Consider the following 57,671-nt stretch of genomic DNA (forward strand, 5'->3'; position numbering starts at 1 on the left):
AGATAGCTTATCCCAGACGGGATCTGTTAACCTAGTTCGTAGCATGATGATGAGGCTTAATGAGTTTTTGGCGAAATTGATTATACCAAATCATCATGCTGTTCAGATTACCTTCACAAAACGTCAACACGCCCTAGTCAAAGAGACATGAATTAATAAAAACACAAAATAAAAATTAAGGTTAATTTAATGAATAATTCCAATGCCCTACCTCATTCACAACAATTCCTTTTTAATCCTAATGAAAATTGGCTTGATTGGCGCTGGCAGCAAAAAAACGCCTTACGTGATGAGGCCGCTTTACGTTCCGCCTGTGGTGGATGGAGTGAAGAAATAGCCTTACGTATCCAACAAAATTTACAGGGACAAAAAATGCAGATCCCCCCCTACTACCTCCGTCAAATTTTAGCCACCAACCAATCTGACGACATCACGGCAAACCCACTCTGGCGACAAGTAGTTCCATTCTGGAGTGAAGAGGAACTGAACGGCTACGATGGAGAAACAGAAAACTGGGAACTCAATGATGAGATGAAAACTCCCATCTGCCAGCATAAATATGATAATCGGGTCATATTGCGCATGGTCAATGCCTGTAACTCCTACTGCCAATTCTGCTTTGAAGCTCTGCGAACCTTGAAAGTGGATTCCGGCAAATCCAATGCAGGCCGAAGCTCTTTCCAACAATCCCTTGAATACATCAAAAATACGCCTTCAGTAGAAGAAGTGATCCTGAGCGGCGGCGATCCCTTAATGCTGACAGATAACAAGCTGGATGAATCATTGGCCGCCATCCGGGAAATCCGCGATGACCTGTTAATCCGCATTCATTCCCGCGCCTTGACCTTCAACCCTTACCGCATTACAGATGCTCTGATAGAAACATTGAAAAAATACCGCATCAATGCCTTCGGTGTTCATGTCTGTCATCCATTTGAACTCAGCGAAGAATTTCAAACTGCCGTTCGTCGCATCCAAAGTGCCGTACCGATTGTTTTTTCCAACATGCCTTTCCTGCGTGGCATCAATGACAACGAAGAAACACTCCACAAGCTATTTATCGATCTGTATCGCATGGGCGTAAAACCCTACTACCTCTACCACTTTATGCCTTTCTCACCAGGTTCTTCTGAATATAAAGCCTCGATCAACGATGCCATCGCTATCATGAGTAAACTCAAACGTCGCATTTCAAATATCGCCTTACCGGAATACGTTCTGCCGCATATGAAAGGCAAATTTACTGTTCCTCTGTTTACTCATCCGCAAGAGATGCCCTATTTTGAAACCCTCAATGGCAAACGTTATTACCGCTTTATCAACTGGCAAAACGAACAATGTGAATGGCTGGATAACTAGGCTTTAGCCACTTTTCTCACTGTTCTATAAAAAACGAATAAAGCTTATTTATTTTAAGGATGCCAAATGAAACCAAACGCCATTTTATTTGTTGATATCGATGATGCCGAAATCACCCGATATACCTATCGGGAGCCACACTTTGCCGCAGCAAAAGAAATGGGGCTGCTTTGCCTGACCGCAGCACTGCAAGGACGCCAGCATACAGAGCGACTTTTCGCTGATAGTGACGAAGTTTTTTATGTAGAATCAATGACATTGGATGCCTTACGGGATCTCGTTAGCACCTTACTGGATACCTACAACCTGCGTGCTATTTTATGCCATGCAGGCCATGCATCTGCCAGTGGGCAAGTCGGCTGTATTGTTGCCGAAATATGTCAGGAAATAGAGTTACCGCACGCTTCTTCCCGTGCCATTGCCACCTGTAACAACAAATTCCTGATGCGTCAGACATTACAGCAGCATGGTGTTCGATCAATACGTCATGCACTGTGTAATAACGAAGAAGAACTGTGTTCACAAGCCAATTTGATTGGCTATCCGTTAATCGCCAAACCACCGTTCGGGGCGTGTTCAGTCTTTATCAAAAGATGCAACAACTGGGCTGAATTACTGGCTCATTACCAAGCATTTACAGCCCATTACGCGCACTCTAACTACACCGATTTTATGGGCAACCAACAAGAATGTGTGACGCCTAAAGGTGAAAAATACGTTAGCATTCCAGGAAAAAGCCTACTGTTGGAAGAATATATTGATGGCATAGAAGGTACGATTGAGTGCGCCATTAACCAGCACACTATATATCCAGTCTTGATCAATGAAAAATTGATTCTGACAGAGAAAAGCAACACCGTGCTGGAAAACCTACTCATTACTCCACCTGTGTCATTTTCACCATCAGAACAGGAACAAATCAAAAACTACGCTATAGCTTGCCTGAATGCCGTTGGTTTAAACAATGCAATTGCTCACCTTGAATTTCGTATGACTTCCGAAGGCCCTGTCATTATTGAAATAAACCCACGGCTCGGAGGGCTGTTTGTCAACTCGGCTTTCCGTGATCTTGCAGGCCTGAACCCTTATCAGCTTTATCTTTCCATCCTCATACAAGATCAAGAAGTTGATTTCCAACTTACCCAAGCTTGCAAACAAGCAGAACAAGTCACACAACATTACTCAATGGTTGTTATGTATCCAGATACAAACGGTCATTTTAAAGGCATCGAAAACCTTCACTATCTCAAAAATCAACCATGCATACTCGAATGTGTGTCTTACACCAATGACTGCTATATCAACGCGGAAATTGAAGAGCATTATCTGATTAAGTGCTGGGCAAAAGTCGAAGGAGCATCCCATGCCCATACGTTGCACAGCAATATGCTAGAAAACGTCAAACCCATCATTATTCCAGAATCTGATCTGATTTCATGAGGCTGCTACACGATGAACATTACGAATATCTCAGCAAATTTAATAAACGAACATTATTGCCATATTCCACATTTCAGTGAATTGATTTCCTGTGATTCAGAAGCAACTAAAACGTTTAAAGGCCATTGGGATAATCTGGTTCTAGATCAGAATTTCAAAGACTATACCCACAGGGAGAGGCGTATTCTGCGTTACCACTATCGCCCCGGCACAGAAATCTCCTTCCAGCTCAATCAAGATACTGAATATCGATCATCAGTAACCTATGACATTGAATACAAAAAAGGTGCCAATCAACTCAGTTATGCTGAAGATACATTTATTAACGATCCGATCATGCAGCATATTCTTTCAATGGATATTGCTATTTTAGGAGATCGATTAATAAAAGGTTGCCACTATTCGATTGATATTCATCAATTTCGTGTTAAAGCGTTTGCGGGGAAAGAAAGCCCAACGACTTCAGGTATTCATCAGGACGGGCAGGATTGGATCTTTATGCACTTTATCCAAGGCCATAATATCGCACCTGTAATTTCCGAAGTTCACGCAACCGCAGATGAAGCACCTCCTTTGCTACATACCGCGATGGAACAGTTTCTAGAAACACTCGCAATAAATGACAAACAACTTTATCATCGAGCGAGCAATGTTGGACAAATATCTCCTACAATCACGGCATTTCGGGATCTGTTGCTGGTGACTTTCCGGCAACGCCCTGAACAACAAGAGAGCTAATAATGTCAAGCCAGGAAATTAGTTTGAATTTGCGTTGGTCTGGTCTAAATGCCTTGCTGATCGTCAGTGCACGATTCGTATCTGATTTTGGCACATTCCTGAATATGGTTGCGCTATCCACCTATGTTTACCTGCTTAGTGATAGCGTCATGCACGTCAGTATTTTTCTGGCCTGCCGTGTTGCAGGCGGGATCATCGCTAGCCTGATAGGTACTCCATTCTTCAGGCGATTTGCCGGACGCTGGCCACTGGTCTGTTTCGATTTATTGCGGGTCATTCTGCTATCCCTGTTATTGGTGATACCAGCTTCACAGCAGTTACTGATCTTACCGATGATCGCTTTTGGCATTGGCTTAGGCAACTCGATGTTTGCCATCGGGCTGAACAGCCAACTCCCATACTGGGTACACGCTTCCCAACGCATATCAACCAACTCCTGGCTAACATCCGTCGCCGCTACAGGCGCAGTACTTGGCAGTTTGGTATCCGGTTTGTTGGTCGCCAGCAGTGGTTATGAAATAGTCTTTATCGTCAATATCATTACCTACCTGCTGGCCGCATTCTTGATTATTCCTTTGCGTTTCCTCACCCATCCTGAACAGAAAACATCACGGGAACGGGGTAACGAATGGCGTGAGTTAATCCGCGGCTTACGTGGTACTCCGATGCTGGCAGGAATGCTGTTCCTCAGTTTGGCCGACACCCTCGGCAGCGCCGCTCATAACGTGGGATTTCCTGTCATTTCTAAGTTACTTACGCCAGATAACGCCAGTACCACAATGGGCTTACTGCTGGCGACATGGGCGGTGGGAAAATTCAGTGGAGCGCGTCTGACCAGCTACCTGCTACGCAACCGCAATTTATTGAAGATGGAGAAACTCTTTTTTCTGGGCGTTGCGTTGATGTCGACCGGGTTTATCCTTACTTTCCAACAAACCAGCCAGCTTTGGCTACTCGTATTTGCAGTCTGGGCAGGTATCGGAGACGGAATAGCAGAAGTCAGCCTGATTTCACGGGCGCAAAGTGAACCGGAAAGTTTACGCTTGCCGATTTTCAGTTTGCTGACACTGATGCAAATGACGGGATTCGGTATAGGCATGTTGCTGGTCGCACCTTTTTACGTCTGGCTACCACCTTCTGTCGTGATCCTGATATTCCACGGTTTGCCGCTTACTGTGCTAGTTATCATCCTAATATGGATGCGACGTTTTACTACAAGTAAAGCGTAAGCCTCATTGCAGTTATCAATTTTAAAATCAGCACCGAAGTATTCTATATTGCTTTTCGGTGCTGATTTTCCAGAGAGCTTATCAATGACGATAGACAAACCCGCCGGCTTGCTATTTTTCGCCTACTGATTTAGGGAGGAAAGTATATCTGGCGGCGTCAGCCTAATATATAGGTTATTAAATCCGTGTAAAATCCCCAATTCCGTATAACAATGTTGCACTTATTATGTAAATCCATCTAAATTTATAATAAAACAAAATACCTTTATAAGATGAAGATAAGTACATCCACCAAAACATAATTCTGACATAAATAGATATTGTTAAAAATTATATCCCAATAATGCTAAAAGCAAAATTCACGATACCACATAAGCATTTATCAAAAATATAACCCACACATCATTAATATGAATTTTTCATTTTTAAGCATCTATACCCTATAAATTTCAAGTTGCAATTAACAAAATATTCTTGGGAAATAAACTGTTTTTCATTCAAGAAGTGATCTGCATTCCATTTTTATAATCCAATTCGAATTTGATTTGCTTAATCCTTAATCACAATCTATTTATTGTTTAACAATACAAAAACAATGCATTAACAATAACCGCAAATTAATCCAACAATATAACAACTCAATTTCGTTTATTTAATGGGGGAACAAAGTATGCAGCAAGCCATCAATTTCTGGCCACTGATCGGGATTGCCGTCATTATGATCGGGTTTATCCTTCGTTTTAATCCTGTTTTGGTCGCAACGGTTGCAGGGCTAGTCACAGGGTTGGCCGCCCATATGACAGTCACCGAAATTCTGGAAAAACTCGGCTCCGGATTTCTTAATACCTTGAATCTGTTACTGACAATTCTGTTTCCTTTGGTCATTGTTGGCCTTCTGGAAAGACATGGGTTAAAAGAACGAGCCCAGCGCTCAATTGCCCATATCAAAACTGCCACAACCGGGCGTTTACTAATTGTCTATCTGTTCATACGAGAAACGTCTGCCGCGCTAGGGCTGACCAGTTTAGGCGGCCATCCGCAAATGGTACGTCCATTACTGGCACCAATGGCTGAAGGGGCGGCAGAGAACCAATATGGTCATTTGCCCGATCATGTTCGCCACCGTATTCGCGCCATGTCCGCCGCAACTGATAATACTGGGCTGTTCTTCGGGGAAGATATTTTTGTCGCCTTCGGTGCCATTATTTTCATGCACAATTTCATGCTGGAATCTGGTGGTATCCAGACTGAACCTCTGCATATTGCCTTGTGGGGCATTCCTACCGCCATCTGTGCTTTCCTGATCCACTCGGTTCGGTTATATCGCCTTGATTACCATCTTGCCCGCGAAATTACTTCCCTGAATCACATGAAATTGACTAGCAAGGAAGCAAAATAATGTTTCAGTTACAGTATCTCTACTATCTGGCGGGATTCATTCTGCTCATTGTCGCCGTGATGTCGTGGCGCGATCGAGCCAATCCTCGCCGCTTGACCACAGGCCTGTTCTGGGGGCTGTATGGCCTCATCTTCCTGATAGGAAACTGGAGCTACCAATTGATGGCTATCTGGATAAGCGACGAAGCTCAAGCCCAGAAAATCGTCCATATCAGTGTTGGTGTACTGGTGATCATCATAGCGTTATTGGCGGGATTTGGTGGAGTACGTGTGGGAAACTACCATCAGCCTACAACGGAACAAAAACAGAAAAGTGCAGAGCGCCTCGGCAATCGGTTATTTTTGCCTGCCCTGCTCATTCCCGTTGTCACGATGGTGGGTGTCCTGCTGTTTAACCATATTCCGGGACTACAGCAAACCGTTTTCGGTGCAGGCAATCATTCAACGTTGGTGACGTTATTTTCCATTACCTTCGGTTGTCTGGCTGGGTTAATCATCGCATTGCACATGACCAGAGAAAACATCATGCAACCGATACAGGAAACACGCCGTCTATTGGATTCTATCGGCTCCGTGTTCATTCTACCGCAAATTCTGGCAACCCTCGGATTACTGTTTACGGCAGCAGGCGTAGGCACCGTCATTTCTCATTTAACTGAAAATTATCTGGCTGTCGATAATCGATTTATAGCGGTGATAGCCTATGTGCTCGGCATGGCTCTACTGACTATGATCATGGGAAATGCTTTCGCTGCCTTTCCTATTGTGACAGCCGGAATTGGTATTCCTATTTTGATCTTGCAACATGGCGGTAATCCAGCCGTAATGGCCGCCATCGGTATGTTCTCCGGCTATTGCGGTACGCTGATGACACCCATGGCGGCAAATTTCAATCTCGTTCCTGCCGCTCTGCTGGAATTACCTGATCGTAATGCCGTAATCAAGGCTCAGATCCCCACCGGATGCACCTTACTGATTACTAATGTGTTTTTACTCTATTTTTTGATGTTCTTATAAAACAACAATACGGAACGATTATGAAAACTATTTTAGTCACTACTTTTGATCCTTTCGGTGGTGAAGCTATCAATCCATCGTGGGAAGCCATCAAACCATTACAAGGTAGCCAAGTTTCTGGTGCAAATATTGAAATTTGCCAGCTTCCCTGCATTTTTGATACTTCTTTAGAACACCTTTATGCAGCCATTGATAAGTACCAGCCTGAACTGGTGATTTCTGTCGGGCAGGCTGGCGGTAGGACGAATATCACCGTAGAGCGTGTCGCCATTAATATCAACGATGCCAGAATTCCTGATAATGCCGGCAATCAGCCGATTGATACCCCCGTTATTGTTGATGGCCCTGCCGCCTATTTTTCTCGCCTGCCTATTAAGACAATGGTGAATGCATTAAATACAGCAGGTATTCCGGCGTCAGTTTCCCAAACTGCCGGAACCTTTGTGTGTAATCATGTTATGTATGGCTTATTACATTATCTGGCTCAGAATACCCCCTCTGTGCGCGGGGGGTTTATTCACGTTCCTTATTTGCCAGAACAGGCGGCAAAATATGCCAATCAGCCAAGTATGACGCTGGAATTGATGACGTTGGCGTTGAAAACAGCCATTGAAACAGCCTGGAAAAATACATCAGATATTGCTGTTACAGGTGGGGCTACGCACTAAAAAAAGATAGGTAGACGCGAGGCGATAAAAATAAATTAGCCACTGAGTACAGTGGCTAATCGGTCATTTATCTCAACGATAAAAGCGAGAATTTAGAAAGGCAATAATGGGCAGAAATTCAGCAACCAAATAACAATAACTGCGAAAATTGCCGCAATAATGTCATCCAGCATGATGCCGATTCCACCTTTTACGTAGCGGTCGAACCAGCGAATCGGCCACGGTTTCCACATATCGAAGATACGGAACACCACAAAAGCCACCAAAACCCACTGCCAGTTGAGGACGGGAATTGCCATCAATGTGATCCATATGCCGATGAATTCATCCCAGACCACACAACCCGGATCTTCCACCTGCATGGCATCGGCCGCTTTCTGACAAATCACGCAGCCAATCACCGTTCCCAGCAGAATAACCAACCAAATGCCCCATTCAGGTAACTGCACTAACAACAACCAGAACGGAATTGCCGCCAATGAGCCCATCGTACCCGGCATAATCGGCGATAAGCCACTACCGAAACCCGTAGCCAGCAAATGCCACGGATTACGCATCCTTAAGCGACGTTTTGCATCATCCATGAGTTCCCTCCGTCTGATCATTCTGTGCCTGTTGTAATGCCTGACAGTCTTCTATCGGTTTTTTTTCGGTCTTAAAATGGTCGAAGCCTTTCAGATCCAGCTCAATTTCTTCATTGTTGTTGAAATAGCGGATACCTTCTGATTCCGGCCTGATTTGCCCGACACAGCGGAAACTGGCACCAGTATGTGCCAATGCCATATTTAGTGCACCACGGTTAAGTTCAGGTACGGTGAAGCACAATTCATAATCTTCTCCCCCCCCCAGCGCCCATGTTAATGCTTGCTCTGGTGTGGCATATTTCTGCACAGCCTCCGAATAAGGCAGCGCATCCAGATTAATACGCGCACCACATTGGCTGGTTGTCAGAATATGACTGAGATCAGAAATCAAACCATCGGACAAATCAATCGCGGAAGAGGCCAGATTACGCAGTGCCTGCCCTTGTAAAACCCGGGGCTGGGGACGAAGGTGACGTTTGACCAGCCAGTTGTGAATGGCGCTATCTTCCACAGCAAAGCGATCCTGCAACAGTGCAAGCCCCGCAGCACTGTCACCCAACGTTCCGGTTACATAAATCCAGTCACCGTTTTTCGCACCAGCACGGCGTAACGCCCTGCCAGCCGGAACCAGACCATGTACCGTCAGCGTCAGACTCATGGGGCCTTTTGTTGTATCCCCACCAATCAACTGCATGCCATAATAGTTCAGTTGTTCAAACAGACTATCACTGAACCGTTTTAACCAATCCTCATTGACGTCAGGTAACGTTAACGCCAGCGATGCCCAAGCCGGATCTGCCCCAACTGCGGCCAGATCACTGATGTTGACAGCCAGCGCCTTATAAGCCAAATCTTCCGGGGAAATGTCAGGGAGGAAATGAACACCAGCAACCAGCGTATCGGTTGTCACCGCTAATTCTTGTTTCTCTGCAACGGTCATCAGCGCGCAGTCATCACCAATTCCTAGATTCACATCACGTCGGCGGATGACATGGCGATTGAAATAACGTGCAATGAGGTCAAATTCACCACATGCCATAATAGAATTCCAAAAAGTGACTGACGATGAGCACATGAGGCCGGGAAACCGGCCTCATGTATGAAATCATCGAGTTATAATGGGGAACTCCTGGCAAGCAATCACTTTTTCTTGCGTGCTGCCGGGCCAGCTTTATCCAACACCCCATTCACGAATTTATGGCTATCTTCAGCACCAAACGTTTTTGCCAGTTCGATACCTTCATTAATAGCCACTTTATAGGGGACATCATCACGAAAGCTTAGTTCAAACATCGCAACGCGCAAGATGGCTTTTTCCACCTGACCTAACTCTTCAAGCTGACGGGAAAGGTAAGGAGCCATCAAAGCATCCAATTTTGCAGCATTGACCGCTACCCCAGCCAGCAATTCACGGAAATAGGTGATATCAACACCAGTTACGTCCTGCTCTGACAAAAACTGAAATTCAATATCAGCAATGTCATTTTTGGATAATTGCCATGAATAAATTGCCTGAACAGCACACTCACGAGCACGACGACGAGCAGCAGGTTTCACAAAATTCCCCTTAATTAAAACTAAAAAATTCAGCCTTTAATGGCTTTGATTACATTGATCATTTCTAATGCGGTCAAGGCCGCTTCCGCGCCTTTATTGCCCGCTTTAGTGCCAGCGCGTTCAATCGCCTGTTCAATACTTTCGGTTGTCAGAACACCAAATGCCACAGGAATATCACTGGACATCGCTACACTGGACAGTCCAGAGCTGCATTCACCAGCAACATATTCAAAATGGGCTGTACCGCCACGGATAACGGTTCCCAAAGCGATAACCGCATCATATTTTTGAGTCTCAGTCAGAGCCTTAACCGTTAACGGTAATTCATAAGCACCTGGAACCCAGACTACAGTGATATTATCTGAAGAAACCTGACCGATGCGTTCCAGCGCATCCACGGCCCCTTCCAGCAGGCTGTCATTAATGAAGTTGTTAAAGCGGGCGATCGCAATGGCGATGCGGGCTTCTGGAGCTGCAACAACACCTTTGATTACGTTCATAGCCTTCCTTATACCTTATTCATATCCGCAGGGGCGCGGATCTTATCACATTCTTTTTCTCTGCGTCTTGATTTATGTCCAAACTTGAATCAAGACTCTGGCCGCAGGCGAAGACGCACATCAGGCCCAATCTGCCGGACATCAAACAGCGTGAATTCAGGCGCATCCGATAATTTTTGTAGCTCAGGGAGAGCAAATAGCCCACGGGCAGTATTTCCCAGCACTTTTGGCGCCATATAGAGGATTAACTCATCCACTAGCCCCAGAGATAACAATGCTCCCGCCAAAACAGGTCCACATTCAGCCCAAACCGAATTTATCTGACGTTTACCCAATTGCATCATCAGCAAAACCAGATCAACACCCCCGCCGTGGGCAGGCAATATAATATGATCGACATTGCCAGGCCACTGCTGCTCATCGGTGTGAGTACGTGCTAACCAACATTGCCCCGCCTGCTGTACAACTTGATGCTGTGGTGTTACGCGATTCTGGCTATCAACAATGATCCGGATTGGCTGACGTACTTGCTCTTGAGGATAAATCGCCTGTATTTCGGCCTCCAATTCATGCCAGCGGACAGTCAATGAAGGATCATCCGCCAATACCGTGGCACTGGAGCTGAGAATGGCACTGCATTGCGCCCGCAACTGCTGCACATCCTGACGGGCTTCTGGCGACGTAATCCACTTGCTTTCACCCGATGCCAGCGCAGTACGTCCATCCAGTGACGCGCCCATTTTCAGTTGCAAATAAGGGAATCCCGTGCGCATACGCTTGAGAAATCCCTTGTTCAGCGCTTCCGCCTGCGCCATCAACACGCCATGCTCAACGGCAATACCTGCCTGCTGCAATTTATACAAGCCACGCCCTGCAACCTGCGGATTGGGATCTTGCATAGCGGCCACAACACGGCTGATGCCTGCTGCAATCAACGCATCGGCACAGGGAGGCGTCTTACCGTGGTGACTGCACGGTTCAAGGGTGACATAAGCCGTTGCCCCTTTTGCCTTGTCTCCGGCCATGCGGAGAGCATGTACCTCCGCATGAGGTTCACCGGCACATAAATGGAAACCTTCACCGACAATGTGATCACCCTGAACGATGACACATCCAACATTCGGGTTTGGGGATGTCGTAAAACGTCCCTGAATCGCCAGTTCCAGCGCACGGGACATATATTTTTCATCGAGAGTCATAGTTTTTGAAAGCCTGATTTTTTGAAAGCCTGAGATTTTAGAAAGCCAGTATATTCAATCTTGTAGTCTGGCAATCTCTTCGCCAAATTCGCGAACATCTTCAAAGCTGCGGTAAACAGATGCAAAACGGATATAAGCTACTTTATCGAGCTTTTTCAACGCATCCATCACGAAATTCCCGATCATCTTGGATGGGATTTCTCGCTCTCCCGTTGCCCTCACTTGTGACTTAATATGTATAATCGCTGTTTCCACATCATCAGAGCTGACAGGACGTTTTTCCAGTGCCTTCAACATGCCACGACGCAATTTTTCTTCGTCGAAAGGCTCCCTAATGTCATCACTTTTAATCACTCTTGGCATCACCAGTTCTGCGATTTCAAACGTGGTGAATCTTTCATGACATTCGAGACACTGACGACGACGGCGCACTTGTGAGCCATCTCCTACCAGACGGGAATCAATAACTTTAGTATCAACGGCTGCGCAAAATGGGCAATGCATATTGTTTCCTGACAGTTAACCGAACGGGAAGACAGTTTACCTTGAAGTGATAATGAAAAACACCCTGTAAGTAAGTACTCACAGGGTGTTTAAACGATATCAGAACTAGATCGTGTCAGGCTATTAAGGAAGAATGGAAGGCTGATCCGCCCCTTCTTTCTCAACTTTCTGCTGAATCATATGCTCACGCTTCATTCCCAGTTTCAAGGCCAGTGCAGAAGCAACATAGATAGAAGATATTGTACCGATGGAAACCCCGATTAACATCGCCAGTGAGAAACCTTTCAGCATTTCACCACCAAAGATGTAAAGCATCAGAACAACGAGCAGCGTTGTCGCTGAAGTCATGATCGTACGGCTCAAAGTCTGAGTCAGGGAAACGTTCATGATTTCATACGATGTGCCACGGCGTATCTTACGGAAGTTTTCACGGATACGGTCCGATACCACAATACTGTCGTTCAATGAATAACCAATAACAGACATCAACGATGCCACGATGGTCAGGTCAACTTCAATGTGGAATAACGACAGTACACCCAGTGTAATGATCACGTCATGCGCCAGCGCGATAACAGCTCCCAATGCCAGACGCCATTCAAAGCGGAAACCGACATAAATCAGGATGCTAATTAACGCAGCCAGCAGAGCCATTGCTCCCGTCTGCGCCAACTCGCCTCCCACACTTGGCCCGACAAACTCAACACGCTTGACGACTGCATCTTTGTCAATATTCGCGTTGATAACCGAGATAATTTTATTACCCAGTTCCTGCCCTGCATTGCCCGTCACAGGTGGCATACGCACCATCACATCACGGCTACTGCCAAAGTTTTGCAGTAGCGGATCGGCAAAACCGTTTTTCGTGAGGCTTTCGCGCATCTTATCCAGATCGGCGGGTTTACTCAGGTTAATCTCGATTACCGTACCACCGGTAAAATCTAACCCCCAGTTAAACCCACGGACACCCATCGTAATGATGGAAGCGACCAACAACAGTAACGAAATCCCAAAGGCAACGTTGTCCCAGCGCATAAAGTCGATGACTTTACGCCCATAGTTTAATTGTTCAACAGTGTAATCCTGTGCCACAACGTGCTCCTTAAATTGACAGCTTATTGATACGCTTACCGCCGTACAGCAGGTTCACGACAGCGCGTGTTCCCACAATGGCAGTGAACATCGACGTCGCCACACCAATGCTGGTCGTGATCGCGAAGCCCTTGATGGAACCCGTTCCCACTGCATACAGAATCACAGCAGTAATCAGCGTAGTCAGGTTTGCGTCAATGATACTGGAGAACGCACCTTTGTAGCCTTCATGAATCGCTTGCTGCACCGTACGCCCGTTACGCAGTTCTTCTTTGATACGCTCGTTAATCAAAACGTTCGCATCCACTGCCACGGCGAGGGTCAATACGATACCTGCAATACCCGGCATCGTCAGCGTCGCCCCCGGTAACAAGGACATGACACCGACGATCAGCACTAAGTTAGCCAGCAGAGCACTGCTCGCAATCAATCCGAACTTGCGGTAGTAAATCACCATGAACAGGATAGAAGAGATCAAGCCCCACAGACAGGCTTCGAGCCCCTGCTCGATATTCTGTAAGCCAAGGGTTGGTCCAATAGTCCGTTCTTCAACAATCTGGATGGGTGCGATCAAAGCACCTGCACGCAACAGCAGCGCCAACTGACGGGCTTCATTCGGGTTACCAATTCCGGTAATACGGAAACTATTTCCCAAACGAGACTGAATGGTGGCGATGTTAATAACTTCTTCTTGCTTCACCAGAACCGAACGGCCATTGGCATCCTTCTTGCCACTGTCCTTATATTCTACAAACAGCGTAGCCATTGGCTTTTGCAAGTTGTCTTTGGTGAAGTTAGACATCGCACTACCGCCAGCACCGTCCAACGAAATATTCACCTGCGGATTACCGTATTCATCAGTACTGGAAGTGGAATCCGTAATATGGTCACCGGTCAGGATCACACGCTTGTACAGCACAACTGGGTTGCTATCACGGGTATACTTCAGTTCTGAATCACCCGGAATCCGACCAGATACTGCGGCACTCTGATCAACATTGCTGTTTACCAGACGGAACTCCAGCGTTGCCGTTGCACCGAGGATTTCTTTGGCACGTGCGGTATCCTGAATGCCAGGCAGCTCAACAACAATACGATCTGTACCCTGACGTTGAACCAGCGGCTCTGCTACACCTAACTGGTTAACACGATTACGCAGGATAGTGATATTTTGCTGTACCGCATAGGTACGAGCTTCACGCAGGCGATCGTCACTCATAACGACTTTCAGCGTACTATTCGCGCCAGTGGAGAAGACTAAATCACGGTGACGGGGTTCGAGATAACTTTCCGCTTTGGAACGTGCATCATTATCGCGGAAACGGACTTCCACTCCATAGTTATCAAGCTTACGGACAGAGGAATAAAGGATGCCTTGATCACGCAATTCAGAGCGCAGGCTATCAATGTTCTGTTCTTGTAGCTTATTCAGTGCGGTTTCCATATCCACTTCCATCAGGAAGTGAACGCCTCCACGCAGATCAAGCCCCAGTTTCATTGGCTCAGCACCCACTTTACTTAGCCAAAGAGGTGTCGCGGGCGCAAGGTTCAATGCCACGACATATTGTTCTCCTAATGCGGAAACCAATGCTTCACGGGCACGAAGTTGAACATCAGAATTATTGAAGCGAGCAAGGATTGCCCCATTTTCCAGTGCAATGGACTTGCTCTTGATTTGTTCTTTTTCTAAAACATTACGGACTTGGTCCAGCGTTTTTTCACTGGCGGCGATGCCCCGCGCGCCAGTGATTTGTACAGCCGGATCCTCACCATATAGGTTGGGAAGTGCATAAAGCAAACCGATGAGGATCGCAGCGATCAGCATCAGATACTTCCACAAAGGATAACGGTTCAACACGGCAGTTCCCTTCGGGAAAATCGGAAAATTAAATAGCCTTCATTGTACCTTTCGGCAAAATGGCAGCGACGAAATCACGTTTGACAGTTATTTCAGTAGTGTCATTCAGAGCAATCACAACGTAACCTGTTTCAGACACTTTAGAGACACGACCCACTAAACCACCAGAAGTCAGCACTTCATCACCTTTGGCAATGGAATCCATCAGTTTTTTATGTTCTTTGGTGCGTTTTTGTTGTGGACGCAGGATCATGAAATAGAAAATCAAACCGAAAACAACCAGCATGATAATCAGAGAATATGGGCTTCCCTGAGATTGCGCTGGTGCGCCAGCAGATGCCGCAGCTTCAGAAATAAAAAAACTCATCAAATTTCCCTCATTGTTATCGAAAACATTGTTGTCAAAAATATTGTTATCGAAAATCGACAGTGGCTCGATCAAAAACCAGCCCGATATGCTACACATATTGAGGCTGGTTAGTCACGCCAAATTATATATTTAACGGCGGAACGGGTTTGCCGATCCGCTGATAAAACTTTTCAACAAACTGTTCCAGTTTGTTCTCTTCAATGGCTTTACGAATTCCGGCCATCAAACGCTGATAATACCTTAAATTATGGATTGTATTCAGCCTTGCACCAAGAATTTCGTTACAGCGGTCAAGATGATGCAGATATGCACGGCTATAATGGCGACAAGTATAGCAATCACAATGCTCATCCAGCGTAGAAGTATCTTCCTTATGTTTAGCATTGCGAATCTTGATCACACCCTCTGTCACAAAAAGATGGCCATTGCGAGCATTACGGGTCGGCATGACACAGTCAAACATATCAATACCACGACGGACACCTTCAACCAGATCTTCTGGTTTACCGACGCCCATCAAATAACGTGGCTTATCCTGTGGAATCTGCGGACAAACATGCTCCAGAATACGATGCATATCTTCCTTTGGTTCTCCCACGGCCAGACCACCCACCGCGTAACCGTCAAAACCGATTTCGACCAGTCCCTTCACAGAAACATCGCGCAAATCTTCGTACACACTGCCCTGAATAATACCAAACAGGGCATTTTTATTGCCTAACTCGTTAAAACGCTGACGACTGCGTGCCGCCCAGCGTAATGACATTTCCATGGAACGCTTCGCATAATCCCAATCTGCGGGATATGGCGTACATTCATCAAAAATCATGACGATATCGGAACCCAAATCATATTGGATTTCCATGGATTTTTCCGGGCTGAGGAAAACAGGCGTCCCATTGATAGGGTTACGGAAATGAACGCCTTCTTCTTTGATTTTACGCATCGCACCAAGGCTGAAGACCTGAAAACCGCCAGAATCCGTCAGGATAGGGCCGTGCCACTGCATAAAATCATGCAAGTCACCGTGCAGTTTCATGATTTCCTGACCGGGGCGCAGCCATAAATGGAAAGTATTCCCCAACAGAATCTGAGCACCAGTTTCCTTAACTTCTTCCGGTGTCATGCCTTTGACCGTACCGTAAGTTCCCACAGGCATAAACGCGGGAGTTTCCACAACTCCACGATCAAAAATCAGGCGACCACGGCGGGCATACCCGTCCGTCTTTTGTAACTCAAATTTCACTTAACCTCCAGACACCAGAAAAACAGTCTGATGTTATGTTTAAACGTCGTTCAAACCAGCTAAGCCGGAATTACGATACTTTCTCTTTTGCTGCCACAGGATTACGATTAATAAACATCGCATCACCATAACTAAAAAAGCGATATTTTTCGGCTATCGCTTCTTTATAAGCATTCATGGTATTTTTATAACCTGCAAATGCAGAAACCAGCATAATAAGCGTGGACTCCGGCAAATGGAAATTGGTAATCAACGCATCAACGACCTGATATTCAAACCCCGGATAAATAAAGATTTGGGTATCATTAAAAAACGGCGAGATAAGGCCTTTCTGGCTGGCACGAGCCGCACTTTCCAATGAACGGACGGACGTTGTACCCACGGCCACAACCTTATTGCCACGCGCCTTACACGCCAATACCGCATCAACGACATTTTGCGGAACTTCTGCATACTCAGCATGCATGATATGGTCTTCGATGGTTTCCACCCGCACAGGCTGGAAAGTCCCTGCGCCGACATGCAGGGTAACAAAAGCCATATCGATGCCTTTTTCACGCAGTGCGGCCAACAGGGGTTCATCAAAATGCAGCCCGGCGGTCGGTGCCGCAACGGCACCAGGGCGTTCACTGTAGACCGTCTGATATAATTCACGATCCGATTCTTCATCAGGACGGGCAATATACGGTGGCAACGGCATGTGACCAATTTCATCCAAAATGGTCAATACATCACGATCATCATCAAAACGGATTTCAAATAAAGTATCGTGGCGCGCCAGCATTGTTGCCCTGATGCTTTCATCTTCGCCCAGCAGAAGCTCTGCACCTTCTTTCAGTGCCTTGGACGCACGAACGTGAGCGAGTACTCGCTTATTATCCAGCATCCTTTCTACTAAAACTTCCAATTTCCCACCCGTCGCCTTGCGACCAAACAGACGCGCAGGAATAACTCGCGTGTTATTGAAAACCAGCAGATCACCGGCTTCCAGCTTATCCAACACATCAGTGAAAATACCGTGCGTCAGCCCTCCGGTTTCGCCATCAAGGGCAAGCAGGCGGCAACCACTCCGCTGCGGCTGGGGATAGTGAGCAATCAGCTCTTCTGGCAGTTCAAATGTAAAATCAGCGACACGCATTTTATCTGTATCATTCAAAAAAACAGGCGGACTAGTCTAGTGCCGCACGCGCAAGGGTGCAAGAAAGAAGCATATTAGTTTCACTATTTCCGGTATACTCTCGCTATGAATTTTCTCGCACATCTTCATTTGGCTGCATTATCGGAAAGTTCCTTACTGGGCAATTTAATGGCGGATTTTGTCCGTGGCTCTCCAAAAGGATTATTCAGCCCCGATATTGTAGAAGGTATTCGCCTGCACCGTAGGATAGACAACCTAACGGACAGCCATCCATTGGTTACCGAAGCACGCACACTGTTTCGTAGCGAGTATCGACGCGTAGCTTCCATTACCCTTGATATCATCTGGGATCATTTCCTTTCTCTGCATTGGGACAAACTTGAAAAAAATTACTCCCTGCCTGAATTTGTACATCTTGCCCGTAGTCAGATAGAACCGCATCTTAGCGTCACGCCTGAAAAATTTCAGGAGTTGAACAAATATCTCTGGTCAGAAAATCTACTTATCCGCTATGCCGATATGTCATGTATTGCCAATGTACTGAAAGGCATGGCTCACAGACGCCCTAAATTATCGGCACTGGCAGGATCGTATCAAGATATCGAAATGCATTATCTTGATTTTGAAGCGCTATTTTGGAAATTCTATCCACACATGATGGCACTGGCGACAAATAAGCGACTGCTTGAGCAAGATATTTCGCCAGAACCTTGCACTTTTTCCAAATAGCTTTATCTTATCTAGGCTAAAAGGAATTAAAAGCAAATTATTGATAGGCAAAACCTATTATATCAATTGGTATTTTATCCTTTATTGCTTTACCCTAATTCCTTATGCTGTAACCCGTTTCTACATACCCCCTTTTTAAAATCACAGGAGTCAATTATGGTTCTAGTAACCCGCCAAGCCCCTGACTTTACAGCCGCAGCGGTTCTCGGTAACGGTGAAATCGTTGGTAATTTCAACCTGAAAAAACACCTGAATGGTCGTCCAGCCGTTATCTTCTTCTGGCCAATGGACTTCACTTTTGTTTGCCCTTCTGAGCTGATCGCGTTTGATCACCGTTATGAAGAATTCCAAAAGCGCGGTGTTGAAGTCATCGGCATTTCCTTCGACTCTGAATTCGTTCACAACGCATGGCGTAAAACCCCAATCAGCGAAGGTGGCATCGGCGAAGTCAAATACCCAATGGTTGCTGACATCAAACGTGACATCATGAAATCTTACGGCATTGAGCACCCAGAAGCGGGTGTTGCCCTGCGTGGTTCTTTCCTGATCGACAAAAACGGTGTTGTTCGTCATCAAGTCGTTAACGATCTGCCACTGGGCCGTAACATCGATGAAATGCTGCGTATGGTTGACGCACTGCAATTCCACGAAGAGCACGGCGAAGTTTGTCCTGCACAGTGGGCAAAAGGTCAGGAAGGTATGGGTGCGTCCCCTGAAGGCGTCGCAAAATACCTGACCAAAAACGCTGACAAATTGTAATTCCCGTCAGAGTTGTCTCCATTGATAGCATCACGTTATTAATGAATTCCCCTAAACCAGCCGCTCTGTCGGCTGGTTTTTCTTATCTAAAATTTCTCATTTTATTACCTTGCGCACAAAAAATTGCTTTTCAAAAATCCTAAGCGTTAGATAATGCTGATTACAAAAAATTAACATTGATATCACAGCTCACGGAGTCCTACTCCAACCACTCATTCTTAGGAGTACCATCATGTTAAAAGCATGGAAAATTCCTTTTGTCGCTGTATCGCTCTTAGTTTCCTCCTCCCTCTATGCCGCTTATGAACCTGCCGTTGAAGCCAAACAAGGCATGGTAGTCAGTTCACAATACTTAGCTTCACAGGTTGGCGTCGATATTCTCAAAATGGGCGGAAACGCTATTGATGCCGCAGTTGCCGTTGGTTATGCTCAGGCAGTTGTCAATCCCTGCTGTGGCAACATTGGTGGCGGTGGTTTCATGACCATTCATCTGGCAAACGGCAAAGATACTTTCATTAACTTCCGTGAAACAGCACCTGCTGCGGCCAGCGCCAATATGTATCTGGACAAAGACGGGAATGTCATCAAAGGTGCCAGTCTGTATGGCTATAAAGCTATTGGCGTCCCCGGCACAGTGATGGGATTAGATGCCGCACTGCACAAATACGGCTCAATGACCCGCGAACAAGTCATGGCACCAGCTATCAAACTGGCGCGTAAAGGCTACATTTTGACTCGTGGTGATACTGATATTCTGGACACCACCGTCAAACGCTTTACTCAAGATCCAGAGGCTGCCCGTATTTTCTTGCGCAAGGATGGTACGCCTTTCAAACCCGGGGATAAGTTAGTCCAAACCGATTTGGCCAATACGCTAGAACTGATTGCTAAGAAAGGGCCAGATGTCTTTTATCATGGCAAAATCCCCCAATTAGTTGAAGAGTCATCGAAAAAATCGGGGGGAATTATCACAGCAGCAGATTTCGCCAACTATAACATCACAGAAACAACACCAGTCACTTGCAGCTATCGCGGTTATAAATTCATCTCTTCCCCACCGCCTAGTTCTGGTGGCGTCACCCTATGCGAAATACTGAATATTGTTGAAGGCTATGATCTCAAATCCATGGGATTCAACTCCGCTGCTTATATCCATACATTGACAGAAGCCATGCGCCACGCCTACATGGACAGAAATACCTATCTGGGCGATCCTGAATTTATTAAAAACCCACTTGATCGGCTGTTAAGCAAAAGCTACGCAGAATCTATCAGAAAAGAGATCGAACCAAACAAAGCGACACCTTCAAAAAATGTTCAGCCGGGCGTTGGTCCCCATGAAAAACCAGAAACGACCCATTACTCTGTCGTAGATAAAGATGGCAATGCCGTATCAACCACTTACACAATCAACGGGCGTTTTGGTGCCGTCGTGATCGCACCGGGAACTGGCTTTTTCCTAAACGATGAAATGGATGATTTCACGACCAAAATTGGTGAGAAAAACCTGTATGGGCTTGTTCAGGGAGCGACCAATTCCATCGCCCCCGGTAAGCGCCCACTATCATCGATGAGCCCAACACTCGTGACTAAAGATAACAAAATCTTTCTGGTATTGGGTTCTCCAGGCGGATCACGGATTATCTCCATCACCTTACAGACTGCCTTGAATATCCTTGATTTTGGCATGCCACCGCAAGAAGCCGTCAACAGCCCGCGCATTCACCATCAATGGCTACCTGATGAAGTCTACTATGAACAGCGTGGCCTTTCGAAAGATACCCTGAATGTGCTGGAAAAAATGGATTACAAAATGGTAGAACAGACACCGTGGGGCGCGGCGGAACTGATCATGATTGGATTGCCGGGCGCTGTCGGCGTGTCTCCTACCAACTCATCAGGCAATGACTCAGCGGTATCAGGCGTGGTTCGTGAAGACTATATCTATGGCTCCAACGATGTCCGGCGACCTGCTGGTGCAGCCATTGGCTACTAAAAAAGCAGTGTAAAAGGTTGACATAAACAAATCAATGTAAAAAACAAGGGTGAGCAGTTTGATATGCTCACCCTTTTTACAGGTCTCAGGCTATCAGCCTTGATCCTGCTGCACTTTATGCTTTGGGACTTTGCTTTCTCCTACGATGAGATCGTAGAGAGCACACACAACCACAGCCACTACAGTTGGCAACAGCCATGCCAGCCCTTGCTCTGCCAACGGCAGATGAATTGTCCATGCCGGCAGTAAGTGAGACAGATACTCAGACGATTTGGCCGCATCCAAAACCCCAAACAACAGGCTAACTGCCATAGCAGGCGCCAGAATGCGAGTGTAATTATTCCACCAGCGTATTGTGAAGCTCAACAGGATCAGCGCAATACAAGGCGGATAAATTGCTGTCAGTACCGGAATAGAGAATTTAATCAAGTGGTCTAATCCAAGATTAGAGACCAACATAGAGAAGATTCCGAGGATGAAAACCAGCGCCCGATAAGACAACGGCAAATAACGGCTGAAAAATTCAGCACAAGCACAGGTCAAACCAACCGCAGTTACCATGCAGGCAACGAAAATCAACACCGCAAGGAAGAAGCTGCCATAACCACCAAAGACATTCTGTACATAAGCATGCAAAATCACTGCACCATTTTCAGCCTTCGGCACCAATGTGCCACTACTTTCTCCCAGCTTGAACAGAGATAGATATACCAGTACCAAGCCCAACCCTGCAATCAGACCTGCCCACATCGTATAGCGAGTCAACAGTGAAGAAGATTCAATACCTCTGGAGCGCGCTGCATTGACAATAACAATGCCGAATACCATGGCACCCAGTGTATCCATCGTTAAATAGCCATTCACAAAACCATTTGAGAACGGCATTTCTTTATAAGTTTGAATGGCAGGGATGGGATCACTTGCTGGCCACAACACCGCAGCAATTCCTAAAATACCCAGTGCCAGAATTTTGATCGGAGCCAGCACACGCCCAACACTGTCCAGTAATTTCCCCGGATACAGAGAAACCAGGATCACCAGTGAAAAATAAACGACACTATAGATGAACAACGGAAGTCTGCCAGAGCCCATTAGCGGAGCAATCCCGACCTCAAAGGAAACAGTTGCAGTTCTAGGTATTGCAAATAAAGGGCCAACAGCCATATAGCAAACAGTAGCCAGTATCAAACCTGCTGTTTTACCGATAGGGGAACTTAGCGCTTCAATCCCGCCACCGACTTTCGCCAAAGCAATCACAGTGATGACCGGTAGACCAACAGCCGTAAGCAAAAAACCTAGCGCAGCGATCCAAACATTCTCACCAGCCTGCAAGCCAACCATGGGCGGAAAAATGATGTTCCCCGCGCCTACGAACAAGGCAAAAGTCATAAAGCCTAATGCCCAAATATCCTTAGATGATAAACGGTATGCCATAATGATTGTTAATATATTGTTGTCAAAAGAATTGCATGTGCAATAGTCAGTATTGCAAATACTTGAATTTTCACTGGCGAAACCGGATTCTGATTTGACAATAAGTGATCAACGTAATAATCACTGGTAATCGGGAAATACAGAATGATAGTGGTAATTACAGCTAGAATCGCCAACAACTGCCCACAAGTAAAACTTTTATAGCGCCAAAAGGCAAGCATCAAACCAAAAAGCAGTACAATATACTAAAGTAATATTTAAAAGCAGTCATTCTTATTATCTATCATTGAATACACACTATATGATTTGCACTTTTTTTGTTCATATTGATGAATAAATCATTTTTCTGTCTGCATCGTTTACCACTAAATTATCTTAAACTTATTGTTTTTTAATTAAATTCGGTTTGGCAGAAACAATAAGCCCGGGAGCCAATAAAAAACTGAATGTGGAACCTTTTCCCACCGTACTCGAAACCTCAAGCTGGGTATTGTAATGATGCAGTGCATGTTTCACTATCGCCAGCCCCAACCCGCTTCCCCCTGTTTGCCGCGAACGGGCACGGTCAACACGATAAAAGCGTTCAGTCAGGCGCGGTAAATGTTCAGCACTGATCCCCAAACCATTATCCTGCACTTTAAACCCTGCTCCCTGAGACGATTTACTCCAGCTAACCTCAATACGCGTTCCCGGCGGAGTATGATTGACAGCGTTATAAACCAGATTCGACATGGCGCTTCGTAGTTGTTCTTCGTTGCCGAAAACTTTCAATTTTTCATCAATATTAAACACGATATCCTGCTGGTTATTTGCCAATGCCAACGCTTCCTGCTGCAACAGCACCAATAAGTCAGGCACATCAACCACCTCGTTCATATCCACTTGCGGCCCGGCTTCAATCCTGGAGAGATGCAATAATTGCTTCACCAGACCGTCCATTCTCCGTACCTGCTCCTGCATCGTACTGAGCACCTTCTGATTTGCCCTATCGTTCAGTTCCTGCTCCTGCATCATCTCCAGATAACCTTGCAGTACCGTCAGTGGCGTTCTTAACTCATGGCTGACATTAGCGAAAAAATCCCGGCGGGCATTTTCCAACAATCGTTTTTGCGTAATATCACGGGCAACCATCAATAGCAGCTCTTCTGAATAAGGCATCACCCGGAATTCCACCATACGGCCATTATTCAACTCAATAGATAAAGGACGGGAAAAATGACCTGCCGTAACATAGCGACTAAAATCTGGGTAACGAAGCAAATTGAAGATATGCTGACCATTATCCTCCGGCCAGCGGAAGCCTAGCAAATGCTGGGCAAGACGATTACACCAGAAAATATTGCCTTCCGTCGTCATCATCACAATCACATCCGGCAATGACTCAGCGCCGCTGCGAAAGCGCTTGATCAATAATGCCAGTTCCCGGCGCCGCTTACGGTTACGCTGCTGCAACTGATAAATACCGTAAAAGATCGGCTCCCATCCGCCACGCCCCGCTGGAGGTAACATACTGCGATCCAGCCATAACCAGTCAGATAATTTCAATAAATTGTAGCCATGCCATACCAGTGCCAGAAATAACGCAATAACCAGCAGCCACGGTAAGTATCCGATAAAGAAAGACAAAATGACCGCAGGCAGACAAAAAAGAACAAGCCCCAATACCAACTTCTTCCAGGATAAACGTTCAAGCACGTTATTCTCTCCGGCATGAAAATAGATTATTGCCAATCAGCACCAACGAAAAACAGATGCATTAATAACGAGTAGAAAAGCGATACCCTGTACCACGAACCGTCTGCACCATTCTATCGTGCCTCCCTACTTCCAACGCTTTGCGCAAACGCCGGATATGCACATCGACGGTGCGATCTTCCACATAGACATTAGTGCCCCACACATAATTGAGCAATTGCTCACGACTATAAACACGCTCTGGATGCGTCATGAAAAAATGGAGCAGCTTGAATTCCGTTGGCCCCATTTCCACATTTTGCCCCTGGCTGGAAACACGGTGGGAGGAAGAGTCCAGTATCAGCCCATCCATATTGATAATATCTTCCGCCGATATGGGGGAAGTGCGGCGCAGAACCGCTTTGATACGGGCAACCAATTCCTTGGGAGAGAAAGGCTTAGTGATATAGTCATCAGCTCCAACATCAAGACCACGAACGCGATCTTCCTCTTCTCCACGAGCCGTTACCATCATGACAGGAATATCTCTGGTGCTGCTATCACGCTTCATCTGCTTAATAAGCTGTATTCCTGAACCTCCGGGAAGCATCCAATCCAATAACACCAAATCGGGATAAGGCTCCGACAAGCGCCCGACAGCAACATCATAGTCTTCTGCTTCAACGGTCTGATAGCCGTTTTGTTCCAACACCAAACAAACCATTTCACGAATCTGGACTTCATCTTCAACTACCAAAATGCGTTTAGCCATGGTTAATCCCATTAATATTATTGAAGTCAGCAATATTCACTTTAAGTCATTATGAGTCAATTTTATGACAAATTTATGAAAATCCTATTTCTCAATTCTCAAACTGCAATCTATTTTGCATAGAATTTATGAGTGCTTTGTCATATTTCATTATGATTGCGAGCCCGCTCGAAAATTCGTGAACAAAGTCAGAATTTCACACGACAGACCTCAAACACTCATTATAATTAGCGCTTGAAACAGATAAGCAAGACTCTTGGGCAACGGTAGGAAAACATGCGAATCATTCATACGTCGGACTGGCATCTTGGGCAATATTTCTTTACCAAAAATCGTGCCGCAGAACATCAGCACTTTTTGCAGTGGCTTATTGAGCAAATCATACGGCATCAGGTTGATGCATTGGTTATTGCCGGCGATATTTTTGATACTGGCTCTCCTCCCAGCTATGCCCGTGAGCTTTATAACCAGTTCGTTGTGGAGCTACAGCCCACTGGCTGCCAGCTTGTCATTCTTGGCGGAAACCATGATTCCGTCGCCACGCTCAATGAATCAAAATCGCTATTCTCTTGTCTGAATACGACAGTAATAGCCAGCGCAGGCGCCGACATCCAGCAGCAGATAAAAGTATTGAATAACCAAAATGGCGAAGCGGGAGCCATTCTCTGTGCCATTCCTTACCTGCGTCCACGGGATATCATGACCAGCCAGGCCGGTCAGTCAGCCACGCAAAAACAGCAGGCATTGCAGAATGCCATTACTGAACACTATCACCAACTTTATCAGCAAGCCGATGCTTTACGGGAACAACTCGGCCAGCCATTGCCGATTATTGCAACCGGACACCTGACCACAGTGGGCGCTTCCACCTCGGATTCTGTTCGGGATATTTACATTGGTACGTTGGACGCATTCCCCGCACAAGCGTTCCCACCTGCTGACTATATTGCATTAGGGCATATCCACCGCCCACAGATCATCGCTAAATCAGACCATATCCGTTACAGCGGTTCCCCGATCCCCCTGAGTTTTGATGAAGTCGGGCAAGAAAAAAGCGTCTGTCTGGTTGATTTTAAAGAAGACAAATTTGATAACGTCACTCTTTTGCCCATCCCAAGCTATCAACCAATGCAGTTGATCCGTGGAAATCTGCAACAAATTGAGGCTCAATTACAAACGTTCAAAGCATATCAAGGAGAACGTCCTGTCTGGCTGGATATTGAAGTCGCGACTCAAGATTACCTGCCTGATATCCAAAAACGCATTCAAACCATGACTGCGGATCTGCCTGTTGAAATCATTCTGTTACGGCGCAGAAAGGCGGCACGCCAAATCTCCCTGTCTGAAACAAATAAAGAGACGCTCAATGAACTCAGCGTGCATGAAGTCTTCGAGCGGCGACTGGCACTGGCTGAAATTGAAGATCAGCCCCAGAAGCAACGCCTGACAACCCTGTTTAAGCAAACGCTGGATGATATTTCTCAGCAATAATATTGAGGATTCGCGCCCATGAAAATTCTTAGCTTACGGCTGAAAAATATCAACTCTCTGCAAGGTGAATGGAAAATTGATTTTACGGCAGAGCCTTTTGCCAGCAATGGGTTATTCGCCATCACAGGCCCAACAGGAGCAGGAAAAACCACCTTGCTGGATGCCATCTGCCTTGCCCTTTACCACGAAACACCACGGTTCAGAAACAACTCTATTTCTGCCACCCAGAATGAATTAATGACCCGCCATACCGCTGAATGTCTGGCTGAAGTGGAATTTGAAGTCAAAGGCATAGCCTACCGTGCATTCTGGAGCCAGCACCGTGCCCGCAATCAGGCTGAAGGCAAACTACAAGATCCAAAAGTTGAATTGGCGCTTAAAGCGGATGGTAAGATTCTGGCTGATAAAGTGAAGGGTAAAAAAGAAAAAATCACTGAAATAACCGGACTTGATTTCGAACGTTTTACCAAATCCATCCTACTGTCACAGGGTGATTTTGCCGCATTTTTAAATGCAGATGATAAAGATCGGGCTGATTTGCTGGAAGAACTAACGGGTACAGAAATTTACGGCATTCTGTCTCAGGAAATTTATCAACGTCATAAACAAGCCCAATCTGAACTGAATATTCAGCAGGCCACTGCTTCCGGCATTGAGTTATTAACCCCAGAGCAAATAGAAAAATACCAGAACGAACAGCAGCAACTTATTGCGGCAGAAACTCAACTCAGCCAACAGATTAAGGCTTTTCAATCTGCCGAACAGTGGCTTATCCGGCAAGATGAGTTACAACAATCAATAACCAGCAGCACTGCACTTTTGCAACAGACTGAGCGAACCATACAAGACGCTCAACCTCAATTACAACAACTTGCCGCCAGCGAACCCGCAGAAAAAATCCGTTCACTATGGGATGCGCAAAACCGAGCCTTTAGCGAAAAACAACGAGTTACTGAACAGCGTATAAAAATAGAACATGATCGCCAGCAACAACTTTCTTTGTTACAGCCAGTTCAACAACAGCTTACAGATTTGGAAAAAACGCAGGGAGAACACCAGCAGAAGCAAATCCAACAGGAAAAACTCATCACAGAGCAGATTATGCCACTCGATCACAAGATTGATACTCAATCAAAAGATCTGCTTACCCTAGAGAAGGAAATAACCAGGCAAAACCGTGAGCTGACAGAAATTTCCACCCAATACCAAGTAGCACAAAATCGCAAAGATACGCTGCATAATGAACAAAAAACGCTGGAAACATACTACGATCAGCACCCTTATTGCCGTAATTTAGACAACAAACTCCCTGAGTGGAAACAGCTATTTTCACGTCAGAAAGAGAAGCAAATACAGATAGCCAAATTTACACAAAAAACACAGCAGATTAGCACTGAATTGGCTCGTATAACCCATCACTTGAATACATTAAATACAGAGTTAGCCAAACAGACAGAGCAAAACCAGCCACTGCACGACAATCTGATACTTACCGAAAAACAACTGACTGATTTGCAGAAAAGTCATCCACCGGAACAATTGCAAAAACAGTTATCAGACTATCAGCAACAACTGAAATCACAGAATCAACTTGAGATATTATTGCCTCAGATCCGGCAATTACAGACCACAATCTCAATCAATCAAACCCAGTCAGCACAGTATCAGGCATTACTGGAACCCTTGCCGATGCAGATCAGCGCACTAGATCAACAGCTAACGGAGAAACAGCAGCATTATGAAGATCTTGCTGATCGAATTCGTTTGGAACAGCGAATCACCAGCCTGGAACAGGAGCGTTCACAGTTAAAAGAAGGCGAAGCCTGCCCACTGTGCGGTTCCACACAACACCCTTTAGTCGCTGAATACCAGAACATTGCCCTGTCACAATCAGAAGAACGCTTAAAATCTCTACGTCATCAAATAGAGCAGCTACAAACAAACCGTTCTGCCCTACAGCAGAAACAGCAGATTCAACAGCAAAATAATCAACAATTACAGCAAAATACGGCTCAATTAACCGAGAAACTGACAGAAACAACGCAACAGTGGAAGCACCACTGCCAACAGTTACAAGCCGCTGAATTACCAATGGAAACAGAACCCGTGAACAATTTCATTGGTCAACGGCAATCTGCCGCTCAGCAGCATCAAAGGCAATACGAAGCATTATTACAAGCAGAAAAAGCACATCAAGCGGCGGAAAAAGCGCTGTCGGCCAATCGTGAACAGCACAAAGCATCTGAACAAACTATTGAGCTGGAAAAGGTCAAATTAGATTCACACCAAAAACAACTGGCAGAAAACACAGCAGAGCTTCGACAGGCAAAAACTGAATACACAGCCACGACAGAGCTATTAGTCAGCGATTTACAACATACGCCTTTTGCTCTGCCCTCTCTGCAAGAAGTCACAATCTGGCTGCAACAACGCGAAACTGAGTTAAAAACCTACCATGATTCACGCGAAAGATGGCAACAGTTACAGCAAGAACAGGCTGCCCTGCAAAGTCAATCGAATGAATTAGAGAAGCAAAAAACTAAGCTGACGATCCGCCTTCATGCCCTGAACGAAAAACAGCAGCAGCAAAAACAGTTACTGGAACAAACAACTCAGGAACGTCATCATTTATTTGGGGAACAATCCGTTAGCAACGTTCGTCAGACATTACAGCAAAAAACTAATGAGCTGGACATCGCTTGCAAACAGGCTACTTCACACCTGCAACAGCGACAAAACGTGATGAACCAACTCACTGGTGCAGCTAGTGAAATTGAAAGAAACAGCAATACCGCCGAAACACAATGCAAACTTGCCGCCAGCGCTTTCCAAAGCGGATTGGAACAACAGGGATTTGCCGATCAATCTGCCTTTGAACAGGTCCTGCTGGAACCTGAACAACGGAAAAAGCTGCAACAATTGCAAGAGCAGCTTACACAGCATCATTTGCAAGCCAAAACACGGCACCATGAATCAGAAACCGCCTTACAGCGACACACTGAAACACAGCCCCAATTACTTGAACAATATGAACCGACGCAAGTCTCCACGGTATTGGCTGACGTTAACGAAAAATTGAAACATAACAATCAGCAACAAGGTGAAGTCAAAACCATACTGAACAGTGATGCTATGCGTCGGCAGAAGCAACAAACACTCCTGGCACAAATTTCCCACTTACAACAAAACTACGATGACTGGAGTTACCTCAATAACCTGATTGGTTCCGCAGACGGTGCTAAATTCCGCCGCTTTGCTCAAGGATTAACTCTGGATCATTTAATCCATCTGGCGAATATTCGACTGGAAAAATTACATGGGCGCTACGATTTGCAACGTAAAGATGAGGGTGGGCTGGAATTGCAAATCATCGATACCTGGCAAGCAGATGCCGTCCGGGATACCAAAACCCTCTCTGGTGGCGAAAGCTTCCTCGTCAGCCTGGCACTCGCACTGGCGCTGTCTGATCTCGTGAGTAACAAGACCCAGATAGAATCCCTATTCCTTGATGAAGGCTTTGGTACTCTTGATCCGGAAACCCTTGATATCGCTCTGGATGCTTTGGATCACTTGAATGCGTCAGGAAAAACAATTGGGGTCATCAGCCATGTTGAAGCAATGAAAGAACGCATTCCTGTTCAGATCAAAGTGGAAAAAGTGAATGGCTTGGGGGTCAGTAGACTGGCATCAGAATTTCGGGTTTAAACGCTAATCGTTTAAGGCTTGGTGAATCATCCATACCCAATGGATTTCGAGTTGCAGCGCGATGGTGAGTGTATAAATTCCCAAAAGCATAGATAACGATGTGATTGGAAAAAATAAGCACGGCCAGCAAAGCTGCAACTTGAAGTATGAAAGATGAAAGAGCCTGACTGAACAGGCTCTTAAGTTCCAATTAGCTTAGTGCTGGATAATATAAAGATCTTTTGTCGAAATATACCCCATGGGATTGACATAAAACCCACCAACATAAGGCTTTACCATTTTTGCATTAACATAATAATAAATAGGAATAACAGGTGAATCTGTGGTGATGACATCTAATCCTTGTTGATAATACGATTTATCATTAGTCTCTCCTGCTTTTTTTATTAAAGCATCGTAATTATTATTTTCATATAGTGAAGTATTTTTAATTTGCCCTGACATAAACATACTTAAAAATGTCATAGGGCTATTATAATCGGCAATCCATGCTCTTCTGATAACATCGAATTTACCTTGATGCATATTATCAAGCATTACTTTCCATTCTTGATTCTGCAAAGTCGCATCAACACCGAGGTTTTTTTCCACATGGAGCTAACCGCAATGGCAATTTTCTTATGCGCTTCTGAGGTGTTATAAAGTAAGTTAAATCTGAGCGGATTATTCTGATTAAATCCTGCATCATTCAATAATGTTTTAGCTTTTTCAATTCGCTGAGCCTGAGTCCATGAAGCATAATCAGGTTCTGTAAATTTAAACCCTCCAACATTGAGAGGAACAACCGTATAAGCCGGCTTCTGCCCCTGACCCAATATCTTATTAGCAATCACTTCTCTATCTACAGCTAAATTCAGTGCCTGCCTCACCTTCATATTATCAAACGGTGGTTTTTTATTATTAATTTCGTAAAAATAAACGCCTGTTTGAGGAGATATATAGATTTGATCGTTGATTGTTTTCTTGAGTGATTCAAAAGAATCCAATGGAATAGTTTCGGTAAAATCAACTTCTCCTGCTAAATAGCGATTCAAAGCAGCTTTTTCTGAACCTATAACAAGATAAGTCACTTTATTAATCACCGTATTTTTATCATCCCAATAATGGGAATTTCTGATACCGATGATTTTTTCATTTACCATCCATTCAGACAATTTAAATGGCCCGCTACCGACAAAAGATTCCGGCCTTGTCCATTTATTGCCATATTTTTTAATCACTTTTTCATTGAGCGGAACCATAACAGGATGGGTCAATATCTGTAAAAAATCCCCCATCGGTTTATCCAGACTGACTTCTAACGTCATATCATCCAATGCTTTTACTCCAAGCTCCTCACCTTTCTTCTTGCCTCTGAGCACATCATTTGCATTTACAATAGCCGCATTCTCAAGATAACTACCGTAAGGAGAAACAATATCGGGATCAACCAGGCGCCGCCAACTAAACACGATATCATTAGCAGTGATTGGTGTGCCATCTGACCATTTAATATCTTTCCTAAGATGGAAAACCCATATTTTGTTATCACGGGTTTCCCAACGCTCTGCCAATTTCGGCTCTATATTACCTTTTCTGTCGGTATAAACTAACCCATCAAAAAAATCATGAATGATATTGAATTCAACATTACTTGAAACTTTGTGTACATCTAATGAAGCAGGTTCTGAAGCATGGTTACGCACAACCTCCTGCTTAGAGGCCAATTTTATACCATCAGGAACAACCGCAGCATGGGACAATGCAATATTTCCCAACATCATCGCAATAGCACAAGAAAGTATTTTTATCTTTTTATTTATTGTGATTTTATTCATATTTTATTCTCCATAATCGTATTTATTTTTACATTTATCTTAAATCCTTCGTGGCAAAATATTTACTATCATTTAATACTTAATGATATAAAGGTCTTTTGTCGAGACATAACCTCTTGGATCAATATAAACTCCACCCAAATAAGGTTTTACCATTTTCGCATTGACATAGTAATAAACAGTAATAACTGGCGAGTCGTCAGTGAAAATATCTACAGCCTGTTGATAATAATCTTTTTTATTCGTCTCCCCTGCTTTTAAAACCAGTTTGTCGAAATTTTGATTAGAATATTTTGATGAATTTTGCGTGCTATCAGACATAAAAATATTTAAAAAACTCATCGGGCTGTTGTAATCGCCAATCCATCCATATCTGGCAACATCAAACTTCCCTTGATATTTATTATCCAACATAACTTTCCATTCTTGATTCTGCAATACTGCATCGACACCAAGATTCTTTTTCCACATAGAGCTGACCGCAATGGCAATTTTCTTATGCGCTTCTGAAGTGTTATAAAGTAAGTTAAATCTGAGCGGATTATTTTGATTAAATCCGGCTTCATTCAACAATGATTTGGCTTTTTCAATCCGCTGTTTTTGTGTCCAGGATGCATAATCAGGCTGTTGGAAATCAAAGCCACCGGTTTTCGGTGGAAGGAGTGTATAAGCAGGTCTTTGGCCTTGTCCCAAGACTTTATTGGCGATAATGTCCCGATCCACGGCCAGACTCAGTGCCTGCCTGACTCTAACATCATTGAAGGGGGGCTTTTGTGTATTAAATTCATAATAATAGACGCCCAGCCTTGGAGAAATATAAATTTGTTCACCTGAGTTTTTCTTTAATGATGGGAAGGATTCCAATGGAATAGTCAGAGTGATATCAATTTCTCCTGCCAAATAACGGTTTAGATCTGCTTTATCTGAAGAGAGAGGAAGATAAGTCACTTTATTAATAACTGTGTTTTTATCATCCCAATATTGAGGATTCCTGACACCGATAACTTTTTCATTAACGATCCATTCTGACAATTTAAATGGCCCGCTACCGACAAAATACTCAGGTTTTGTCCATTTATCGCCATATTTTTTAATTGTTTTTTCACTAACAATCACCATAATCGGGTGAGCCAGCATCTGTAAAAAGTCTCCTACTGGCCTGTCTAACTTCACTTCCAGCGTAAAATCATCCAGCGCTTTTATACCCAAATCTTCCGCTTGCTTCTTACCTGTAAGTATATCATTCGCGTTAACGACAGTGGCATTAACCAGATAACTGCCATAAGGAGAACCCATTTGAGGATTAAGCAGGCGCTGCCAGCTAAATACCACATCATGAGCAGTAATGGGTGAACCATCAGACCATTTAGCGCCTTTTCTTAAATGAAAAATCCAAGTTTGATTATTTTCCGTCTCCCAACTTGTCGCCAATTTTGGTATGATGTCACCTTTATTATCGGTGTAAACCAAACCATCAAAAAAATCATGAATAATATTAAATTCAGTATCGCTTTCGACTTTATGTACATCCAGAGATGCGGGTTCTGAACCGTTATTACGCACAATTTCCTGTTTATCGGCCAGTTGCGTACCCAGTGGGATAATCGCAGCATAGGACAAAGTCATATTTCCCATAATAATAGCGATGGAGCAGGATAATGATTTAATTATTTTTTTCGTCATTAACTCTATTTTATTTATTTTCATATTATTCTCCATAATTATATTTATAATATCTTTTATCTAATGTTTAATAATATACAGATCTTTTGTGGAAATATAATCCATTGGATTAATGTAAAGCCCACCGACATACGGTTTTACCAATTTATTACTAACGTAATAGTAGATAGGAATAATTGGCATATCATTGGTGAAAATATTCATAGCTTTTTGATAATAGATTATATCATTGGTTTCACCTGCTTTAATCACCATCTGATCAAAATCGCTATTTTCATATAAGGGTATGTTATGACTACTTCCTGTGATGAACGTATCCAAGAAAGACATAGGGCTATTATAATCCGCAGTCCATGCGTATCTGACAACATCAAACTTGTTTTGATGCATATTATCCAACATCACCTTCCATTCTTGATTTTGCAAGTTGGCTTGAACACCAAGATGTTTTTTCCACATTGAAGTAACGGCTATAGCAATTTTCTTATGCGCTTCTCTTGTATTATAAAGCAGGTTAAATTGCAGTGGATTATCTTGATTAAAGCCCGCTTCATTCAATAACTCTCTGGCTTTTTTAATACGTTGTTCTTGTGTCCAAGAGGCAGCTTCAGGTGGTATTAAATTGAATCCCCCCGTATTTGGCGGAATAATATCATAGGCAGGTCGTTGACCCTGTCCCAATACTTTATTAGCAATAACGTCTCTATCTACGGCTAAACTTAATGCCTGCCTCACCCTAACATCATCAAATGGCGGTTTTTTAGTATTGAAGACGTAATAGTAAGTACTCAACATGGGAGCAATATGAACCTGATCGCCCAATTTTTTCTTTAATGACGCAAAAGAATCCAATGCAATAGACTGGGTGATATCAATTTCGTCTGCGAGATAGCGGTTTAAATCTGCTTTTTCTGATACAAGAGAAAGATAAGTTACTTTATTGATTACGGTGTTCTTATCATCCCAGTACTGAGGGTTTCTGACACCAACCACGTTTTCATTCACTTTCCATTCAGACAGTTTAAAAGCGCCACTAGAAACAAAAACGTCTGGCTGCATCCATTTATCACCATATTTTTTAACGGCTTTTTCACTGATAGGCACCAAAATCGGGTGGGTCAACATCTGCAATAAATAAGCGACAGGCTTCTCTAATTTGACTTCCAAGGTTAAATCATCCGTCGCTTTTACACCCAGTTCTTGTTTTTTCTTCTTGCCTGACAGTATATCGTTTGCATTGACCACAAAAGCGGAGCCGAGGTAACTGCTATAAGGAGATCCTATCTCTGGATCAAGTAAGCGTTGCCAGCTAAAAACCACATCGTGAGCCGTAATCGGTGAACCATCAGACCATTTGCTGCCTTTTCTGATATGGAAGATCCAAATCTGGTTATCCTTCGTTTCCCAGCTTTCCGCTAATCTGGGCACAATATTGCCTGTGCTATCGGTGTAAACCAAACCATCAAAAAAATCATGGATAATATTCAACTCAACATTACTTTCAACTTTATGCACATCCAAAGAGGCAGGAAATGAACCATTATTACGCACAATTTCCTGTTTATCGGCTAACTGGGTTCCGGGCGGAACTACTGCTGCATGAGATTGTGCGATATTTGCCAATATAATCGCTATAGAGCAGGTGAGTATTTTGGTTGTTTTATTTTTTATAAACTTAGCTATGATATTTTTCATTTTTACCATCTCCATTATTGTCATTATTTTTTATTACATCACATTACCATTTCGTTGTAATTACGAATTAAATTAATCTATTCATGTAATAAGATCTTGTTTAAACAGACTCTTATTTTCGATACAACCTAGTGTTTAATAATATACAGATCTTTTGTTGGAATATCCCCTAACGGGCTAATATGAACCCCGCCAACATAAGGTTTTACTAATTTAGTGCGAACATAATAATAAACAGGAATGGCAGGTGAATCTTGAGTGAGGATATCAAGTGCCCGCTGATAATATATTTTGTTGTTAGTTTCATCCGCCTTTAATACCCATTGATCAAATTCTTTATTACTATATTTCGGTATGTTATTGGTATTCCCTGTAGTAAAAATATCTAAAAAAGATGTTGGACTATTATAATCCGCATTCCATGCGTATCTGACAACCTCAAAATTTCCTTGAGACATGGTATCGTACAGTGATTTGCTTTCTTGATTTTGTAAAACAACTTCAACACCGAGATTCTTTTTCCACATCGAACTGGCTGCAATGGCAATTTTTTTATGGCCATCTGAAGTGTTATACAACAAGGTAAATTTGAGCGGGTTATTTTCATTAAAACCAGCTTCATTCAGTAACGCTTTGGCTTTTTCAACACGCTGTACTTGTGTCCATGAGGCATAATCAGGATGTTTTAAATAAATTCCCCCGCTACCTGGATAAACCACATCGAAAGCCGGTTTTTGCCCATTCCCCAATACCTTGTCAGTAATAATAGCTCTGTCCAACGCTAAAGTCAGTGCTTGCCTGACCCGAACATCATTAAATGGCGGTTTTTGCGTATTAAAAAGATAATAATAAACACTCATTATGGGCGAAATATGGAATTGATCGCCAAACTTCTTTTTGAGTGTTGGAAAGAAATCCGATGGGCCACCGTTGGATATATCAAGCTCTCCTGCCATATAACGATTGAGGTCAGCTTTATAGTCTGACAATGGCAGATAAGTGACTTTGTTAATCACCGTGTGCTTATCATCCCAATAGTAAGGATTTCTGACGCCCACAATTTTTTCATTCACTATCCATTCAGAGAGTTTAAAAGGCCCGTTGCTGACAAAAAATTCGGGTTGTGTCCATTTATTACCATATTTTTTGACGACCTTTTCACTGATGGGAGACATTACCGGATGCGCCATCATTTGTAATAAATCCGCTTTTGGCCTTCCCAAAGTGACTTCTATGGTTGCATCATCCAGTGCTTTCACACCGAGTTCTTCGGGTTTTTTCTTGCCCGATAACACATCATATGCATTTACCACAGTTGCCTGAACCAAATAGCTACCATAAGGAGAAATAGTGTCAGGCGTGACCATTCGCCGCCAAGAGAAAACCACATCATGAGCAGTGATGGGTGAACCATCTGACCATTTAACACCTTTTCTTAAATGGAAAACCCACGTTTTATTATCGTTGGTTTCCCAACGTTCAGCTAAGGCAGGAATAATTTTATCTTTTTTATCGATAGCCACCATCCGTTCAAAAAAATCACGCAGAATATCAAATTCACTGCTGCTGTCGGATTTATGAGGGTCTAAAGAGACGGGTTCTGAAAAATTATTACGCGTGATTTCTTGTTTATCGGCCAATTGTGTACCAGAAGGAATAACGGCTGCATAAGAGTAAGTTACACTTCCTAGTATAAGACTCACAATACAGGTTAATACTTTAGCAATTTTATTTTTTATTAAGCTCACCATAAAATTCTGCATATTGATATTCTCCATAGATATTTTGATTATTATTAATAAATATTACATATATCACTATTACCTTAATGATCATGGCTATTACAGTTAATGCCTTCGTGTAATTCGCCTGTTTAATTTACCTAAACTCCGTCAGAGCTGCTTACACGTAACGTAAAAAGCAACGCCAGATAAGTAGCGTTGCTCTTAATTATCAGAATCAGCACGATACTTACAGTATCTTTGATTTGCCTGTTTTACCTACAGTAATTTTCTTTATCTCTTACTGAGGTCACATTATTTTCTATTTATATCAACGATGCGATCCTGTTTTGGATAAATAATCGGAGACTTTTTAGCGAAGTAGTTAACGACAGCCTCTATATCAGGGACGCTGTAAACAGGATCGGTTCCCTCTTTAAATACAGAGAAATTACTGCCTCCCGTTGCCAGATATTCATTGGCCGCCACGCGATATTTCGCTTTTAAGTCAACGGGCTTACCATTGATTTTCATTGAGCTGACCATGACACGTTCTCCCACGGGTTTTGAGCTATCCCATGCGTATTCAAAACTGTGAGATATCGCCAGAATTTGTGGCCGTGAACGATCCCACTGCTGTTCCAGCAGACGTTTGATCTGCTCGCCAGTCAATGTTTTGGTCACCAGCATATTCGAGAACGGCTGAACGGTATAAATTGCATTGTACGTCACATCGCCGGCGTCCATCGGGGCGCGGATACCACCGCCATTCACAAACGCAAGTTGCGCTCCGCCCGCCTTTTTTGGCGCGGTGGTAAATAAGTGAGCGTCAGCAATCACTTTACCCAACGAGGATTCTCCACCATGGGTTGTCTGTTGAGTCAAATTGCTTTCCAGTTTGCCAATCACGCGGTTTGCCAGCGGAGTGGCAATTTTTTCATAGGCAGCCAACAAATTGGTAATTTGCGGATCTTTGGCATATTTACGATTATCAACCCAGATGTTTTTCGCCTTGAAATCAACCACATCTTTGGTGGTTTTATCCAATTTCAGATCCAATCTGGTGATCAACGCGCCATTGGATTCGGCAGAAGTAACGGATTTACCATTAATCACGCAGTTATACGCCTGATGAGTATGACCGCTGATGACGAAATCCACTTCTTTATCCAAATGATTGACGATATCCAGCACTTTGCCTGTCACGTCATTACAGGCGTTAACGTCAATCCGGCCACCTTCACGTTTTTGAGCCGCTCCTTCATGGATCAAAACACCAATCGCTTTCACGCCTTTTTTCTGTAATTCCGGCACCAACGCGTTGATAGTTTTGACTTCATTGGCAAAACTCAGCCCTTCTGTGCCCTGCGGGGTGACGATGGCTGGCGTGCCTTCCAGCGTCAAGCCAATAAAGGCCACAGGAATTCCGTCAAATTCTTTGATCACATATTCAGGGAATAGGGTTTTGCCCGTCTTATCGACGGTGACGTTAGCGGACAAATACTGGAATTCAGCGCCCTTGAATGGCGTTGGCCCCTGACAGCCGGTTACTGGGTGGCAACCGCCATTTTGTTTACGCAGCAACTCATCCTTACCCTTATCAAATTCATGGTTACCCACGGAAGTCGCTTCCAACCCAGCAAGGGACAGGGCTTCAATGCTCGGCTCATCATGGAACATGGAAGAGAGCAGCGGGCTGGCGCCTATCATGTCACCCGCAGCAACCACGATATTATTCGGATTCTCTTGCTTCAGTTCTTTCAGTAGTGTTGCCATATGTTCGATACCCCCCGGCTGATTTGGGCCGGGTGCTTTCAGGGCGCCATGAAAGTCATTCAAGGCCAGTACTCGAACATCGACTCTATTTGCTGTGTCATCAGCGGGTTTAGTTGCACATCCCGCCGCCGTCAATGCCAGAACGATAGGCAATAGTTTAAAAAAACGCATAATAAGAAATCCTTTATCAATGAAACAATCAGCCTGCCCCACAGGGCAGGCTCCAGTCAGATCAGGGTTTATTTCTTCTCTGTCAGATCAATTTGATAGACAGCAAAACCAACATCATCATTTTTCAGGTATTTCACAGGATATTGAGCGTGCGATTTGATGAATATTGCGGCTTTCTCGGTTGGAGACGTTTCAAAGCGCACATCCAGTTTTTTATCCGTCTTGATCGGCAGGAATGACCAGTTGTTTTCAGCCTGCGTTGATACTATGCCCTTCTCTTTGGTGATTCGGGAAATGTAGGAGGCCAGAATAGTACGATTTTCATCGGGTGAAGCGAAGGCGATGTGGTTATCACCCGTGCCAGCAAATTTACCGCCGTAACCACGGTAGTTATTGGTTGCAATCAAGAAGGTCGCTTTCGGATCAATGGGTTTACCCTGATAGGTCACGTCTTTGATTCGATTCGCCTCTTTGTTGATCAGCTGGCAGTCGGTATCATATTTCGCAGGCTGAGTCAGGTCTATCTTATAATCAACGCCGCTGATGGTATCGAAGTTATAAGTACGGAAGCCATCCCAGTTCAGTAAATTTTGCGGTTTGGCAGAGTTCGGATCAATCTGGTTATACATCCCCGCTGAACATTCCAGCCATTGAACGACGTCAGCGCCGCTCGCTTTCACTACCACCAGAGTATTCGGGTAGAGATACAGGTCAGCAGCGTTACGGAAAGTCTGATTCCCTTTTTCTACTTCGACAAAATCAGCCGGCGCATTTTTGCGTCCACCCACTTTAAATGGCGCTGCGGCAGCTAATACCGGCAGATCGGCCAGATCAGGATCTCCCTGAATGAAACGCTTGGTGTAATCAATCTGGGCATCATTGACGATCTGAACGGTCGGATCGCTCTGGATCAGAGCCAGATAGCTATACATATTCGCAGAGGCTTTACCGATAAGTTTGCCAACGAACTTACGGGTTCCTTCATTCTCTTTCTCAATAATGGCAGCCAGTTTGTTATCCCGCTCAACCCGCGCTTTTTTGTGGGCTTTGTCGTAAATTGGGCGCGCTTCCGCCTTAGCTGATTCCGTTTTCCATTCGCCGCTGTCGTTATTGATCACCAGATCAACAACGCCCAAGTGATCTCCCCACTGACCCGGCATTACGGCAGGAATGCCATTGACCGTTCCATTGGCAACATCGACGCCCTTGATGCCAGCATATTCCTTACTCGGGAAGACACCGTGGGCATGACCGAACATGATGGCGTTAATACCGGAAACTTCACTCAAATAGTAAACAGAGTTTTCCGCCATCGCTTTGTAAGGCTCTTGGGAAAAGCCAGAATGTGGGATGGCGACAACCAAGTCTGCCCCTTCTTTTTTCATTTGAGGGACGAATTTTTTCGCAGTCTCGGTGATATCGTTGACCACCACTTTGCCATCCAGATTTGCTTTATCCCAAATACTGATTTGAGGTGGCACAAAGCCGATATAGCCGATCTTAATGGTGTGTTCTTTGCCTTCACGATCTTTGACTGGGGTATCAACAATAATGTAAGGCGTAAAGTAGTTTTTGCCTGTCTTGGCATCCATGATATTGGCATTAATATAAGGGAATTTGGCACCTGCGATGGCCTGTTTCAGGTAATCCAGACCAAAGTTGAATTCGTGGTTACCAAAGTTACCTACGGTATAGCCCATGGTATTCATCAGTTTGTGGGCAGGATGGACATCACCTTTTTTAAGGCCTTTTGCCGCCATGTAATCTGCCAGCGGACTGCCTTGAATCAGGTCACCGTTATCAACCAGAACCGCGTTGGTTGCTTCAGCTTTGGCTGCTTTGATTAAGTTCGCGGTACGAACCAAACCAAACTGCTCAGTAGGTTTATCTTTAAAGTAATCGAAATCAATCAGATTGCTGTGAATATCCGATGTTTCCATAACGCGTAAATCGACTGTTGCAGCATTCACATTGAATGCCACCAGCATTGCCAATGTTGAAATCTTCAACATATTCTTCATCATGTACCCCCTCTATTGAATGATGTGGAAGAGCCGGTCAATGGGCTCTTTCCATAATATTTTGTCTAGCAATACAAACGCGCCGCTGGAATATAGCGCAAAAGGCCAAGTCAAAATATCAGGCAGACTCCATAAGAACCTGAGACTACGAACGCCCATGCTCTTCAATCCAATCGACGGCAAAAGGTAAAATATCCTCGCTGGAAACCAATAAACTCTTAGCCGTGCCAATCATGTAACCGCGATCTTGAAGTCCTCAATTGCAGCGCAGCGTCAACCCAAGGTATCGATAGCGACATGTTTAATTCATGCCGCTATCTGTGTTAATTACCGGAGTATGTAGTTATTTATGAGGCCACAGCCAAGCGGCACCTCGTACCCCACTGGAGTCACCATGCAGTGCTTTTTTGATCGGCGTTGCGCACTCCCCACCAAAAACCCACTCTTGAACTAAACCGGGTAAGGTCTGGTAAAGGCGATCGACGTTACTCATGCCTCCTCCCAGCACAATGACATCAGGATCAAGTAAATTAATGACTTGTGCCAACGCCCGTGCCAGACGTCTTTCATAACGGCATATAGCCAATTCAGCTATCTCATCCCCCTGTACCAGCGCTTCCATGATTTCATGACCTTTCTTACGAACTCCACTTAAGCGGAAGTAATCCGTCATGAATCCCGTTCCCGACACAAACATTTCGGTACAACCCGGTTTACCACAGAAACAACGGACTTCTTCTTGATATGCCCGATCTTCCTCGTCCATCCACGGTAACGGGTTATGTCCCCATTCCCCTGCCAGACCATTTCCCCCCGCATGTACCCTGCCATTAAAGGCAATGCCTGAACCACAGCCCGTACCAATAATGACTGCAAACACCATTGGCTTACCCGCTGCGGCTCCATCTGTCGCTTCCGACACTGCCAGACAGTTTGCATCGTTGGCGACCCGCACTTCACGCCCCAGCAAGGCAGAAAGATCCTTATCCAGGATCTGCCCGTTCATCCAGACTGAATTAGCATTTTTTACTTTTCCGGTAAAAGGAGAAATGGCTCCGGGGATGCCAATACCCACCGTTCCCCGCTGGCCGGTTACCTGTTCAGCATCGGCAATCAGCCCGGCAATCGCTGCCAGTGTTTGCTGATAATCGTTGCGGGGCGTATCCACCCGTTTGCGAAACAATGCCTCACCCTGATCGCCCAAGGCGATCACTTCAATCTTGGTTCCACCGAGATCAATACCTATACGCATAGCTTACCTTTTTCTATTTCTATTGTTTTCTATCGTTATTTAGAGCTGATTAAATTATGTTACTGCATAATCATTGCCTGAGCCGCACTGACAATCAAGCGTTATAGCCACTCTTTATGCTCTGAAATTGATGAAGTTCTAGGGCTTCGTCACATGATTCGTTATTATGCCCCCTTACGTTTTAAGATGTTCTTTGTCACGATGCGCAAAAATATGGGGTAGCTGCATGTTATGGTTCAAAAATTTAATGATTTACCGTTTAAACCGAGAAATATCACTTTCTGCGGATGAACTGGAAAAACAGTTAAGCTCATTGGCGTTCACCCCATGCGGTAGTCAAGATATGATGAAGACAGGCTGGGTTCCTCCGATGGGCGCTCACGGTGAAGCACTGACTCATGCCACAGGTAATCAGATCCTCATCTGTGCGCGCAAAGAAGAAAAAATGCTGCCTTCTCCGGTGATAAAACAGGAACTACAGGCCAAAATTGCCCGTCTGGAAGGTGAGCAGCACCGTAAACTGAAAAAAACAGAAAAAGACTCACTGAAAGATGAAGTGATCCACACGCTGCTGCCAAGGGCGTTCAGCCGTTTCAATCAGACGTATATCTGGATAGATACCGTCAACAATCTGATCATTGTTGACGCAGCCAGTGCAAAGCGCGCTGAAGATAATCTGGCATTACTGAGAAAAACGCTGGGATCACTGCCCGTCGTTCCCCTGACATTCACCGATCCTATTGAATTGACCTTAACCGAATGGGTACGTTCAGGCGATTTGCCCGCCGGTTATGCTTTGATGGATGAAGCTGAGTTAAAAGCCATTCTGGAAGAAGGTGGCGTGATCCGCTGTAAAAAACAGGCATTGGTGTCTGACGAAATTGCGACACATATTGAATCTGGCAAATTCGTCACTAAACTGGCATTGGATTGGGAAGAACGTATCCAATTCATGCTGTCAGATGATGGTTCTTTCAAACGCATCAAATTCAGCGAAACACTGCGTGATCAAAATGACGATATCGACCGTGAAGATGTTGCTCAACGATTCGACGCGGATTTTATCTTAATGACAGGCGAATTAAGTGCGCTTATCAAAAACACCATTGATGCGTTAGGCGGTGAAGCAGAAAGGTAATTTTTTCTGTTTTCCCGTATTCACTGATTATGTGAATACGGGAAATAACAAAATGATAATCATGCAGCCAGAGATTAAATCTGGCTGATAAAATCAGAACCGATAAACTAAACCAACTCCCAGAACATTATCCGTATTGATGTTCACTTTTTTGGTGAACTCATTGTCTTTCATCAAGTTGATCTTATATTCAGCATAAGTGCCCATATTTTTGTTGAAATTATAGTAAGCACCGACAGAGACGTAATTCACTAAATCTTCAGAATTTTTAGCAGCCAGCACGTTAGTCTCACTATCTCCACCCAAATCTTTGCCTTTAGAATAAACATAACCTATTGATGGGCGCAGACCAAAATCAAACTGATACTGAGCGGTCAGTTCGATGTTCTGAGTTTTATTTGCGAACAAAACATAATTATCGAGTTTACCAAATCGGGTTAAATTACGGCCTTCACCATACATAGCTGCCAGGTAAACATTGTTTTTGTCATATTTCACAGACATCAGCCATGCTTCAGTATTGCTCCCTTTGGCGACAACCTTCGTTTGGTCAGTCCCATTTTTTTGTGCGGAAGTTCGGTTAGAGTTGCCATATGATGCAGCCATACTGATACCATTACCGAAATCATAGGAGCTGGAAAGACCAAAACCATCACCATTTTGTCTCAAAATATCATCACGGCCATTAATGGTGCTGCTGTCATTTTTAGTCTGATATTGCAGGGCAAACTTAAGCCCGTCCACCAATCCGAAAAAGTCAGTATTACGGTATGTTAATAACCCTGTCGAACGCCCCATCCAGAAATTATCGGTCGCAGCTATGGAGTCACCACCAAAGAATGGCAATTCATCCGTCCATGCGTTGGTGTCATATACCACACCATAGTTACGCCCATAATCCAGTGAGCCGTACTTGCCGAATTTCAACCCGGCGAAAGCCAGACGTGTTCTGTTATTCTTAGCACCTTCGGTTTCAGACCCGCTTGCGCCCATGTTGTATTCCCAACGCCCGAACCCCGTCAACTGATCCGTAATCTGGGTTTCTCCTTTGATCCCCAGACGAGCGACAGAATTATCACCATTCTTTTTATTCCCTGATTTGGCAAAATAGTGCTGAACATCTGCCTTGCCATATAAATCAATTTTATTACCGTCTTTATTATAAATTTCAGCGGCATTTACTGTGCCAGCGATGAGGAGAACCGGAATTGCCATTGCTATTGCGTTGTGTTTTATCATTATCATAATCCTCATTAATATTGTTATTTATTTAGCCACTACCAATAAATACACTTTCTAAGAAATACTTTCTCTGAAAGAAACCATTTAGGTGGGCAGGGTTTTACACGCTATTGTTACTAACTGGTTAAATTTGTAACAAGCAACAACGATACTAAGATCCAAAATAACGTTTTGCTAACAAAAATTAACAAAAAATGCCATCCTGTGAAGGAAATCACATAGCAGGTATAAATTCAATCACCAAGTAGCATTAATTATGATAATAAGTTACTAAAAACAGTAAGTTAGAAATGATAAAGAAAGTAATAAAAAGTAATAAAAAGTAATCTCTATCATTAATAAATCTATTTTCTCATTGCTAATTACGATAGATTCCGTAGTAATCATCTTTGACATCATTGACAACTGGCTGTAAGTCCTGTAACTGGTGAAATTTGATTTAAGTTCATTTTTATGTAAATAAGTAATGTTTGTTTTTAATAGGATCACGCCAATAAAGTACAAATATTAACAATTCATAAGGTGCTAAAATGGAAAAAAAATATCCACGCCCACGAGGTCGCCCCACAATTCCTGAACAAGAAATACGCCAGAAAATTCATGAGGTCACTCTTTCTCTCCTTTTTACCCAAGGCTATAGTACGACCACGATGGATGTGGTTGCCCAAAAAGCCGGTATTGCAAAAAAAACACTCTATCGTTTTGTCAAAAATCGAGAAGACTTGCTTGAGCAAATTGTACTGCGCTGGACAGATAGCTGTACCCCTACTTTTGAGAAAGATGCCAGTAGTTTTAAACAGGCAATGAAATTATTAGAAAAACATTTGAGAGAAATAGCTCAGAAATTACTGTCTACAGATGCCGTGGGGTTATTCAAATTACTGCAATCTAATTTCCCTTTTCGGGAAGTGCTACTAGAAAAATATCAAAAAAGTGTTTTTGAAAGAGACAAAATAATTTTGGCCAATTGGCTGGAGCGCCAATATCAAAAAGGGTTACTGAGAAAATTGAATTATAATATTATCAGTGAATTAGTCCTTTCAATGGTCATTGCAGAACCACTCAGACAAATGGCTCTGGGTATCACGCCACCTCTGCCAGAAACAGATATTACTCCTCACCTTGCAGCAGCAATAACGTTGCTTGAACTGAGTTTGGTAAAGAAATAACGCTTTTTTACTTGTTAATACAATCTTATGGCAATAACACCATTGGCGCTGAAATATCAATGCTCTCAGCGCCCATTTCCCAGCCAACCTGCATTTTCTGATGAAACGGAATCAAGCAGACAAGCGAGCTTCCAGCCACGATAACCATTGGTCAATCCCTTCTCCTGTGGACGCAGACAGTGCAATCACGTCGATATCGGGGTTAATGCAGCGGGCGGCTTGAATACAGGCCTCCAATTCAATATTGAGATAAGGCAGGAGATCGACCTTGTTGATGATCATCAATTCAGCTTCAGCAAACATCATCGGATATTTTAACGGCTTATCTTCTCCTTCAGTGACAGACAACATAACAATTTTATGCTGCTCGCCAAGATCAAAACTGGCTGGGCATACTAAATTCCCGACATTCTCAATAAATAATAAACTGTGTTCGGCCGGCTTCAATTGCCGGGTAGCTTCACGAACCATTTCGGCATCAAGGTAACATCCCTTCCCTGTATTCACCTGGACGGCCTGAATTCCCACAGCTCGAATACGGTCAGCGTCATGGCTCGTCTGCTGATCCCCCTCAATAGCAGCACAGGCAACTTTATCCCGTAATCTATTCAGTGTGGCCATCAGTAGTGTTGTTTTACCTGAGCCTGGGCTAGATATCAGATTCAGCGCCAAAATATGGTGGAGGGTAAAGTACCGGCGGTTGCACTCTGCAATGTGATTATTCTGGCTTAATACATCCAGTTCAATTTGCAGCATCTGCTTTTGGCAACGGTCAGATACAGGCACATCAAATTCTGGCATTTGTTCGTTGCCGTGGTAATGATGATGTACATCACCATTATGGTGATAGTAGTGGTGGTGGACGATAATAGGCTGGCTGCTGTTTTGCGGAATGTCTGCATGAAATTGTCTGGGTTTCTTATCTGCCACCGCGGCATAATCCCCACTCTGAGAATCAGTTCCCTGCTCCGGATAAGAATGAGCAGGTTCGCCCCTTTCTCCATAACCATATATGCTCATCACTCAGCTCCTACTCAACTTTAATGAATATCGGTATCACGATACTGAAACTAAAACGTATCTTTGTTTCTCATTGAGAAAAATCTGCTGATTTTCAGCCAGACACCAAACACTATAAATACATCCAATAGCGCTGATTGATACGGGGGAGATTTTTTATAAATCACCACATTTATAAAAAATCAGATCAATGACAAACAAAAAACGTTTCAGTAATAATAAAAATAAGACTAGCCGCAAATTAACATGCTGTCTATTCACATTCATGATAAATAAAATGATTATTTCATTATGGCATCACATCAATTACGTTAAGAAAAAATCATTAATCAATATCAGAAAAACAAAATAGAAATCACCCAATCAATATTTAACATTAATATTATTTGACATAGTCAAAGTAAAATAAACAAAATAAAACCAATAATCCTTTTAAATTCCAATTCCAATATTAACAACAAGAAATAATAACTAAAATTATTTATATAATTTATTAATGTTATATTTTATATAATAAATATTAAATTAAATAAATTACTTTTCCATTTGGTTTATCAAAATAGAAAAACCAGATTACGCCACTGAAAAATTATCACCTCAGTTCCATTTCATACTCATAGGATTTATTTATTTTTCTATGCGGAAAAATCTAATCAGATAGGATATTAACGAACAGAATCATTGTTCATCTTGAGATCAGAAGAGGAAACCCATGAAATTCCCCTTGCGCCATCTACTATTGCTCACCACTTTGACCTGTAGTTTTTCATCAATGGCTGTTTCAACGAAAAATCTTCCCCTTATGCCGTGGCCACAACAGATTTCCGTGCAACAAGGGCGTTTTGATCTCAGCGGACAACTGAATATCGAAATAACCGGAGATGACATGCAGGATGCCATATCCCTATGGCGAGGCCGGATTGAAGCCCAAACAGGTTGGATCTTGCCACCCAATAACCGTCTTCCTTCTATCAGGGCAGTCCATTCCGTTGCCTATTCGTTCCCCACCATCAAAATCATCATCACCAATAAAATGCCCCCGATTCCCCAACCCGACAGCGATGAACGCTACCAACTGATCATTGATAACCGAGGGGCTACTCTGCAAGCAGAGAGCCGATTTGGTGCCATGCGGGGGATGGAAACCTTACTGCAATTGCTGCAAAACGATGCCAGAGGCACTTACCTGCCGTTGGTCAATATTACCGATAATCCACGTTTTTCATGGCGGGGCGTGATGCTCGATTCAGCTCGCCATTTTTTGCCTGTAGACGCGATAAAACGTCAGTTGGATGGTATGGCAGCAGCCAAAATGAATGTCTTTCATTGGCATTTAACCGATGATCAAGGCTGGCGTTTTGCTTCTGACTATTACCCTAAATTGCAACAGCTCGCCAGCGATGGCATGTTTTACAGCAAAACCCAGATGCGTGATGTCGTCGCTCATGCCGCCCGCTTGGGCATCCGGGTTGTACCTGAAATTGACTTCCCCGGCCACGCTTCTGCCATTGCTGTTGCCTATCCAGAATTAATCAGCGCTGACGGGCCTTATCAGATGCAGCGCCAATGGGGAGTCCACAAACCCACACTTGATCCGAGCAATCCACAAGTTCATCAGTTTGCCGATCGATTAATTGCTGAAGTCGCCGACATCTTCCCTGATCCTTATATTCATATTGGTGGTGATGAAGTGAATGCCTCTCAATGGCAGGCTTCCACCAAGATACAGGCATTCATGCAGGAAAAAGGCCTGAAAGATCCTCATGCCCTACACGCATGGTTCAATCAAGCGTTGGAAAAGATCCTTGAGAAACATGGCCGCAAGATGGTGGGCTGGGATGAAATCTATCATCCGGCACTGCCTCATACCATCGTCATTCAATCATGGCAGGGACAGGATTCGCTGGGGAAAACCGCAGATGATGGCTATCAGGGGATCTTATCCACGGGATTTTATCTCGACCAACCGCAAAGTACGGCATATCACTACCGCAATGAAATTTTACCTCAGGTACTCCGTATTGATGAGCGCGTGAAAAAAGAGGAAACGGCGCAAAGCTGGTCATTCAATATGCCCCGTTTAAAAGGCAACCCGATTACGGGCAGTTTTACTTTGATTGAGGATGGCCAAGGTCAATGGCGCGGTTTTATTGATTTTACGGGGAAATCGCGTCGTGCCGTCAATGACATTGTCTGGCAAGGGAACGTCGTCAGGTTTACGCTGGATAGTTGGATGGGAGAAACTACGCCAGTGATGGATCTCAATCAAAAACAGAAAACCGCAGACGGCTATATTTTGGTGGGCAATGTGCGCTATCCGGTCACAGGAGAAAAGCTGGACAGTGTTCCAACGGGTCAACTTCCTGTCGTGCCAGAAAGTCGCCATCAGACAAATATTCTGGGGGCTGAAGCTACGTTGTGGTCAGAGAACGTGACCGCTGAAGTACTGGACATTAAACTCTGGCCTCGCACCTTTGCCATCGCCGAGCGACTTTGGTCTGCCAAGAATATCACCGATGAAAAGAACATGTACCAACGCTTGCAGGCGATAGATACGTGGACAACCGTTTCTGTCGGTTTGCAGCAGCAGGCAAATAGCCAGCGGCTGATGACCCGTTTGACAAACAGTACGGATATTACACCATTGCAGATTTTGGCTGAGGCGGTGGAGCCGGCTCAGTATTACTCCCGCCATCATGCCAAATTTCAGGCCGGTAATTACCATCAATATGAACCCATTTACCGTTTTGCCGATGCACTGGGACCAGAAAGTCATACCGTCAGGGAAATAGATACGCTGATCGATCGTCTATTGGCGAATAAGCAAGATCAACAAGCAGAGCTTGCATTACGTGATCACTGGGTTCGTTGGCAGAATAATCATGATTCTGTAATGAAAATCGTCAAATCGAATTATATGATGCGTGATCTGGTTCCAGTTGCCAACGATGTCAGCGCCATCGCCGGGCTTGGATTACTCATGTTGGATCACCTGAAAGCGGGAAAAAACTTGACGCTCAAACAGCGGCAGGATGCGCGAAATTTGTTAGCACAAGGCGCACAGATGCGTGATGAAGTAATAATACGGGCAGTATATCCTCTAGAAAAACTGCTTAATTATCTGGATCGCCAAACTGATTGATTAAGCAGGTAAAGAGTAAAGATCAAATCTGTTATGAAAAAGGCTGAGAAACCCTGTTCTCAGCCCTGTTTTTACCGTCTGATGAAGAAATATTTTTTATTTCAACATCTTTTACTTCAACATATTGTATTGCGATGCCAGATTATCAAGAAAATCCAATTGGCTGTTGATCAGGCTGGTTAGATCTTTCTGATTGATTTGGCTGCCCGATAAATTTCGTAGTTGATTGGCGAATGAATTCCACGCTTGTTCCAGTTTGACCGCTTCAGCGAGGAGAATTGTGCGCTCTTCGTCGATTTGTATCGTATCTGTTATGCCAGAAAGACGTTGCTCTGTTTCCTGTAACGTGGTTTTCAGAGTGTCAGATTCTTTGGTCAACTGATCTATTTGTTCACTGAGTTTAACTCGAGCGTCAGCCAGCTCCGCATATTTCAGCCCTTCGGAGACTTTGCCCAGTATTTTTCTGGCTATCTCCACACCTTGTTTAATCGCCTGTTTGATGGCTTCTTTTTTAGGCTGGGTGAAATCCAATTTATCGATGTCATTGCCGCTGGGGATAAAGTCTTTAAACATATCCGCAATATTATTCTGGCGGATAACATCCTGACTTTCGATAATTTTAGCCCGATCCGCATCCAGTTTATTTTGTTCTGCGGCTTTCTGCTCGATAGCGCTCTGCAATTCCGTTTTTTGTGATTGAGCTTGCGCCAGAAGGTCTCCCAGCCGCTCTGAAATCACCATATTGCGAATGTCGTTAATTTTGCCAGTCAGCTGATTCGTTTCATCACGGAAATTGGAAATAACATGATCGATATCTTTCGCCAAATTCTGAATCAATTGCTCGCGTTCTTCCAGCAGAGCACTGCGATCGTCATCATTCAGATCGGAGTCTGCCAAAGCCTCATCAATTTCAGTAATCGTTTGAAAATATTCTTGCGTGGCCAACTGTCTTAGAGTGGGTTCCAATTGCGATAGAGAACTGCGTACAGCTTCATCGAAATCACGGCAATAAAGACTTATCCGCTTGGTTTTTTCCTCGATAATTGCAATACCCGATGTTTGTCGTTGCGCCAGACGCCAGATATTATTTACCGCTTGATTCAGGGCTTTTATATTGATTTCTGGATACACGATTTCTTTTTGTGAGATGATATTTTCAGACATTTTACAATTCCTTGTTATTTTATAAGCAATTCTGAGAGGAGATTAGCTATTGAGCTTTTTATATTCTGCCAAGGCTTCATCGAAAATTTTAACTAATTGCGCAGCAGAACCTTGAACTTCTGTCCAAGGACTAATCACTTGTTTGAATGCTATCACGAAAGAGGTGAGTTTCAGTGCATCTTTAATTTCGGCAAATTTATCCTTGGAGGTATTAATTTGAGTCAGCATGTTGCTCCACATAAAGTCCAGGTGGTTCAGAGCAACTTCCGCATCCAGCATGCGGATATCAATGTCACCAAACTGTAAGGCCAAATTTTGAATAGACGTTTGTAATGCGCTTTTACCTTTAACTTGATCTTGCAAACCGCTGACTTCATCAATCAGTGCATTTTTCCGTTTACGGGCTTTTTCCGCTTTGTCACCAAAAATGCTGCCGGTAATAGCCAGCCCGATAATACCGCCCGGTGCACCGGAAAATGACAAGCTAACGTATTTATCGTAGTCTTTTTTGAGTTGATCAATCTCGTTATTTTTCTCAGTGATTTTCGTATTCAAATCTTTGATCGTGGTAGAAAGATTATTATCTTTCATCAGTTTTTTCTTATTATTGACCTGTGGCTGTAATCCATCAGCTTTCTTGCCGTTTGATAACGTGCCACCAATCAGTGTGCGCTTAAAATCAGATACCGCTGTTTTGACCTGTTGAGTTTTTACCTGTTGACTCTTAATATCTTTCGCCATGCTAGTGAGGATATTTCCCAATTCGACTGATATTTCTTTATCGTCACTGGTATAAGTTATTTCAGCCAATTGCTTCTCTGTTAAATCTCCCAGCTTCGTTTTTACACGTTGAATAATCGGCATCTCGTTAATAATGCTGATTATATCTTCTCCCGTTCCGGTAATTTGTTTTCCCGCGCTTTCCAGGTTGATACTCTGCTGCTGAACATCCTCTTCCACGCCGCTCCAGCTAAGTGCATGGTTATGAATTTCTTTAAACAAATCGGTAATATCTGCGGGTTTCAATCCAGCGATATCAATATCATTGTAACCGATATAACTCTTTACGGTTTCCAAAGTAAAAGGGAGTGACAAACTTTGTTTAACATATGATTTAATACGAATAAGGTCTTCTTTAGTAAAGATTCCACCAGGACGGGCTACACCGTCGATTTGGCTCGTCAATAATTTTAAGGTGATGGCGGGAAGCTCTGCTCCATTTATCGTACTTTCTGCTGAAAACTGACTTAATGACATATCGTTATCCATTAGTGATGATTATTTAAATAAAAATGGTCAATATATTAAGATAAAAACAAAGCACACCAATATCCATAACAATTAAGTTAGTATTGTTTCTTCATGAGTTACCTTAATTGAGGATTAATATACCTTTGTATTTTTCCATCTGGAAATAATTTTATTTCAATATGTTATTAAATGAGTATTTACGTTGCCGTTAATGCGAAAAGGTAGTTCTTTTATCCACAAATATATCTTAATCCGGTAGTTTTGTTTTATTTATTTTTATTAAATAAGCATCTCAATATAAATAAAATTAGATTTATTTATTATTTCCTTAACGGAAACTATTGGATTATTTTATTATTACTCAATTTCTGGTGGTTTTAAATCATATTATAGTAAGGGTTATCACTCACTATTTCCATATAGTTAAAGTGGATATAATATAGGTAAGGAGTAAAATAATACCTCGATATAAGGATATAGAATAATTTTCCAAAAAAGAATTATTCAATTCCATATTTGGTGTTTTCAACAAACCTGTTTTTATATAAAGTCTAATTTAATTTGGTGAATGTTAAGGGATAAATTATTATTTAATGATTCTCTATTTATTATGAAAATATCACCAATAGTTTATTTTAAATATTAATTTAATAACCAATAAATCCTCATAATATAAGAGTCATGATGACTTAATCTAAATTTTAGATAAAAAAAATCAAACTGCCCGATATCACTATTCGGGCAGTTTGATTTCATTTTCAGATAAGGCGCTAATGAAACTTATTGAGCGGCAACGGTTTCCATTCCTACCAAGCCAACTTTGAGATAGCCCGCTTTACGCAGGGAATCCATCACACTCATCAAGGTTTCATAATCCACCGTCTTATCCGCTTGGAAGAAAATCGTGGTTTCTTTATTGAACTGAGTTGTCTGATCCAATACTGAAGAGAGCTTGTCACGCTCAATCAACTGCTCACCGACATATAACTGATGATCCGCTTTCACGGTCAGAAAGACCGGTTTCTCTGGTCGCGGTTGTGGTTTAGCTGACGATGCCGGTAAATCTACCTTAATATCTACCGTTGCCAAGGGTGCTGCCACCATGAAAATAATCAGCAGCACCAACATCACGTCAATAAATGGCGTGACGTTAATCTCATGCAATTCACCGCTATCGTCCAAATCTTCATTAAGACGTATCGCCATAATTGATTACCTTGCTTCTGCTTTTTCTGCTTTGCTGTCAGCCAGATCAAGATCACGACCCAGCAACAAAATTGCCTGTGCCGCCATATCCCCTACTTGACCACGGTATGACGAAATAACACGGGCAAAAACGTTATAGATGACTACCGCTGGGATTGCTGCCACCAGACCCAGTGCGGTCGCCAGCAATGCTTCTGCGATACCTGGAGCAACAACGGCCAAATTAGTGGTCTGTGAGTGGGCGATACCGATGAAGCTGTTCATAATCCCCCACACTGTACCGAACAGGCCGACAAACGGTGAAATGGCACCAATGGTCGCCAGATAGCCGTTACCACGCCCCATATGGCGGCTGATTGCAGCAACCGCACGCTCCATGCGGAATGAAGTACGTTCTTTGGTGCCTGATTTGTCAGTGCTTGCAGCAGACAGAGCGCGTTCAGACTGAGCTTCACTCAACAACAGACGGCTGATACTTTGCTTGCCGAAATCTGAAGCAATTTTCGCTGCCACATCCAGATTGGCTGCATCAGCCAATGCCCATTGTTCCTTGCGTAAACGGCGACGAGCAATTAAAAGTTCAGTACCTTTGGAGAAAAAGAGCGCCCATGTAATGACAGAAGCGATCACCAACCCCAACATAACGGTTTTTACTACCGCATCCGCATTTTGATACATGCCCCAAACGGAAAGATCCGTTGCAAAACCACCGGACAGGCTTTCAGATTCGTCCACAAGTTCAGTAGATTTCGTTTCAGCCGCGGGTTGAACATCAGCTTTCTGGGCATCAGTTTTCGGTTCACCCGCTTGCTGTGCTTCAGTTTTTGGAACATCTACCTGCGGAGCGGTAGAAAGTGCGGGTGCGGATGTTGCCGGAGCGGCTACCTGGACGGCTGCCTGATTTTCTGGCGAAGTCGCTGTTGTGACGGGTACTGTATCAGCCCATGCTGAACCGGTTAATCCGAGTGCCAATAGAATAGAAGCTGTCAAATTACGCATCAGTTAGCCTTACTCTCTTTCTTGTGAATTCTGTTACTTAGCAATGAATTGTATTTACGCATCTTGCTAATCCTAATATGCCCTGAATCAGGCTTCTCATTACGAGGGGAGAAAGTCCGACGCAAATGATATCAGACATTGAGCGATTTGATAGTAATTATCATTACTATTTAACAAAAAAGTGATAATTAAAGGAATAATTTCATCAAAGTGTTCTTCTGTTTCCATTTCAGATCACCTTGAATTTTCGTCAAGTTGTTCGAATCTCTTTGCACAAACTGCCCTAAATCTTTTAAGTTGCTAATCATTATTCGAACAATCAGCGACCGGCAGCTAAGGGAAAATCATATGACCGAAAAGAAACTGGAGACCTTATTGGTCAGTACAGGCAGAAAGAAAAAATATACCCAAGGTGCTGTCAATCCCCTCATCCAACGCACTTCATCCATCATTTTCGACACCGTCGAAGACCTGAAACATGCGTTGAAAAACCGGGCTAAGGGTGAGTTATTCTATGGACGCCGTGGCACGCTGACTCATTTCGCCTTTCAGGAAGCGATGGCGGAGCTAGAAGGCGGCGCAGGCTGTGCTCTCTATCCTTCCGGCGCGGCAGCGATCACCCATGCGATTCTGGCCTTTGTGGCAACAGGCGATCATGTTCTGCTGACAGGGAGTGCTTATGAACCGACGCAAGATTTCTGTAATCACATTCTCAAAAAGATGGGCATTTCCACTGATTATTTTGACCCGATGATCGGAGAAGGGATTACATCACTGATTAAGCCAAACACAACAGTCGTCTTTCTTGAATCCCCCGGCTCCCTCACTATGGAGGTGCAGGATATTCCGGCCATTGTGCGCGCTATCCGCCAGATCAATCCTGAGATTGTCATTATCATCGATAATACGTGGGCGGCCGGCATTCTCTTTAAGGCGCTGGATTTTGGCATCGATATTTCCATCCAATCGGCCACAAAATATATCATTGGCCATTCAGACGGCATGCTGGGAACAGCGGTCGCTAATGCACGCTGCTGGGATCAACTCAGAGAAAGTTCGTATCTACTGGGTCAAATTGCCGATCCCGATACGGTTTATACGGCAACCCGTGGATTGCGTACACTGGCAATTCGCTTAAAACATCATGAAGAGAGCAGCCTACACATCGCCAAATGGCTCGCCCAGCGGCCAGAAGTCGCCGAAGTTTATCACCCCGCTTTGCCTTCTTGTCCGGGGCATCATTATTTCCAGCGTGATTTCACCGGCACCAGCGGGCTATTTTCCTTCCTGCTGAAAGTCGAACTAACCCCTCAGCAATTCGCTGAGTATCTGGATAATTTACATCATTTCAAAATGGCATTTTCATGGGGCGGATTTGAATCCTTGATTCTGGGTATTCAGCCTGACATGCTCACTGCGCTGCGTCGATACAACCCCCTCAAAAAGACGGGAACATTATTCCGCGTGCATATTGGGTTGGAAAACCCACAAGACCTGATTGATGATCTGTCAGCCGGTTTTGCCCGTATTGCACCTCTTTAGCCCCAAAAGACCGTACTCCAGAAATCTTTACAAAAATCATGGCTGTCTTTCTATTGCAGATAGCCACGGTTGATTTCCTCTCTTCATAAACTGAATCAAACCCGATGCTGAATCAAATCAACTCCCCTTCCGCGTTTTTGCGGTACACTGGTTGGCATGTATTTTTAATGACTCGCAGAAATTACAGGATAAATAATGGAAAAGTTAAGCGAGATCATGCATGCACTCTGGCAACATGATTTTACCCAACTCACCAATCCCGAGGTCATCTGGATTATTTATGGTGTCCTCTTTGTCACTCTGGTTCTGGAAAACGGCTTGCTGCCAGCCGCTTTTTTACCCGGCGATACCCTGCTGGTACTTTCTGGCGCCCTGATTGCCAAAGGCGTCATGAGCTTCATCCCTACGGTTATATTGCTGACCATCGCCGCCAGTCTGGGATGCTGGCTGGGTTACTTACAGGGGCGCTGGCTCGGCCATACTCGAATTGTCAAAAACTGGCTTGCCCAGCTTCCTGTGCAATATCGCGAGCGTGCCCACGTATTGTTTGCTAAACATGGCTTGGCCGCTTTGCTTGTCGGACGCTTTTTAGCCTTTGTCCGCACTCTCCTGCCAACATTTGCCGGTATTTCTGGTCTAAATAGTAAACGTTTTCAATTTTTTAATTGGTTAAGTGGCTTCTTATGGGTCATGATTATCGTGAGTTTTGGCTATATCTTGAATCAGATCCCCTTCGTTAAAGCACATCAGGATCTGGTCATGAATATTTTGATGATCCTGCCTGTCATTCTGTTGTTCAGCGGGCTTTTCGCTTCTCTGTTGATGTACTGGCGTCACAAAAAGACATCATCAAAAAAAAGTAAGTAAACATACTTGTCGCTTACCTCTATTTAAAATACTGTCGGTATAGCCAAAAACTTACCTATTTCACTAACCATATTTCGGTTGTCATTCATCATAAAACTGATGATAAACAATACATTGCATCACGTTTTATTTATCCCGAAGTCGTTATACTCGATCCAGAAGTGACGTAACCTAAAGGAGATAAAAAATGGATCAGCAGACAATTATTAAGCTCGTTGATGGCAATCTTATGCCACAATTGGGGCTAGGCGTTTGGCAAGCGAGTAATGATCAGGTTGTTAAAGCTGTTCGCACTGCCCTGGAGGTTGGCTATCGTTCCATTGATACTGCGGCGATTT

General features: G+C 43.9%; 44 protein-coding genes and 1 pseudogene (1 of these 45 running past the window's edge). 18 read left to right on the plus strand and 27 right to left on the minus strand.

The window, feature by feature from the left end:
- The first annotated feature begins 189 nt into the window (after window positions 1-189).
- The 7 genes from NXS07_RS03040 to pcp all read left to right on the plus strand — a co-directional run bounded on the left by NXS07_RS03040 (window position 190) and on the right by pcp (window position 7,849).
- Window positions 190-1,359: a KamA family radical SAM protein gene (locus NXS07_RS03040; RefSeq protein WP_258086142.1), complete on the plus strand. Its 1,170-nt coding sequence runs from the start codon at window positions 190-192 to the stop codon at window positions 1,357-1,359.
- Between the two features lie 66 nt (window positions 1,360-1,425).
- The gene (locus NXS07_RS03045; protein ID WP_258086143.1) at window positions 1,426-2,799 is read left to right on the plus strand and encodes an ATP-grasp domain-containing protein; all 1,374 of its coding nucleotides are present in this window, start codon (window positions 1,426-1,428) and stop codon (window positions 2,797-2,799) included.
- A gap of 12 nt (window positions 2,800-2,811) precedes the next feature.
- Window positions 2,812-3,537: a 2OG-Fe dioxygenase family protein gene (locus tag NXS07_RS03050; RefSeq protein WP_258086144.1), complete on the plus strand. Its 726-nt coding sequence runs from the start codon at window positions 2,812-2,814 to the stop codon at window positions 3,535-3,537.
- 2 nt (window positions 3,538-3,539) lie between these two features.
- Window positions 3,540-4,766, plus strand: a complete 1,227-nt coding sequence (locus NXS07_RS03055; protein WP_258086145.1) for an MFS transporter — start codon at window positions 3,540-3,542, stop codon at window positions 4,764-4,766.
- A 670-nt stretch (window positions 4,767-5,436) separates the two neighbouring features.
- Complete coding sequence (locus tag NXS07_RS03060; RefSeq protein WP_238125118.1) at window positions 5,437-6,165, plus strand: DUF969 domain-containing protein; 729 nt, start codon at window positions 5,437-5,439, stop codon at window positions 6,163-6,165.
- Entirely contained in the window at window positions 6,162-7,181 is a 1,020-nt protein-coding gene (locus tag NXS07_RS03065) for a DUF979 domain-containing protein (RefSeq protein WP_172664707.1), read from the plus strand. Before NXS07_RS03060 ends, NXS07_RS03065 begins: the two co-directional genes overlap by 4 nt.
- A gap of 20 nt (window positions 7,182-7,201) precedes the next feature.
- Window positions 7,202-7,849 (plus strand): pyroglutamyl-peptidase I, encoded by a 648-nt coding sequence (pcp, locus tag NXS07_RS03070; RefSeq protein ID WP_038216847.1) that lies wholly within the window; start codon window positions 7,202-7,204, stop codon window positions 7,847-7,849.
- A 92-nt stretch (window positions 7,850-7,941) separates the two neighbouring features.
- Here the strand turns inward: pcp and pgpA are convergent, their stop codons facing one another.
- The 11 genes from pgpA to queA form a co-directional block, all read right to left on the minus strand.
- Complete coding sequence (pgpA, locus tag NXS07_RS03075) at window positions 7,942-8,433, minus strand: phosphatidylglycerophosphatase A (protein ID WP_038205443.1); 492 nt, start codon at window positions 8,431-8,433, stop codon at window positions 7,942-7,944.
- Complete coding sequence (gene thiL, locus NXS07_RS03080) at window positions 8,426-9,472, minus strand: thiamine-phosphate kinase (protein ID WP_038205441.1); 1,047 nt, start codon at window positions 9,470-9,472, stop codon at window positions 8,426-8,428. Before thiL ends, pgpA begins: the two co-directional genes overlap by 8 nt.
- A 101-nt stretch (window positions 9,473-9,573) precedes the next feature.
- Window positions 9,574-9,990 (minus strand): transcription antitermination factor NusB, encoded by a 417-nt coding sequence (nusB, locus tag NXS07_RS03085; protein WP_258086146.1) that lies wholly within the window; start codon window positions 9,988-9,990, stop codon window positions 9,574-9,576.
- Between the two features lie 29 nt (window positions 9,991-10,019).
- Entirely contained in the window at window positions 10,020-10,490 is a 471-nt protein-coding gene (gene ribH, locus NXS07_RS03090) for a 6,7-dimethyl-8-ribityllumazine synthase (RefSeq protein WP_038187454.1), read from the minus strand.
- Window positions 10,491-10,579: 89 nt separating this feature from the next.
- Entirely contained in the window at window positions 10,580-11,689 is a 1,110-nt protein-coding gene (gene ribD, locus NXS07_RS03095; RefSeq protein ID WP_258086147.1) for a bifunctional diaminohydroxyphosphoribosylaminopyrimidine deaminase/5-amino-6-(5-phosphoribosylamino)uracil reductase RibD, read from the minus strand.
- A 54-nt stretch (window positions 11,690-11,743) separates the two neighbouring features.
- Complete coding sequence (gene nrdR / locus NXS07_RS03100) at window positions 11,744-12,193, minus strand: transcriptional regulator NrdR (protein WP_012988175.1); 450 nt, start codon at window positions 12,191-12,193, stop codon at window positions 11,744-11,746.
- A 123-nt stretch (window positions 12,194-12,316) separates the two neighbouring features.
- Window positions 12,317-13,285 carry a protein translocase subunit SecF gene (gene secF / locus NXS07_RS03105; RefSeq protein ID WP_038187448.1) on the minus strand — a complete coding sequence of 323 codons (969 nt, stop codon included), beginning with the start codon at window positions 13,283-13,285 and terminating at the stop codon, window positions 12,317-12,319.
- 10 nt (window positions 13,286-13,295) lie between these two features.
- Complete coding sequence (secD, locus tag NXS07_RS03110; protein ID WP_258086148.1) at window positions 13,296-15,143, minus strand: protein translocase subunit SecD; 1,848 nt, start codon at window positions 15,141-15,143, stop codon at window positions 13,296-13,298.
- A gap of 28 nt (window positions 15,144-15,171) precedes the next feature.
- The gene (yajC, locus tag NXS07_RS03115; RefSeq protein ID WP_038192021.1) at window positions 15,172-15,510 is read right to left on the minus strand and encodes a preprotein translocase subunit YajC; all 339 of its coding nucleotides are present in this window, start codon (window positions 15,508-15,510) and stop codon (window positions 15,172-15,174) included.
- A 124-nt stretch (window positions 15,511-15,634) separates the two neighbouring features.
- Window positions 15,635-16,759 (minus strand): tRNA guanosine(34) transglycosylase Tgt, encoded by a 1,125-nt coding sequence (tgt, locus tag NXS07_RS03120; RefSeq protein WP_038221998.1) that lies wholly within the window; start codon window positions 16,757-16,759, stop codon window positions 15,635-15,637.
- 70 nt (window positions 16,760-16,829) lie between these two features.
- Window positions 16,830-17,897, minus strand: a complete 1,068-nt coding sequence (gene queA, locus NXS07_RS03125) for a tRNA preQ1(34) S-adenosylmethionine ribosyltransferase-isomerase QueA (RefSeq protein WP_038192025.1) — start codon at window positions 17,895-17,897, stop codon at window positions 16,830-16,832.
- A gap of 105 nt (window positions 17,898-18,002) precedes the next feature.
- On the opposite strand from queA, the gene NXS07_RS03130 reads away from it, so the two are divergent.
- The 3 genes from NXS07_RS03130 (at window position 18,003) to ggt (ending at window position 21,381) form a co-directional block, all read left to right on the plus strand.
- On the plus strand, window positions 18,003-18,626 hold the full coding sequence (locus NXS07_RS03130) for an acyl carrier protein phosphodiesterase (RefSeq protein ID WP_258086149.1): 624 nt from the start codon (window positions 18,003-18,005) through the stop codon (window positions 18,624-18,626).
- A 156-nt stretch (window positions 18,627-18,782) separates the two neighbouring features.
- Window positions 18,783-19,385, plus strand: a complete 603-nt coding sequence (locus NXS07_RS03135) for a peroxiredoxin C (RefSeq protein WP_038187436.1) — start codon at window positions 18,783-18,785, stop codon at window positions 19,383-19,385.
- A 232-nt stretch (window positions 19,386-19,617) separates the two neighbouring features.
- Window positions 19,618-21,381, plus strand: coding sequence for a gamma-glutamyltransferase (gene ggt / locus NXS07_RS03140; RefSeq protein WP_038213673.1), 1,764 nt, complete (start codon window positions 19,618-19,620; stop codon window positions 21,379-21,381).
- Window positions 21,382-21,474: 93 nt separating this feature from the next.
- On the opposite strand, the gene brnQ is transcribed toward ggt, so the two are convergent.
- From brnQ to phoB, 3 genes are all read right to left on the minus strand, one after another.
- Window positions 21,475-22,815 (minus strand): branched-chain amino acid transport system II carrier protein, encoded by a 1,341-nt coding sequence (gene brnQ, locus NXS07_RS03145; protein WP_258086150.1) that lies wholly within the window; start codon window positions 22,813-22,815, stop codon window positions 21,475-21,477.
- Between the two features lie 381 nt (window positions 22,816-23,196).
- The gene (gene phoR, locus NXS07_RS03150) at window positions 23,197-24,510 is read right to left on the minus strand and encodes a phosphate regulon sensor histidine kinase PhoR (RefSeq protein WP_238125110.1); all 1,314 of its coding nucleotides are present in this window, start codon (window positions 24,508-24,510) and stop codon (window positions 23,197-23,199) included.
- Window positions 24,511-24,571: 61 nt separating this feature from the next.
- Entirely contained in the window at window positions 24,572-25,261 is a 690-nt protein-coding gene (phoB, locus tag NXS07_RS03155) for a phosphate regulon transcriptional regulator PhoB (protein WP_238125109.1), read from the minus strand.
- A 276-nt stretch (window positions 25,262-25,537) separates the two neighbouring features.
- Here phoB and sbcD point away from each other — a divergent pair, with 276 nt between their 5' ends.
- The gene (gene sbcD / locus NXS07_RS03160; protein ID WP_038222006.1) at window positions 25,538-26,752 is read left to right on the plus strand and encodes an exonuclease subunit SbcD; all 1,215 of its coding nucleotides are present in this window, start codon (window positions 25,538-25,540) and stop codon (window positions 26,750-26,752) included.
- Between the two features lie 18 nt (window positions 26,753-26,770).
- Entirely contained in the window at window positions 26,771-30,457 is a 3,687-nt protein-coding gene (locus tag NXS07_RS03165) for an AAA family ATPase (protein WP_258086151.1), read from the plus strand.
- A gap of 195 nt (window positions 30,458-30,652) precedes the next feature.
- Here NXS07_RS03165 and NXS07_RS03170 read toward each other — a convergent pair.
- The 7 genes and pseudogenes from NXS07_RS03170 to mak all read right to left on the minus strand — a co-directional run bounded on the left by NXS07_RS03170 (window position 30,653) and on the right by mak (window position 42,593).
- A pseudogene (locus NXS07_RS03170) lies at window positions 30,653-32,274 on the minus strand (ABC transporter substrate-binding protein).
- A 72-nt stretch (window positions 32,275-32,346) separates the two neighbouring features.
- The gene (locus tag NXS07_RS03175) at window positions 32,347-33,981 is read right to left on the minus strand and encodes an ABC transporter substrate-binding protein (RefSeq protein ID WP_258086152.1); all 1,635 of its coding nucleotides are present in this window, start codon (window positions 33,979-33,981) and stop codon (window positions 32,347-32,349) included.
- A 36-nt stretch (window positions 33,982-34,017) separates the two neighbouring features.
- The gene (locus NXS07_RS03180; protein WP_258086153.1) at window positions 34,018-35,652 is read right to left on the minus strand and encodes an ABC transporter substrate-binding protein; all 1,635 of its coding nucleotides are present in this window, start codon (window positions 35,650-35,652) and stop codon (window positions 34,018-34,020) included.
- 128 nt (window positions 35,653-35,780) lie between these two features.
- Window positions 35,781-37,415: an ABC transporter substrate-binding protein gene (locus tag NXS07_RS03185; RefSeq protein WP_258086154.1), complete on the minus strand. Its 1,635-nt coding sequence runs from the start codon at window positions 37,413-37,415 to the stop codon at window positions 35,781-35,783.
- Window positions 37,416-37,688: 273 nt separating this feature from the next.
- A complete protein-coding gene (locus NXS07_RS03190; protein WP_038205219.1) occupies window positions 37,689-39,320 on the minus strand; it encodes a bifunctional metallophosphatase/5'-nucleotidase in 1,632 nt (543 codons plus the stop codon).
- A gap of 68 nt (window positions 39,321-39,388) precedes the next feature.
- Entirely contained in the window at window positions 39,389-41,341 is a 1,953-nt protein-coding gene (locus NXS07_RS03195; protein WP_498063291.1) for a bifunctional 2',3'-cyclic-nucleotide 2'-phosphodiesterase/3'-nucleotidase, read from the minus strand.
- 343 nt (window positions 41,342-41,684) lie between these two features.
- Window positions 41,685-42,593, minus strand: coding sequence for a fructokinase (gene mak, locus NXS07_RS03200; protein WP_038205020.1), 909 nt, complete (start codon window positions 42,591-42,593; stop codon window positions 41,685-41,687).
- A 226-nt stretch (window positions 42,594-42,819) separates the two neighbouring features.
- On the opposite strand from mak, the gene rdgC reads away from it, so the two are divergent.
- Window positions 42,820-43,731 carry a recombination-associated protein RdgC gene (gene rdgC / locus NXS07_RS03205; RefSeq protein WP_038205023.1) on the plus strand — a complete coding sequence of 304 codons (912 nt, stop codon included), beginning with the start codon at window positions 42,820-42,822 and terminating at the stop codon, window positions 43,729-43,731.
- 93 nt (window positions 43,732-43,824) lie between these two features.
- Here the strand turns inward: rdgC and NXS07_RS03210 are convergent, their stop codons facing one another.
- A complete protein-coding gene (locus NXS07_RS03210; RefSeq protein WP_308686590.1) occupies window positions 43,825-44,970 on the minus strand; it encodes a porin in 1,146 nt (381 codons plus the stop codon).
- Window positions 44,971-45,503: 533 nt separating this feature from the next.
- On the opposite strand from NXS07_RS03210, the gene NXS07_RS03215 reads away from it, so the two are divergent.
- The gene (locus tag NXS07_RS03215) at window positions 45,504-46,142 is read left to right on the plus strand and encodes a TetR/AcrR family transcriptional regulator (protein ID WP_038205030.1); all 639 of its coding nucleotides are present in this window, start codon (window positions 45,504-45,506) and stop codon (window positions 46,140-46,142) included.
- 111 nt (window positions 46,143-46,253) lie between these two features.
- On the opposite strand, the gene hypB is transcribed toward NXS07_RS03215, so the two are convergent.
- Complete coding sequence (hypB, locus tag NXS07_RS03220) at window positions 46,254-47,162, minus strand: hydrogenase nickel incorporation protein HypB (RefSeq protein ID WP_038197914.1); 909 nt, start codon at window positions 47,160-47,162, stop codon at window positions 46,254-46,256.
- A gap of 712 nt (window positions 47,163-47,874) precedes the next feature.
- On the opposite strand from hypB, the gene NXS07_RS03225 reads away from it, so the two are divergent.
- A complete protein-coding gene (locus tag NXS07_RS03225) occupies window positions 47,875-50,304 on the plus strand; it encodes a beta-N-acetylhexosaminidase (RefSeq protein WP_258086156.1) in 2,430 nt (809 codons plus the stop codon).
- A 111-nt stretch (window positions 50,305-50,415) separates the two neighbouring features.
- Here NXS07_RS03225 and NXS07_RS03230 read toward each other — a convergent pair whose 3' ends face one another.
- The 4 genes from NXS07_RS03230 to exbB form a co-directional block, all read right to left on the minus strand.
- A complete protein-coding gene (locus NXS07_RS03230; protein WP_038205036.1) occupies window positions 50,416-51,468 on the minus strand; it encodes an alpha-xenorhabdolysin family binary toxin subunit B in 1,053 nt (350 codons plus the stop codon).
- Window positions 51,469-51,510: 42 nt separating this feature from the next.
- Entirely contained in the window at window positions 51,511-52,725 is a 1,215-nt protein-coding gene (locus NXS07_RS03235; RefSeq protein ID WP_308686591.1) for an alpha-xenorhabdolysin family binary toxin subunit A, read from the minus strand.
- Window positions 52,726-53,499: 774 nt separating this feature from the next.
- Window positions 53,500-53,925, minus strand: a complete 426-nt coding sequence (exbD, locus tag NXS07_RS03240; protein WP_258086158.1) for a TonB system transport protein ExbD — start codon at window positions 53,923-53,925, stop codon at window positions 53,500-53,502.
- Window positions 53,926-53,931: 6 nt separating this feature from the next.
- Entirely contained in the window at window positions 53,932-54,924 is a 993-nt protein-coding gene (exbB, locus tag NXS07_RS03245) for a tonB-system energizer ExbB (protein ID WP_258086159.1), read from the minus strand.
- A gap of 348 nt (window positions 54,925-55,272) precedes the next feature.
- Between exbB and metC the strand changes: the two genes are divergently transcribed.
- From metC to dkgA, 3 genes are all read left to right on the plus strand, one after another.
- Window positions 55,273-56,466 carry a cystathionine beta-lyase gene (gene metC / locus NXS07_RS03250; protein ID WP_258086160.1) on the plus strand — a complete coding sequence of 398 codons (1,194 nt, stop codon included), beginning with the start codon at window positions 55,273-55,275 and terminating at the stop codon, window positions 56,464-56,466.
- A 195-nt stretch (window positions 56,467-56,661) separates the two neighbouring features.
- Window positions 56,662-57,333: a DedA family protein gene (locus NXS07_RS03255; protein ID WP_258086161.1), complete on the plus strand. Its 672-nt coding sequence runs from the start codon at window positions 56,662-56,664 to the stop codon at window positions 57,331-57,333.
- Between the two features lie 187 nt (window positions 57,334-57,520).
- A protein-coding gene (gene dkgA / locus NXS07_RS03260) for a 2,5-didehydrogluconate reductase DkgA (RefSeq protein ID WP_038225056.1) crosses the window boundary here: on the plus strand, window positions 57,521-57,671 show its 5' end (the start). Its footprint extends 689 nt past the window's final position; only the first 151 of its 840 coding nucleotides appear in the window; it begins with the start codon at window positions 57,521-57,523; the stop codon falls past the right edge of the window.

It is taken from the genome of Xenorhabdus bovienii (assembly GCF_024721015.1).
Lineage (GTDB): Bacteria > Pseudomonadota > Gammaproteobacteria > Enterobacterales > Enterobacteriaceae > Xenorhabdus > Xenorhabdus bovienii.

Excerpts from the sequence above, each read along its gene's own strand:
- NXS07_RS03230 (WP_038205036.1), bottom strand. The coding sequence starts at position 51,468 with ATGTCTGAAAATATCATCTCACAAAAAGAAATCGTGTATCCAGAAATC.
- sbcD (WP_038222006.1), top strand. The coding sequence starts at position 25,538 with ATGCGAATCATTCATACGTCGGACTGGCATCTTGGGCAATATTTCTTT.
- nrdR (WP_012988175.1), bottom strand. The coding sequence starts at position 12,193 with ATGCATTGCCCATTTTGCGCAGCCGTTGATACTAAAGTTATTGATTCC.
- ribH (WP_038187454.1), bottom strand. The coding sequence starts at position 10,490 with ATGAACGTAATCAAAGGTGTTGTTGCAGCTCCAGAAGCCCGCATCGCC.
- phoB (WP_238125109.1), bottom strand. The coding sequence starts at position 25,261 with ATGGCTAAACGCATTTTGGTAGTTGAAGATGAAGTCCAGATTCGTGAA.
- queA (WP_038192025.1), bottom strand. The coding sequence starts at position 17,897 with ATGCGTGTCGCTGATTTTACATTTGAACTGCCAGAAGAGCTGATTGCT.
- NXS07_RS03190 (WP_038205219.1), bottom strand. The coding sequence starts at position 39,320 with ATGCGTTTTTTTAAACTATTGCCTATCGTTCTGGCATTGACGGCGGCG.
- NXS07_RS03060 (WP_238125118.1), top strand. The coding sequence starts at position 5,437 with ATGCAGCAAGCCATCAATTTCTGGCCACTGATCGGGATTGCCGTCATT.
- mak (WP_038205020.1), bottom strand. The coding sequence starts at position 42,593 with ATGCGTATAGGTATTGATCTCGGTGGAACCAAGATTGAAGTGATCGCC.
- exbD (WP_258086158.1), bottom strand. The coding sequence starts at position 53,925 with ATGGCGATACGTCTTAATGAAGATTTGGACGATAGCGGTGAATTGCAT.
- rdgC (WP_038205023.1), top strand. The coding sequence starts at position 42,820 with ATGTTATGGTTCAAAAATTTAATGATTTACCGTTTAAACCGAGAAATA.
- hypB (WP_038197914.1), bottom strand. The coding sequence starts at position 47,162 with ATGAGCATATATGGTTATGGAGAAAGGGGCGAACCTGCTCATTCTTAT.
- NXS07_RS03215 (WP_038205030.1), top strand. The coding sequence starts at position 45,504 with ATGGAAAAAAAATATCCACGCCCACGAGGTCGCCCCACAATTCCTGAA.
- NXS07_RS03210 (WP_308686590.1), bottom strand. The coding sequence starts at position 44,970 with ATGATAAAACACAACGCAATAGCAATGGCAATTCCGGTTCTCCTCATC.
- NXS07_RS03175 (WP_258086152.1), bottom strand. The coding sequence starts at position 33,981 with ATGAAAATAAATAAAATAGAGTTAATGACGAAAAAAATAATTAAATCA.
- NXS07_RS03040 (WP_258086142.1), top strand. The coding sequence starts at position 190 with ATGAATAATTCCAATGCCCTACCTCATTCACAACAATTCCTTTTTAAT.
- NXS07_RS03235 (WP_308686591.1), bottom strand. The coding sequence starts at position 52,725 with ATGTCATTAAGTCAGTTTTCAGCAGAAAGTACGATAAATGGAGCAGAG.
- NXS07_RS03055 (WP_258086145.1), top strand. The coding sequence starts at position 3,540 with ATGTCAAGCCAGGAAATTAGTTTGAATTTGCGTTGGTCTGGTCTAAAT.
- ggt (WP_038213673.1), top strand. The coding sequence starts at position 19,618 with ATGTTAAAAGCATGGAAAATTCCTTTTGTCGCTGTATCGCTCTTAGTT.
- NXS07_RS03195 (WP_498063291.1), bottom strand. The coding sequence starts at position 41,341 with ATGAAGAATATGTTGAAGATTTCAACATTGGCAATGCTGGTGGCATTC.
- NXS07_RS03185 (WP_258086154.1), bottom strand. The coding sequence starts at position 37,415 with ATGCAGAATTTTATGGTGAGCTTAATAAAAAATAAAATTGCTAAAGTA.
- NXS07_RS03130 (WP_258086149.1), top strand. The coding sequence starts at position 18,003 with ATGAATTTTCTCGCACATCTTCATTTGGCTGCATTATCGGAAAGTTCC.
- NXS07_RS03050 (WP_258086144.1), top strand. The coding sequence starts at position 2,812 with ATGAACATTACGAATATCTCAGCAAATTTAATAAACGAACATTATTGC.
- NXS07_RS03255 (WP_258086161.1), top strand. The coding sequence starts at position 56,662 with ATGGAAAAGTTAAGCGAGATCATGCATGCACTCTGGCAACATGATTTT.
- NXS07_RS03180 (WP_258086153.1), bottom strand. The coding sequence starts at position 35,652 with ATGAAAAATATCATAGCTAAGTTTATAAAAAATAAAACAACCAAAATA.
- NXS07_RS03165 (WP_258086151.1), top strand. The coding sequence starts at position 26,771 with ATGAAAATTCTTAGCTTACGGCTGAAAAATATCAACTCTCTGCAAGGT.
- NXS07_RS03045 (WP_258086143.1), top strand. The coding sequence starts at position 1,426 with ATGAAACCAAACGCCATTTTATTTGTTGATATCGATGATGCCGAAATC.
- NXS07_RS03135 (WP_038187436.1), top strand. The coding sequence starts at position 18,783 with ATGGTTCTAGTAACCCGCCAAGCCCCTGACTTTACAGCCGCAGCGGTT.
- thiL (WP_038205441.1), bottom strand. The coding sequence starts at position 9,472 with ATGGCATGTGGTGAATTTGACCTCATTGCACGTTATTTCAATCGCCAT.
- ribD (WP_258086147.1), bottom strand. The coding sequence starts at position 11,689 with ATGACTCTCGATGAAAAATATATGTCCCGTGCGCTGGAACTGGCGATT.
- metC (WP_258086160.1), top strand. The coding sequence starts at position 55,273 with ATGACCGAAAAGAAACTGGAGACCTTATTGGTCAGTACAGGCAGAAAG.
- yajC (WP_038192021.1), bottom strand. The coding sequence starts at position 15,510 with ATGAGTTTTTTTATTTCTGAAGCTGCGGCATCTGCTGGCGCACCAGCG.
- NXS07_RS03225 (WP_258086156.1), top strand. The coding sequence starts at position 47,875 with ATGAAATTCCCCTTGCGCCATCTACTATTGCTCACCACTTTGACCTGT.
- pgpA (WP_038205443.1), bottom strand. The coding sequence starts at position 8,433 with ATGGATGATGCAAAACGTCGCTTAAGGATGCGTAATCCGTGGCATTTG.
- brnQ (WP_258086150.1), bottom strand. The coding sequence starts at position 22,815 with ATGGCATACCGTTTATCATCTAAGGATATTTGGGCATTAGGCTTTATG.
- exbB (WP_258086159.1), bottom strand. The coding sequence starts at position 54,924 with ATGCGTAATTTGACAGCTTCTATTCTATTGGCACTCGGATTAACCGGT.
- pcp (WP_038216847.1), top strand. The coding sequence starts at position 7,202 with ATGAAAACTATTTTAGTCACTACTTTTGATCCTTTCGGTGGTGAAGCT.